Origin of the sequence: Pseudomonas sp. SWRI92 (assembly GCF_014268685.1) — a bacterium.
Lineage (GTDB): Bacteria > Pseudomonadota > Gammaproteobacteria > Pseudomonadales > Pseudomonadaceae > Aquipseudomonas > Aquipseudomonas marvdashtae.
The window spans coordinates 570,078-626,882 of record NZ_JABWQY010000002.1 but is presented as its reverse complement, the minus strand read 5'-3'; the positions used below and the strand labels follow the sequence as shown (position 1 = coordinate 626,882).

Annotated in this window: 51 protein-coding genes, 2 pseudogenes and 1 riboswitch (2 of these 54 running past the window's edge); of the genes and pseudogenes, 29 read left to right on the top strand and 24 right to left on the bottom strand. The window is 61.0% G+C overall.

Annotation, left to right across the window (positions count from 1 at the left end; all coding sequences use genetic code 11):
• From betB to yccS, 8 genes are all read left to right on the top strand, one after another.
• On the top strand, positions 1–830 hold the 3' portion of the coding sequence (gene betB, locus HU762_RS06230) for a betaine-aldehyde dehydrogenase (protein WP_186634267.1). 643 nt of this gene lie to the left of the window's left edge; the window shows 830 of its 1,473 coding nt (coding positions 644–1,473); its start codon lies beyond the left edge, outside the window; its stop codon occupies positions 828–830.
• Between the two features lie 220 nt (positions 831–1,050).
• On the top strand, positions 1,051–2,754 hold the full coding sequence (betA, locus tag HU762_RS06225; RefSeq protein ID WP_186634264.1) for a choline dehydrogenase: 1,704 nt from the start codon (positions 1,051–1,053) through the stop codon (positions 2,752–2,754).
• Positions 2,755–2,913: 159 nt separating this feature from the next.
• Positions 2,914–4,356 (top strand): TldD/PmbA family protein, encoded by a 1,443-nt coding sequence (locus HU762_RS06220; protein WP_186634262.1) that lies wholly within the window; start codon positions 2,914–2,916, stop codon positions 4,354–4,356.
• Positions 4,356–5,693, top strand: coding sequence for a TldD/PmbA family protein (locus tag HU762_RS06215; protein ID WP_186634259.1), 1,338 nt, complete (start codon positions 4,356–4,358; stop codon positions 5,691–5,693). Before HU762_RS06220 ends, HU762_RS06215 begins: the two co-directional genes overlap by 1 nt.
• Before the next feature lie 240 nt (positions 5,694–5,933).
• The gene (gene mdtD / locus HU762_RS06210) at positions 5,934–7,361 is read left to right on the top strand and encodes a multidrug transporter subunit MdtD (protein ID WP_186634256.1); all 1,428 of its coding nucleotides are present in this window, start codon (positions 5,934–5,936) and stop codon (positions 7,359–7,361) included.
• Between the two features lie 307 nt (positions 7,362–7,668).
• On the top strand, positions 7,669–9,006 hold the full coding sequence (dbpA, locus tag HU762_RS06205) for an ATP-dependent RNA helicase DbpA (protein WP_238340361.1): 1,338 nt from the start codon (positions 7,669–7,671) through the stop codon (positions 9,004–9,006).
• A gap of 80 nt (positions 9,007–9,086) precedes the next feature.
• Positions 9,087–10,265 (top strand): NAD(P)/FAD-dependent oxidoreductase, encoded by a 1,179-nt coding sequence (locus HU762_RS06200; protein ID WP_186634253.1) that lies wholly within the window; start codon positions 9,087–9,089, stop codon positions 10,263–10,265.
• A gap of 145 nt (positions 10,266–10,410) precedes the next feature.
• On the top strand, positions 10,411–12,594 hold the full coding sequence (gene yccS / locus HU762_RS06195; protein ID WP_186634250.1) for a YccS family putative transporter: 2,184 nt from the start codon (positions 10,411–10,413) through the stop codon (positions 12,592–12,594).
• A 19-nt stretch (positions 12,595–12,613) separates the two neighbouring features.
• Here yccS and HU762_RS06190 read toward each other — a convergent pair whose 3' ends face one another.
• On the bottom strand, positions 12,614–13,351 hold the full coding sequence (locus HU762_RS06190; protein WP_186634248.1) for a transporter substrate-binding domain-containing protein: 738 nt from the start codon (positions 13,349–13,351) through the stop codon (positions 12,614–12,616).
• 258 nt (positions 13,352–13,609) lie between these two features.
• Between HU762_RS06190 and HU762_RS06185 the strand changes: the two genes are divergently transcribed.
• Complete coding sequence (locus HU762_RS06185) at positions 13,610–14,062, top strand: GNAT family N-acetyltransferase (protein WP_186634245.1); 453 nt, start codon at positions 13,610–13,612, stop codon at positions 14,060–14,062.
• A gap of 37 nt (positions 14,063–14,099) precedes the next feature.
• Here HU762_RS06185 and HU762_RS06180 read toward each other — a convergent pair whose 3' ends face one another.
• Genes HU762_RS06180 through HU762_RS06170 form a run of 3 tightly spaced genes read right to left on the bottom strand, consistent with a single transcriptional unit; the run spans position 14,100 to position 17,069 of the window.
• Entirely contained in the window at positions 14,100–14,396 is a 297-nt protein-coding gene (locus HU762_RS06180) for a winged helix-turn-helix domain-containing protein (RefSeq protein WP_186634242.1), read from the bottom strand.
• A gap of 4 nt (positions 14,397–14,400) precedes the next feature.
• The gene (locus HU762_RS06175) at positions 14,401–14,904 is read right to left on the bottom strand and encodes a M48 family metallopeptidase (RefSeq protein ID WP_186612981.1); all 504 of its coding nucleotides are present in this window, start codon (positions 14,902–14,904) and stop codon (positions 14,401–14,403) included.
• Between the two features lie 41 nt (positions 14,905–14,945).
• Positions 14,946–17,069 (bottom strand): EAL domain-containing protein, encoded by a 2,124-nt coding sequence (locus HU762_RS06170; RefSeq protein WP_186634239.1) that lies wholly within the window; start codon positions 17,067–17,069, stop codon positions 14,946–14,948.
• A gap of 324 nt (positions 17,070–17,393) precedes the next feature.
• On the opposite strand from HU762_RS06170, the gene HU762_RS06165 reads away from it, so the two are divergent.
• Together HU762_RS06165 and HU762_RS06160 are read left to right on the top strand one after the other, a co-directional pair.
• On the top strand, positions 17,394–18,062 hold the full coding sequence (locus HU762_RS06165) for a polysaccharide lyase family 7 protein (RefSeq protein ID WP_186634236.1): 669 nt from the start codon (positions 17,394–17,396) through the stop codon (positions 18,060–18,062).
• Between the two features lie 324 nt (positions 18,063–18,386).
• The gene (locus HU762_RS06160; RefSeq protein ID WP_186634232.1) at positions 18,387–19,055 is read left to right on the top strand and encodes a polysaccharide lyase family 7 protein; all 669 of its coding nucleotides are present in this window, start codon (positions 18,387–18,389) and stop codon (positions 19,053–19,055) included.
• Between the two features lie 184 nt (positions 19,056–19,239).
• Here HU762_RS06160 and HU762_RS06155 read toward each other — a convergent pair whose 3' ends face one another.
• Together HU762_RS06155 and HU762_RS06150 are read right to left on the bottom strand one after the other, a co-directional pair.
• Positions 19,240–20,505, bottom strand: coding sequence for a type II toxin-antitoxin system HipA family toxin (locus HU762_RS06155; protein ID WP_186634229.1), 1,266 nt, complete (start codon positions 20,503–20,505; stop codon positions 19,240–19,242).
• Positions 20,498–20,749, bottom strand: a complete 252-nt coding sequence (locus HU762_RS06150; protein WP_186634227.1) for a helix-turn-helix transcriptional regulator — start codon at positions 20,747–20,749, stop codon at positions 20,498–20,500. Before HU762_RS06150 ends, HU762_RS06155 begins: the two co-directional genes overlap by 8 nt.
• Positions 20,750–21,337: 588 nt before the next feature.
• On the opposite strand from HU762_RS06150, the gene HU762_RS06145 reads away from it, so the two are divergent.
• Positions 21,338–21,622 (top strand): fructose-bisphosphate aldolase, encoded by a 285-nt coding sequence (locus tag HU762_RS06145; RefSeq protein WP_186634224.1) that lies wholly within the window; start codon positions 21,338–21,340, stop codon positions 21,620–21,622.
• Between the two features lie 107 nt (positions 21,623–21,729).
• A complete protein-coding gene (locus HU762_RS06140; RefSeq protein WP_186634221.1) occupies positions 21,730–22,008 on the top strand; it encodes a type II toxin-antitoxin system ParD family antitoxin in 279 nt (92 codons plus the stop codon).
• A gap of 133 nt (positions 22,009–22,141) precedes the next feature.
• On the opposite strand, the gene fba is transcribed toward HU762_RS06140, so the two are convergent.
• The 6 genes from fba to tkt form a co-directional block, all read right to left on the bottom strand.
• Positions 22,142–23,206: a class II fructose-bisphosphate aldolase gene (gene fba / locus HU762_RS06135; protein ID WP_003177554.1), complete on the bottom strand. Its 1,065-nt coding sequence runs from the start codon at positions 23,204–23,206 to the stop codon at positions 22,142–22,144.
• Positions 23,207–23,355: 149 nt separating this feature from the next.
• Positions 23,356–23,691, bottom strand: coding sequence for an MliC family protein (locus HU762_RS06130; protein WP_186634219.1), 336 nt, complete (start codon positions 23,689–23,691; stop codon positions 23,356–23,358).
• A gap of 56 nt (positions 23,692–23,747) precedes the next feature.
• Positions 23,748–23,972, bottom strand: coding sequence for a hypothetical protein (locus HU762_RS06125; RefSeq protein ID WP_186634216.1), 225 nt, complete (start codon positions 23,970–23,972; stop codon positions 23,748–23,750).
• Positions 23,973–24,003: 31 nt separating this feature from the next.
• Positions 24,004–25,167, bottom strand: coding sequence for a phosphoglycerate kinase (locus tag HU762_RS06120; RefSeq protein ID WP_186634213.1), 1,164 nt, complete (start codon positions 25,165–25,167; stop codon positions 24,004–24,006).
• 24 nt (positions 25,168–25,191) lie between these two features.
• Positions 25,192–26,247: an erythrose-4-phosphate dehydrogenase gene (gene epd, locus HU762_RS06115; RefSeq protein WP_186634210.1), complete on the bottom strand. Its 1,056-nt coding sequence runs from the start codon at positions 26,245–26,247 to the stop codon at positions 25,192–25,194.
• Between the two features lie 146 nt (positions 26,248–26,393).
• On the bottom strand, positions 26,394–28,391 hold the full coding sequence (gene tkt / locus HU762_RS06110) for a transketolase (RefSeq protein ID WP_186634207.1): 1,998 nt from the start codon (positions 28,389–28,391) through the stop codon (positions 26,394–26,396).
• A gap of 254 nt (positions 28,392–28,645) precedes the next feature.
• Here tkt and HU762_RS06105 point away from each other — a divergent pair, with 254 nt between their 5' ends.
• Both HU762_RS06105 and metK read left to right on the top strand, forming a co-directional pair.
• A complete protein-coding gene (locus HU762_RS06105) occupies positions 28,646–29,641 on the top strand; it encodes a metalloregulator ArsR/SmtB family transcription factor (RefSeq protein WP_186634204.1) in 996 nt (331 codons plus the stop codon).
• Between the two features lie 19 nt (positions 29,642–29,660).
• The gene (metK, locus tag HU762_RS06100; protein WP_186634201.1) at positions 29,661–30,851 is read left to right on the top strand and encodes a methionine adenosyltransferase; all 1,191 of its coding nucleotides are present in this window, start codon (positions 29,661–29,663) and stop codon (positions 30,849–30,851) included.
• A gap of 62 nt (positions 30,852–30,913) precedes the next feature.
• Here the strand turns inward: metK and HU762_RS06095 are convergent, their stop codons facing one another.
• A complete protein-coding gene (locus HU762_RS06095; protein ID WP_186634199.1) occupies positions 30,914–31,534 on the bottom strand; it encodes a LysE family translocator in 621 nt (206 codons plus the stop codon).
• A gap of 207 nt (positions 31,535–31,741) precedes the next feature.
• Here HU762_RS06095 and ligB point away from each other — a divergent pair, with 207 nt between their 5' ends.
• A complete protein-coding gene (gene ligB, locus HU762_RS06090) occupies positions 31,742–33,415 on the top strand; it encodes an NAD-dependent DNA ligase LigB (protein ID WP_186634196.1) in 1,674 nt (557 codons plus the stop codon).
• A 90-nt stretch (positions 33,416–33,505) separates the two neighbouring features.
• Positions 33,506–33,901, top strand: coding sequence for a DUF1090 domain-containing protein (locus tag HU762_RS06085; RefSeq protein WP_186634193.1), 396 nt, complete (start codon positions 33,506–33,508; stop codon positions 33,899–33,901).
• Positions 33,902–33,919: 18 nt separating this feature from the next.
• Here the strand turns inward: HU762_RS06085 and HU762_RS06080 are convergent, their stop codons facing one another.
• A complete protein-coding gene (locus HU762_RS06080) occupies positions 33,920–34,369 on the bottom strand; it encodes a cytochrome c (RefSeq protein ID WP_186634190.1) in 450 nt (149 codons plus the stop codon).
• Positions 34,370–34,493: 124 nt separating this feature from the next.
• Between HU762_RS06080 and HU762_RS06075 the strand changes: the two genes are divergently transcribed.
• Positions 34,494–35,681, top strand: coding sequence for a murein transglycosylase A (locus HU762_RS06075; protein ID WP_186634187.1), 1,188 nt, complete (start codon positions 34,494–34,496; stop codon positions 35,679–35,681).
• 81 nt (positions 35,682–35,762) lie between these two features.
• Here HU762_RS06075 and HU762_RS06070 read toward each other — a convergent pair whose 3' ends face one another.
• Both HU762_RS06070 and HU762_RS06065 read right to left on the bottom strand, forming a co-directional pair.
• Positions 35,763–36,146 carry an MAPEG family protein gene (locus tag HU762_RS06070; protein ID WP_186612022.1) on the bottom strand — a complete coding sequence of 128 codons (384 nt, stop codon included), beginning with the start codon at positions 36,144–36,146 and terminating at the stop codon, positions 35,763–35,765.
• A gap of 50 nt (positions 36,147–36,196) precedes the next feature.
• A pseudogene (locus tag HU762_RS06065) lies at positions 36,197–36,364 on the bottom strand (EamA family transporter); the annotation flags it as partial.
• 154 nt (positions 36,365–36,518) lie between these two features.
• On the opposite strand from HU762_RS06065, the gene HU762_RS06060 reads away from it, so the two are divergent.
• Entirely contained in the window at positions 36,519–37,688 is a 1,170-nt protein-coding gene (locus tag HU762_RS06060; RefSeq protein WP_186634185.1) for an MFS transporter, read from the top strand.
• On the opposite strand, the gene HU762_RS06055 is transcribed toward HU762_RS06060, so the two are convergent.
• Both HU762_RS06055 and HU762_RS06050 read right to left on the bottom strand, forming a co-directional pair.
• Entirely contained in the window at positions 37,639–38,535 is an 897-nt protein-coding gene (locus HU762_RS06055; protein ID WP_186634182.1) for a formate/nitrite transporter family protein, read from the bottom strand. The two genes, HU762_RS06060 and HU762_RS06055, sit on opposite strands and share 50 nt — an antisense overlap.
• A gap of 99 nt (positions 38,536–38,634) precedes the next feature.
• Positions 38,635–39,036, bottom strand: a complete 402-nt coding sequence (locus HU762_RS06050; RefSeq protein WP_186612025.1) for a hotdog domain-containing protein — start codon at positions 39,034–39,036, stop codon at positions 38,635–38,637.
• A 189-nt stretch (positions 39,037–39,225) separates the two neighbouring features.
• Positions 39,226–39,332: riboswitch (S-adenosyl-L-homocysteine riboswitch) on the top strand.
• Positions 39,333–39,355: 23 nt separating this feature from the next.
• Between HU762_RS06050 and ahcY the strand changes: the two genes are divergently transcribed.
• The 5 genes and pseudogenes from ahcY (at position 39,356) to HU762_RS06025 (ending at position 45,877) form a co-directional block, all read left to right on the top strand.
• Positions 39,356–40,765, top strand: a complete 1,410-nt coding sequence (gene ahcY, locus HU762_RS06045) for an adenosylhomocysteinase (RefSeq protein WP_186634179.1) — start codon at positions 39,356–39,358, stop codon at positions 40,763–40,765.
• A gap of 109 nt (positions 40,766–40,874) precedes the next feature.
• Entirely contained in the window at positions 40,875–41,720 is an 846-nt protein-coding gene (metF, locus tag HU762_RS06040; protein ID WP_186634176.1) for a methylenetetrahydrofolate reductase [NAD(P)H], read from the top strand.
• 82 nt (positions 41,721–41,802) lie between these two features.
• Complete coding sequence (locus HU762_RS06035) at positions 41,803–42,885, top strand: hypothetical protein (RefSeq protein ID WP_186634173.1); 1,083 nt, start codon at positions 41,803–41,805, stop codon at positions 42,883–42,885.
• 84 nt (positions 42,886–42,969) lie between these two features.
• A pseudogene (locus HU762_RS06030) lies at positions 42,970–43,781 on the top strand (transporter substrate-binding domain-containing protein); the annotation flags it as partial.
• A 230-nt stretch (positions 43,782–44,011) separates the two neighbouring features.
• On the top strand, positions 44,012–45,877 hold the full coding sequence (locus tag HU762_RS06025) for a DEAD/DEAH box helicase (protein ID WP_186634166.1): 1,866 nt from the start codon (positions 44,012–44,014) through the stop codon (positions 45,875–45,877).
• Between the two features lie 67 nt (positions 45,878–45,944).
• Here HU762_RS06025 and HU762_RS06020 read toward each other — a convergent pair whose 3' ends face one another.
• Together HU762_RS06020 and HU762_RS06015 are read right to left on the bottom strand one after the other, a co-directional pair.
• The gene (locus HU762_RS06020; protein ID WP_186634163.1) at positions 45,945–46,526 is read right to left on the bottom strand and encodes a YceI family protein; all 582 of its coding nucleotides are present in this window, start codon (positions 46,524–46,526) and stop codon (positions 45,945–45,947) included.
• Between the two features lie 32 nt (positions 46,527–46,558).
• Positions 46,559–47,110, bottom strand: coding sequence for a cytochrome b (locus HU762_RS06015; protein ID WP_186634160.1), 552 nt, complete (start codon positions 47,108–47,110; stop codon positions 46,559–46,561).
• Positions 47,111–47,448: 338 nt separating this feature from the next.
• Here HU762_RS06015 and HU762_RS06010 point away from each other — a divergent pair, with 338 nt between their 5' ends.
• Positions 47,449–47,955, top strand: coding sequence for a hypothetical protein (locus tag HU762_RS06010; protein ID WP_186634157.1), 507 nt, complete (start codon positions 47,449–47,451; stop codon positions 47,953–47,955).
• 546 nt (positions 47,956–48,501) lie between these two features.
• Here HU762_RS06010 and HU762_RS06005 read toward each other — a convergent pair.
• On the bottom strand, positions 48,502–50,262 hold the full coding sequence (locus HU762_RS06005; RefSeq protein ID WP_186634154.1) for a flavin monoamine oxidase family protein: 1,761 nt from the start codon (positions 50,260–50,262) through the stop codon (positions 48,502–48,504).
• 222 nt (positions 50,263–50,484) lie between these two features.
• Between HU762_RS06005 and HU762_RS06000 the strand changes: the two genes are divergently transcribed.
• Together HU762_RS06000 and HU762_RS05995 are read left to right on the top strand one after the other, a co-directional pair.
• A complete protein-coding gene (locus HU762_RS06000; protein ID WP_186634151.1) occupies positions 50,485–51,891 on the top strand; it encodes an adenosylmethionine--8-amino-7-oxononanoate transaminase in 1,407 nt (468 codons plus the stop codon).
• A gap of 133 nt (positions 51,892–52,024) precedes the next feature.
• Positions 52,025–52,744: a 16S rRNA (uracil(1498)-N(3))-methyltransferase gene (locus HU762_RS05995; protein ID WP_186634149.1), complete on the top strand. Its 720-nt coding sequence runs from the start codon at positions 52,025–52,027 to the stop codon at positions 52,742–52,744.
• Between the two features lie 29 nt (positions 52,745–52,773).
• On the opposite strand, the gene HU762_RS05990 is transcribed toward HU762_RS05995, so the two are convergent.
• Together HU762_RS05990 and HU762_RS05985 are read right to left on the bottom strand one after the other, a co-directional pair.
• On the bottom strand, positions 52,774–53,676 hold the full coding sequence (locus HU762_RS05990; RefSeq protein ID WP_186634146.1) for a transporter substrate-binding domain-containing protein: 903 nt from the start codon (positions 53,674–53,676) through the stop codon (positions 52,774–52,776).
• A 24-nt stretch (positions 53,677–53,700) separates the two neighbouring features.
• On the bottom strand, positions 53,701–54,942 hold the full coding sequence (locus HU762_RS05985; RefSeq protein WP_186634143.1) for a D-amino acid dehydrogenase: 1,242 nt from the start codon (positions 54,940–54,942) through the stop codon (positions 53,701–53,703).
• Positions 54,943–55,047: 105 nt separating this feature from the next.
• Here HU762_RS05985 and HU762_RS05980 point away from each other — a divergent pair, with 105 nt between their 5' ends.
• Positions 55,048–55,971 (top strand): LysR substrate-binding domain-containing protein, encoded by a 924-nt coding sequence (locus HU762_RS05980; RefSeq protein WP_186634140.1) that lies wholly within the window; start codon positions 55,048–55,050, stop codon positions 55,969–55,971.
• Here HU762_RS05980 and HU762_RS05975 read toward each other — a convergent pair.
• Positions 55,959–56,576: a hemolysin III family protein gene (locus HU762_RS05975; protein WP_186634137.1), complete on the bottom strand. Its 618-nt coding sequence runs from the start codon at positions 56,574–56,576 to the stop codon at positions 55,959–55,961. The two genes, HU762_RS05980 and HU762_RS05975, sit on opposite strands and share 13 nt — an antisense overlap.
• Before the next feature lie 133 nt (positions 56,577–56,709).
• On the opposite strand from HU762_RS05975, the gene HU762_RS05970 reads away from it, so the two are divergent.
• Positions 56,710–56,805, top strand: the start of a protein-coding gene (locus HU762_RS05970) for a LysR substrate-binding domain-containing protein (protein WP_186634135.1). The gene runs 819 nt beyond the window's last position; the window shows 96 of its 915 coding nt (coding positions 1–96); the start codon lies at positions 56,710–56,712; the stop codon falls past the right edge of the window.

The window sequence follows — 56,805 nt, the reverse complement described above, 5'->3', positions numbered from 1 at the left end:
GGCTGACCGAGCATCCGCGCATCGAGAAAATCTCCTTCACCGGCGGCACCGACACCGGCAAGAAAGTCATGGCCAGCGCTTCGAGCTCTTCGCTCAAGGACGTGACCATGGAGCTGGGCGGCAAGTCGCCGCTGATCATCTTCGACGACGCCGACCTGGACCGCGCCGCCGACACCGCGATGATGGCCAACTTCTACAGCTCCGGCCAAGTCTGCACCAACGGCACCCGCGTGTTCGTGCCGAGCCACCTGAAGACTGCGTTCGAAGCCAAGATCGCCGAGCGCGTGGCGCGCATCCGCATCGGCAACCCGGAAGACGAAAACACCAATTTCGGCCCGCTGGTGAGCTTCGCCCACATGGAAAGCGTGCTGGGCTACATCGAGAAGGGCAAAGCCGAAGGCGCGCGCTTGCTGTGCGGCGGCGGTCGCTTGACCGATGGCGACCTTGCCAAGGGCGCATTCGTCGCGCCGACCGTGTTCACCGATTGCACCGATGAGATGACCATCGTGCGCGAAGAAATCTTCGGCCCGGTGATGAGCATCCTCACCTATGACACCGAAGAAGAAGTGATCCGCCGCGCCAACGACACCGACTTCGGCCTGGCCGCCGGCGTCGTGACCCGCGACCTGAACCGCGCCCACCGCGTGATCCACCAGCTCGAAGCCGGCATCTGCTGGATCAACGCCTGGGGCGAATCGGCGGCGGAGATGCCGGTCGGTGGCTACAAGCAATCGGGCGTCGGCCGGGAGAACGGCATCAGCTCGCTGAATAACTTCACCCGCATCAAGTCGGTACAGGTCGAAATGGGCGATTACGCGTCGGTGTTCTGATCTGACACGGGATCTGGAGTGAGGGCTTTTGTGGCGAGGGAGCTTGCTCCCGCTGGGCCGCGAAGCGGCCCCACTTCAGGCCCCACGGTTCTCCAGACAGAACATGGTCGCCCTGTTTTACGACTGCTGCGCAGCCGAGCGGGAGCAAGCTCCCTCGCCACAGTGAATGCGGCACTCGACAACCGCGACCTGAACCCAATTCCAGAAGAGGGTACATTTCATGTCCCAAGAATTCGATTACATCATCATCGGTGCCGGCTCGGCCGGTAACACCCTGGCCACCCGCCTGACCGAAGACGAAGGCGTCAGCGTCCTGCTGCTTGAAGCCGGCGGCCCGGATTATCGCCTCGACTTCCGCACGCAAATGCCCGCCGCCCTGGCGTTCCCGCTGCAAGGCCGCCGCTACAACTGGGCCTACGAGACCGATCCGGAGCCACACATGAACGGCCGCCGCATGGAATGCGGTCGCGGCAAGGGCCTGGGCGGCTCTTCGTTGATCAACGGCATGTGCTACATCCGCGGCAACGCCCTGGACTATGACAACTGGGCAAAACTGCCTGGCCTCGAGGACTGGGCTTACCTGGACTGCCTGCCCTACTTCAGAAAAGCGGAGACTCGGGACATCGGCCCGAATGACTACCACGGTGGCGACGGCCCGGTCAGCGTGACCACGCCCAAGCCCGGCAATAACCCGCTGTTCCACGCCATGGTCGAAGCCGGCGTGCAAGCCGGTTACCCGCGAACCGAAGACCTCAACGGCTACCAGCAGGAAGGGTTCGGCCCGATGGACCGCACCGTTACGCCCAACGGCCGTCGCGCCAGCACCGCGCGCGGTTACCTGGACATCGCCAAGAAGCGCTCCACACTGACCATCGTCACCCACGCCTTGACCGACAAAATCGTGTTCGAAGGCAAGCGCGCCGTAGGCGTCCATTATCTGGTGGGCGCCGCTGAAGAGCGCGTCGAAGCCCGGGCGCGCAAGGAAGTGCTGCTGTGCTCTGGCGCCATCGCCTCGCCGCAGATCCTGCAGCGCTCCGGCGTCGGCCCGGCGAAATTGCTCGAAAGCCTCGACATCCCGGTGGTCCACGACCTGCCGGGCGTCGGCGAAAACCTTCAGGACCACTTGGAGCTGTACCTGCAATACGCCTGCACCCAACCGGTCTCGCTGTACCCGTCGCTGCTCTGGTACAACCAGCCGGCCATCGGCGCCGAGTGGCTGTTCAACGGCACCGGCATCGGCGCCAGCAACCAGTTCGAGGCCGGCGGTTTCATCCGCTCCCGTCCTGATTTTGAATGGCCGAACATCCAGTATCACTTCCTTCCGGTAGCGATTAACTACAACGGCAGCAACGGCGTGAAGGAGCACGGTTTCCAGGCGCACATGGGCTCCATGCGTTCGCCAAGCCGTGGTCGGATCCAGGCCAAGTCCAAGGACCCGCGCCAGCACCCGAGCATCCTGTTCAACTACATGGCCACCGAGCAGGATTGGCAGGAGTTTCGCGATGGCATCCGCCTGACCCGCGAGATCATGCAGCAACCGGCGCTCGACCCGTTCCGTGGTCGCGAGATCAGCCCGGGCATCGAAGTGCAGACGGACGAGCAACTGGACCAGTTCATCCGCGAACACGCCGAAACCGCGTTCCATCCGTCCTGCTCTTGCAAGATGGGCACCGACGACATGGCCGTGGTGGACAGCGAAGGCCGTGTGCATGGCATGCAGGGATTGCGAGTAGTCGATGCTTCGATCATGCCGATCATCACCACCGGCAACCTGAACGCCCCGACGATCATGATCGCCGAGAAAATCGCCGACAAGATCCGTGGTCGCCAGCCCCTGCCACGCAGCACCGCACCGTACTACGTGGCCGGCGATGCGCCGGTGCGCGGCAAGCCATTGCGTGAAGTAGCGGCCAGCGCCCAGTAAGACCCAGGACCGCCATCGCGAGCAGGCTCGCGATGGCATCCAACCTGACACCGCAAATCCCCATTCGCCTTGATCCCTCCCCCGCCCCAGGCCTAATCTAGGGCCGCCGCGTCAACGCGCCGCACCTCGCTGCACCGCCACTCCAGACAAGGAGGTTCCATGTTCGATTTCCACCCCCAGCTCAAGCAGCGGTTTGCTGCGCTGCGCACGGGCGCCGAGTTCTTCTCCTTGCGTTATGTCCGCGAGTCCGGCCAGCACCTGTCGGTGCGCAAGAATGTCGCCGAACCGCCCAGCCTGAGTCGCGACGAAGGCGCGATGCTCACCGCGCGAGTCAACGGCGTCGAGGCTTATGCGGCCACCAACGACTTGTCCCAGGCCGGTCTGCAAGCGGCGCTGGCACGGGCCGAGCAACAGGCCCGCCAGCTCAAGCCCCACGCCTTGCTCGACTTGCGCGAGCAACCGGTGTCCAGCGACCGCGCCGATTATTTCTCTCCTCATTTCGACCAGGCCTTCCTACCACTGGGCGATTGCTACCAGTTACTCGCCGACGAGTCGGCTGCAGTGCCGGCGGACGAGCGCCTGGTGAACTGGCAAGTGAGCATTGGCCTGACCCAGGTCGAACAGATCTACCTCAACAGTGCTGGCGCCGAACTGCGCCAGGCCCAGCGTTACATTTACCCGGCTTTGGACGTGACCGCTTTCGACGGGCAAGACAGCCAGACCCGAACCTTGGGCCGCGAGAACTTCGGCCAGCAAGGCGGCTTCGATGTCATCCGCCGCTGCGGCCTGATCGGTGCCGGCCCGAAAATCGCCGACCAGGCCCTGCAACTGCTGATGGCGCCGAACACCCCGCAAGGGCCGCGCGACCTGCTGCTGATGCCCGACCAGATGATGCTGCAGATCCACGAGTCCATCGGTCATCCGCTGGAACTGGACCGCATCCTGGGGGACGAGCGCAATTACGCCGGCACCAGCTTCGTCAAGACCAGCGATTTTGGACAGCTGCAATACGGCTCCAATCTGCTGAACGTGACCTTCGACCCGGACATTCCCGAAGAACTGGCCAGTTACAGCCATGACGACGACGGCACCGCCGCGAGCAAGCAGTTCCTGATTCGAGAAGGCCTGTTGCTGCGACCCTTGGGAGGAGCATTGTCGCAGTTTCGCGCCGGCCTCGACGGTGTCGCCAACAGCCGCGCCTGCGGTTGGAATCGGCCGCCCATCGATCGCATGGCGAACCTGAACATCGAGCCCGGCGACCAGACCCTGGAGCAATTGATTCAGGGCATCGAGCACGGTGTGCTGATGCGGACCAACCGCTCCTGGTCGATCGACGACGCTCGCAACAAATTCCAGTTCGGCTGCGAATGGGGCCAGTTGATCGAGAACGGCGAACTCAAGGGCGTGGTGAAGAACCCCAACTACCGAGGCATCTCCGCGCAATTCTGGAAGAGCCTGAAGGCGGTGGGCGATTCCAGCACGTCGCAAGTCCTGGGCACGCCAAACTGTGGCAAGGGCGAGCCGAACCAGGTGATCCGCGTCGGCCACGCGTCGCCGGCCTGTGTATTCAGCAATATCGATGTGTTTGGGGGAGACGCCTGATGAGTACGATCACCAATGAGTCTGGGGCGTTCAAGGCGTTGGTCGATTGGTTGCGCAATGCGTTGCACGGCCCTGAACAATTCACCCTGGGCTATGCCGCCGAATCCTCGGCTTTCGTGCGTTTCAACCACGGCAAGGTTCGCCAGGCCGGACAGGTGCAGCAGGCCAACGTCAGTCTCAAGTTGATCGACGAGGGCCGTCATGCCGACTTGCAGATCACCTTGTCCGGCGACACCGGGACCGACCTGCAACGCTTGGCCGAAGGCTTGCAACAATTGCGCGACACCTTGCCGCTGCTGCCAGCCGATCCCTACCTGCTGCTCAATCACAATCACTGGCAGAGCAACAATGTGCAGGATCATCCGCTGCCCGAGACCCCGCAGGCCGTCGCAGAAATCACCCACGCCGCCAAAGGCCTCGACCTGGTCGGTTTTTACGCCGCCGGCCCCATCAGCCGTGGCTTCGCCAGTTCCTCGGGGGCATTTGGCTGGCATCAGGCCAACAGCTTCAATTTCGACTTCAGCTTGTTTCATGACAACGGCCAGGCCGTAAAGGCAAGCTATGCCGGACACGCATGGAGCAGTGAGGAATTCGCCCGGCGCTTCGAGCAAGCCCGCGAACAATTGACGTTTCTTGGCCGGCCACTGCGCACGCTGCCGCCTGGCGAGTACCGCGCCTACCTGGCGCCGGCTGCGCTGGAGGAAATCATGGGCATGCTCAGTTGGGGTGGGTTCTCGGCGCGGGCAATCGCCAGCAAGCAAAGCCCGCTGCAGAAGTTCTATGCCAACGAAGCCAACTTCAGCCCCAACGTGTGGCTGACGGAGCAGGTCAGCGGCTCCTTGAGCCCGGCATTTTCCGACGAAGGCTATCCACGCGATGACCTGGCGCTGATTGCCAAGGGCACGGCCAATGCCCGGTTGGTCAATTCCCGCAGCGCCGCCGAATACGGCGTCACCGCCAACGGCGCCAGCAGCTACGAATACCCGACAGCGCTGGAAATGAAAGAAGGTCACCTGGAGCAAAGGCATGTGCTTGAGGAACTCGGCACTGGCTTGTACATCAGTAACCTGTGGTATCTGAATTATTCCGACCAACCGGCCGCGCGCCTGACCGGCATGACCCGCTTCGCCACGTTCTGGGTCGAGAACGGCCAGATCCAGGCACCGGTCAGCACCATGCGTTTCGACGACAGTGCCTATAGCCTGCTCGGCTCGCAACTGGAAGCCCTGACCCGAGAGCGGGAACTTCTGCTCTCGGCCAGCACCTACAGCCAGCGGGCCACGGCCTCGATGTTGTTGCCGGGGGCGTTGGTGAAACGGTTGACGTTGACGCTGTAGCACCAAGAAGATGGCTTCACCCTCCTGTGGCGAGGGAGCTTGCTCCCGCTCGGCTGCGAAGCAGTCGTAATCCAGGCGACGCGATCTTTCAGGCATACCGTGTTGGCCGGTTGGGGGTGCTTCGCCCCCCAGCGGGAGCAAGCTCCCTCACCACAAGAGCGTCCTTGCCACGGGTAGCTGTTCATTTTTTTCAAGATCCCTCACCACAGGTAACTGTTCACTTTTCATACAAGAGGTCCCATGCCCAACCGCGCCCCACTCGACGCCGTCACCGCCCGCTGGCTTCCGTGGGTGGTGGCAATCGCGTTCTTCATGCAGTCCCTGGACGGGACCATCCTCAACACCGCCCTGCCCGCCATGGCCAGCGACCTGGCGGAAAACCCGCTGCGCATGCAGGGCGTGATCATTGCCTACATGCTCACCGTAGCGTTGCTGATTCCGGCATCGGGCTGGATCGCCGACCGTTTCGGCACCAAGAAGATTTTCTTCGGGGCGATCCTGTTGTTCAGCTTCGGCTCGCTGCTGTGCGCCTTGTCGAACTCATTGAGCATGCTGATCGGCGCCCGGATCGTCCAAGGCCTGGGCGGTGCATTGATGCTGCCGGTGGGCAGGCTGGTGGTGTTGCGGGCGTATCCGCGCTCGGAGCTGGTGCGGATCATGGGCTTCATCACCATCCCCGGCCTGCTCGGCCCACTGATCGGGCCGACCATGGGCGGCTGGATGGTGGAATACCTGACCTGGCACTGGATCTTCATCATCAACCTGCCGGTGGGCGTGATCGGCTGTTACGCCGTGTGGAAGTTCATCCCCGACCTGCGTGGCAGCGAGCGCACGCGGTTCGATGGGCTGGGGTTCCTGCTGTTCGGCGCGGCGATGGTGCTGATCACCATCGCCATGGAAGGCCTCGGTGAACTGCACTTGCCGCACCTGCGGGTGATGTTGCTGCTGTTTGGCGGCATGGCCTGCCTCGCGGCGTACTGGTTGCGGGCCGGGCATGTCGAGAACGCGTTGTTCCCGCCGTCGTTGTTCAAGACCCGGACCTTCGCCGTGGGCATCCTCGGCAACCTGTTCGCGCGCCTGGGCAGCGGTGCCCTGCCGTTCCTCGTGCCGCTGCTGTTGCAAGTAGCGCTGGGCTATTCACCGTCCCAGGCTGGCATGAGCATGCTGCCCTTGGCGGCGGCGGCCATGGTCGCCAAGTCCGTGGCCCGACCGTTGATCGAACGTTTTGGCTACCGCGCCGTGTTGACCAGCAACACCTTGGCCCTGGGCCTGATGCTGGCGAGCATGGGCCTGGTCAGCGAACAGACGCCGTACTGGCTGCTGCTGGCGCAACTGGCGGTGCTGGGGGCGATCAACTCGCTGCAATTCACCGCGATGAACACCGTGACCCTGATCGACCTGGACGACGCCAGCGCCAGCAGCGGCAACAGCCTGTTGTCGGTGGTGGCGCAACTCTCACTGAGCCTTGGCGTGGCCTGCGCCGGCGCCCTGCTCGGCGGTTTCACCGCCCAGGTTGGCAACGATGGCGTGGATACGGTATTGGGTGCGTTCCAACTGACATTCGTGACAGTGGGGATCATGGCGATGCTGGCGGCGACGATTTTCTCGCAGTTGTCACGGGAAGACGGACGGCGGGTGAAGCGGCCGGATGAGCATATCGAGCACTAGCTTCGATAAAGCCAGGTCGCTTTTGTGGCGAGGGAGCTTGCTCCCGCTCGGCTGCGCAGCAGTCGCAAACCAGGCGATGCGATCCTTCAGGTACACCGTGGTGTCGGTTTGGGGGCGCTTCGCACCCCAGCGGGAGCAAGCTCCCTCGCCACAGGGAATTCGTCCGCCTCAGGACAGCGCCACAGCTCGTCCAGAACGTTCGAAGAAAGTGGCACGAGGCTGCTACACTGCGCGACATTTTGTTTTGCAGGCCAGTCCCGTGACCACCATTGCCACCGCTTTTAATACTTTGCCGCTGTCCGCCGCCATGCTGGCTAACCTCGAATCACTCGGTTATGCCCAGATGACGCCGATCCAGGCGCAAAGCTTGCCGGTGATTCTCAAGGGCATGGACCTGATCGCCCAGGCCAAGACCGGCAGCGGCAAGACCGCGGCCTTCGGCATCGGCCTGCTGAATCCGATCAATCCACGCTTCTTCGGCTGCCAGGCATTGGTGATGTGCCCAACCCGCGAGCTGGCCGACCAGGTCGCCAAGGAAATCCGTCGCCTGGCCCGCGCCGAAGACAACATCAAGGTCCTGACCTTGTGCGGCGGCGTCTCCTTCGGCCCGCAGATCGCTTCCCTCGAACACGGCGCCCACATCATCGTCGGCACGCCGGGGCGTATCCAGCAGCACCTGCGCAAGGGCTCGCTGGTGCTCGATGGCTTGAACACACTGATCCTCGACGAAGCCGACCGCATGCTCGACATGGGTTTCTACGACGCCATCGAAGACATCATCCAGCAGACCCCGGAACGTCGCCAGACCCTGCTGTTCTCCGCCACTTACCCGGTGGGCATCAAGCAACTGTCGTCCAAGTTCATGCGCAACCCGCAGCAAGTGAAGGCCGAGGCGTTCCACTCCGACGCGCAGATCGAGCAGCGCTTCTACGAGATCTCCCCCGAGGAGCGCATGGACGCAGTGGTCAAGGTGCTCGCGCATTTCCGCCCGGCCTCCTGCGTGGCCTTCTGCTTCACCAAGCAGCAGGTCCAGGAGACCGTTGACCATTTGACGTCCAAGGGCATCTCCGCCGTCGGCCTGCACGGCGACCTGGAACAGCGCGACCGTGACCAGGTGCTGGCCATGTTCGCCAACCGCAGCACCTCGGTGCTGGTCGCCACCGACGTGGCCGCGCGCGGCCTGGACATCGACGCGCTGGACATGGTGATCAACGTAGAACTGGCCCGGGATTCGGAAATCCACATCCACCGCGTCGGCCGCACCGGCCGCGCCGGTGAGAAAGGCATCGCCATCAGCCTGGTAGCGCCGTCTGAAGCCCATCGCGCCCAGGCCATCGAGCAGTTGCAGAAGTCGCCGCTGAGCTGGGACCAACTGGACAACCTCAAGTCCCAGGGTGGCGGTCCGCTGCTGCCGGCCATGAGCACCCTGTGCATCGGCGCCGGGCGCAAGGACAAGGTCCGCCCCGGCGACATCCTCGGTGCCCTGACCGGCGATGCCGGAATTCCCGGCGCCCAGGTCGGCAAGATCGCGATTTTCGATTTCCAGGCCTATGTGGCAGTGGAACGCGGCATCGCCAAACAGGCGTTGCAGCGTCTGAACGATGGCAAGATCAAGGGCCGCTCGTTGCGGGTGCGGATTCTCTGATGATGTGACGCAGAGCGTCACAGGATGCATTCCCACGCAGAGCGTGGGAATGATCGTGAGTAAGCTGAGAGGACACCGTTTTGCGCTCTACCGAAGTCGTGATCATTGGCGCTGGCGCCGCAGGGTTGATGTGTGCGCTAACCGCCGCCGGGCGCGGGCGGCAAGTGGTGTTGCTGGACCACGCCAACAAGGCCGGCAAGAAAATCCTCATGTCGGGCGGTGGGCGCTGCAATTTCACCAACATGTACACCGAACCTGGCAACTTTCTCTCGCAGAACCCGCACTTCTGCAAATCGGCCCTGGCCCGTTACACCCAGTGGGATTTCATCGCACTGGTGGCCAAGCACGGCGTGCCCTACCACGAGAAAAAACTCGGCCAGTTGTTCTGCGATAACAAATCCAGCGACATCCTCGGGATCCTGCTGGACGAGTGTGACCAGGCCGGCGTGAGCTTGCACCTGGACACCTCAGTCCAACAGATCGAAAAAGCCGAAAGCGGTTACTTGTTGCAAACCACCCTTGGAACCATCTGCTGCCAATCCCTGGTGATTGCCACCGGCGGGCTGTCCATCCCAACCCTGGGCGCCACCGGCTTCGGTTATCAGGTGGCGAAACAGTTTGGGCATCAGTTGCTGCCAACCCGCGCCGGGCTGGTGCCGTTCACCATCACCGATCAGCTCAAGGCCCTCTGCACCGAGCTTTCCGGCACGTCGGTGGATTGCCTGGTCAGCTGCAACGACCAGAGTTTTCGCGAGAACATTCTGTTCACCCATCGCGGCCTGAGCGGCCCAGCGATCTTGCAGATTTCGTCGTTCTGGGAGCCGGGCGACACGGTGCAAATCAACCTGCTGCCCGACCACGACGTGCCGCAATGGCTGCAACAGCAACAGGCCGAACGCCCCAACAGCGAACTCAAGACGCTGCTGGGCGAGCTGTTCACCAAAAAAATGGCCAACCTGCTGGCCGATACCTGGTTCGTCTCCAAACCGATGAAGCAATACACCCACTCGGAGCTGGCCGACATCGCAGAAAAACTGGCGAGCTGGAACGTGATCCCTGCCGGCACCGAAGGCTATCGCACCGCCGAAGTCACCTTGGGCGGCGTCGACACGCGGGAAGTCTCGTCCAAGACCATGGAATCGCTCAAAAGCCCAGGGCTGTATTTCATTGGTGAAGTGCTGGACGTCACAGGCCATCTGGGCGGATTCAATTTCCAATGGGCCTGGGCTTCCGGCTATGCGGCGGCGCAGTACGTCTGACCTCACCTACATTGAGCCTGCCTCTGTGGCGAGGTGCGTCATTGCATCCCGGAACACTTTTTGCTGTCGCAAGTGATCGCCGCCATTGCATCGGCGTCATTACTGCCTCAATTTAGCGTCATTGCCCGTCAGGCCCTTGCACTTCATGTCATCGACCTCGTTTAGCCAATCCTTGCGTCGCCTCTGGGCGTTGGACAAATTCAGTTATAGCGTGCGGGTGTTCATCGCCCTGACCGGCAGCATGGGGCTGTGCTGGTATCTGGATCAGATGGCGCTGCTGATCCCGCTGTTCCTGGGCATCATCGCCAGCGCCCTGGCCGAGACCGACGACAGTTGGCAGGGCCGTCTCAATGCGCTGGCCGTGACGCTGGTCTGTTTCACTGTCGCCGCGCTGTCGGTGGAGTTGCTGTTTCCCTACCCAATCCTGTTCATCATCGCCCTGGCCTTGGCGGCTTTTGGCCTGACCATGCTCGGCGCCTTGGGCGAGCGTTATGGCGCGATTGCCTCGGCCACCCTGATTCTCTCCGTCTATACGATGATCGGCGTGGATCAGCGCGGCGGCGCGATCACTGATTTCTGGCATGAGCCCTTGCTGCTGGTGGCCGGCGCCGCGTGGTATGGCCTGCTCTCGGTGCTGTGGCATGCGTTGTTTTCCAACCAGCCGGTGCAGCAGAGCCTGGCGCGACTGTTCCGCGAACTGGGGCGTTACCTGAAACTCAAGTCATCGCTGCTTGAGCCGATCCGCCACCTGGATATCGAAGCCCGACGCCTGGAACTGGCCCAACAGAACGGCCGCGTGGTCGCCGCGCTCAACAACGCCAAGGAAATCATCCTGCATCGCGTCGGCAATGGCCGGCCGGGCTCGAAAGTCAGCCGCTACCTGAAGTTGTACTTCCTCGCGCAGGACATCCACGAACGCGCCAGTTCTTCGCACTATCCCTACAACGCCCTGGCCGAAGCTTTTTTCCACAGTGACGTGCTGTTCCGCTGCCAACGCCTGCTACGCCAGCAAGGCAAAGCCTGCCAGGCACTGGCCGAGTCGATCCAGCTGCGCCAGCCGTTTGTCTACGACGACAGCTTCGCCGAAGCCTTGAACGATTTGCACGCGTCCCTTGAGCATCTGCGCATCCAGAGCAACCCGGCCTGGCGCGGCTTGCTGCGCTCGTTGCGGGCCTTGTCGGTAAACCTCGGCACCATGGACCGCCTGCTCAGCGATGCGAGCAACCCCGACGCCCTGGCCGACGCCACCGACAGCAGCCTGCTGGACCGTTCGCCGCGCAACCTCAAGGACGTCTGGCTGCGCTTGCGTACTCAACTGACGCCCACCTCGTTGCTGTTCCGTCATGCCCTGCGCTTGCCCCTGGCCCTGAGCGTGGGTTACGCCATGGTGCATCTGATCCACCCGTCACAGGGCTATTGGATCATTCTCACCACCTTGTTCGTCTGCCAACCCAACTACGGCGCCACCCGGCGCAAGCTCGGCCAGCGGATCATCGGCACCGCCATCGGCCTGACGGTGGCCTGGGCGCTGTTCGACCTGTTCCCGAACCCGCTGGTGCAGTCGTGTTTCGCCATCCTCGCCGGGGTGGTGTTCTTTACCAACCGCACCACGCGCTACACCCTGGCGACAGCGGCAATCACCATCATGGTGCTGTTCTGCTTCAACCAGGTCGGCGACGGCTATGGACTGCTGCTGCCAAGGCTGTTCGATACCTTGCTTGGCAGCCTGATCGCCGGGTTGGCGGTGTTCCTGTTCCTGCCTGACTGGCAAGGTCGGCGACTGAACAAAGTGCTGGCCAACACGCTGACCTGCAACAGCATCTACCTGCGCCAGATCATGCAGCAGTATGCGGCGGGCAAAAGCGACGACCTGGCCTATCGCCTGGCCCGACGCAACGCCCACAACGCCGACGCGGCGTTATCAACCACGCTGGCGAACATGCTGATGGAGCCCGGGCATTTCCGGAAGGAAGCCGATGTGGGGTTCCGCTTCCTGGTGCTGTCCCACACCCTGCTCAGCTACCTGTCGGGGTTGGGCGCCCACCGGGGCACCGAGTTGCCAGCGGATGTTCGCGAGCAACTGATTGATGGCGCTGGCGTGAAACTGGCGACGAGCATCGATGAAATCGCCCAGGGCCTGGCGAGCAAGCAACCGATTGCCATCCAGAGCGACGAAGAAGAAGCCCTCGCCAGTGAGCTGGAGCAAATGCCCGATGAAATCGACGAGGGCCAGCGGCTGGTGCAGACACAACTGGGTTTGATCTGCCGCCAACTGGGACCGTTGCGCACACTGGCAGCGCACCTGATCAAGGACACCAGCGAAGCATGAAGACTTTGGGCCGGGCACCCTACATCCCGTGCGCCTTCAGTAGTCGCGCATAACTGCCATCGGCTTTCATCGCCGCGATCTCCCGGTCAAACCCAGCCACGATTTGCTCGTGCTCGGGGTTCTTCAGGCTGACCAGGATATGCAGGCTGTTCTGGCTCAACGGCTTGGGCAGGAATTCCACAGCGTTACGCACCTTGGCAGATTCACGACTCAGGTAATAACGGGCGACGTATTCATCCTCCAGGGTCAGCTTCACCCGGTCGGCGACCAGCATGCGAACGGCCATCGCAAAGTTGTGCACGGGGACTTTTTGCACCTGCCCATCCTCATCGAACGCTTTTGAATAGGCGTAACCGCGTACCACCGCGATGGGAAACTCGTACAGTTGTTGCAGGTTATCGAAGTCAATGTCCGCGTCCTTGCGCTTGATGAAGCGCACGCGATTGAGCAGGTATTCGGCCGAGAACTGGCCCACATGGGTGCGCTCCTCGGCATACCAGGCGTTGATCAGCACGTCATAGCGTCCTTCGCTGATGCCCAGCATCGCCCGGGCCCAGGGCACCTGCTCGAAGTCGCTGGCATACCCCGCCCGCGCCAGCGCAGTGGTGACAATATCGGTCGCCAAGCCACCGTTGACCAGCGTCGAGTCGGTAAAGGGCGGCCAGGCATCGGCGACCAAGCGCAGCTTTTGCGCGCAGGCGTTGTGGCTCAGCAACAGCAACCCGACCAAAGCAAGAGCTCGATGCAATCGCGGCATGCCAAACATCCTTGACGGGTTCAAAGCCCGGTTTGTTTTTAGCCCGAAACTCAAGGGATACCCTGGGATATCCGGTCCTAACGTTAGCTCATCGAAGCCGCTGCGCAGTGAAGGATTGAAGATTACACAAAGAAGACAAACTCGCGACACATCGATGATGGCATTTTGACCTTTATCGCACATTTTCCGACAAACCGCAGAAAGACATCCAAGGCCAAGGCGCCTAATATCGGCATCAAGTTCTCAAGGAAATTCAAAATGGAAATCGAATGGGTCTGCAAACATCACAGTGACCTGAACAAGGAACAGCTATACGCCATTCTAAAACTGCGCGCCGACGTCTTTATCGTCGAGCAGAACTGCGCCTACCCGGACGTCGACGGACTGGATCTGGAGGGCGATGCGTGCCACCTGATGGCATGGCAGGACAATCACCTGGTGGCCTACCTTCGCCTGCTCGACCCCCATTCGCAAAACAGCGATGTGGTGATTGGCCGGGTCGTCATAGCGCCCAACACCCGGGGACAAGGACTGGGGCACATACTGATGGAACAAGCCCTCAAGCAGGCCGAAAGGCACTGGCCCGGGACGTCGATCTCATTGTCGGCCCAGGCGCATCTGCAAGGGTATTACGGGCGGTATGGGTTTGAAGCGGTAGGTGTCGAGTACCTGGAAGATGGGATTCCACACATCGGCATGCACCGACCTTAAGGCTCACAAGGCGCCAACGCTGCCATTCCCCAATTCCTCAGGGATACTCCAGCACCGCTTTGATCCGATCCAGATTCTGCTCGATCCACCGCCGATCAATGGCGCCCCAGTCGCGAATCCGGTAACGCCCGGCATGGTTCCGGGCGCCCTGCTCTTGCTCGAATTCGCAAGTGATGTCCAGGTCAGCCAGTGCCGCGACAGTATCCTGGGCGGTGCGCCGGGGCATGCCGGTGGCCTCGGTGAGGGCGGGGATGTTACTGGCCGTGTCGCTGTCGATCAGGTACGCCACATACAAGCGGCGGTAGAAGCTGCTCTTGGTCTTGCTGACGTCCATTCGGTCATTCCTTGTCTTGTTGCAAATCCCGCCAGGTGAGGTAAACCCGCAAGTCGAATTCCACTTGGTGGTAGCCCGGCAGCATGTGCTCGCACAATTGATAGAAGGCCTTGTTGTGGTCCGACTCCTTGAAGTGGGCCAATTCGTGCACCACGATCATCTTCAGGAATTCAGGTGCCGCGTCCTTGAACAACGAAGCGATACGAATTTCCTTCTTGGCCTTGAGCTTGCCGCCCTGCACTCGCGACACCGCCGTGTGCAAGCCAAGCGCGCGATGAGTCAGGTCGAGGCGATTGTCGAACAGCACCTTGTCGATTGCCGGGGCGTTACGCAGATATTGCTGCTTGAGGTCCAGCGCATAACCGTACAAAGCCTTGTCGCTCTGGATCGGATGGCGGCCGGGATAACGCTCGCGCAGGTAATCACCCAATCGATCCTGGGCAATCAGTTGTTGCACCTGGGCTTGCAGGGCGGCGGGGTACGCCTGGAGGTATTTGAGCACGGTCATCGGGCGGCAACACAATCAATGAGGCCGCCAGTGTAGCGAATTCAGGCCTGCACCGCGCTCCAGTCGAACGGCCGCGCAAAGGCGTCGGTGTCCTCGGCCATCAAGGGCCGCGCGACGAGAAAGCCCTGCACGTATTCGCAGCCGTGGTCCTTGAGCCACTGATATTGCGCCTGGGTCTCGACCCCCTCGGCGATCACCCGCAAGCCTAGATGAATGCATAAATCAATCACCGAGGCGGCCAGCGCGGCATCCCGTGGCGAGTCCGGCAAACGGGCGATCAAATGCCGGTCCAGCTTGAGCGTATCGAGTTCCAGGTCGCGCAGATGCGTCAGCGAGCAGGGGCCGGAACCGAAATCGTCCAGCGCGACCCGCACCCCCAAGTGGCGCAACAGCCGCAACTGCTTATGGGTCTCGTCGGGGTTGCGCATCAGTGCATCCTCGGTCACCTCGACCTCCAATTGCCGAGGCTTCAACGCATGGCGCTCCAGAACCTGACGCAGTTCGGTCACCAGGTTGGGCATGCCGAACTGCGTGCTGCTCAGGCTCACCGCCAGCACCAGGTCATCGGCGAAAAAGCGTTCCCAGACTTTGCGCTGGGCCGCGCTGCGATGATAAATCCAACTGCCAAGCCGACTGATCAGTCGCGCCTCCTCCAGCAAGGGCAGGAACAAGCCCGGAGGCACATCGCCGACGCTCGGATGCTGCCAGCGCAACAGCGCCTCGAACCCGCGGATTCGCCCGTCGCGAATGTCCACTTGCGGCTGATAGACCATGTTGAAGTCACGGTTCTCGATTGCCGAGCGCACGCTTTCTTCAAGCATCAACCGTGAACGGGCTCGACCGTTCATTTCGTGGTCGTAAAAACGATATTGCTGGCGACCGGCACGCTTGGCTTCGTACATGGCAATGTCGGAGGCGCGCAACAAACCATCCAGATTGGAGCCGCAGTCCGGGTAGGTCGCAATACCGATACTGGCGCCCAACGCCACGTCCATGCCTTCGATCTGCTGGCAGACCGAGACGCGCTCGATGAGCTTTTCGGCAATCTTGGCTGCTTGCTCGGGCACTTCCAGATCCAGCAAGGCCGTGAACTCATCACCGCCCAGTCGCGCCAGGATGTCGAACGGACGCAGGCAAGCTTTCAATTGTTCCGACACCCAGCGCAACACTCGGTCGCCGGCATCGTGTCCCAGGGAATCATTGACGCGCTTGAAGCCATCGAGGTCCAGGTACAGCAGCACCCAGTTGCTTTCCGACCGTTCGCTGCGCATCAACAGGTTTTCCGCCGTCTGATAAAACCCCCTGCGGTTGAGCAAGCCAGTCAGCGGGTCAGTAACGGCCTGGAATTCGAGCTGCTGATGCAGGTGACGAACCACCGACATGTCCTGGAGCGTCACCACCATGGCCTTTTGCTCTGACGACAACGGCGCGCAAGACAAGGCCACCGACACCTGCTGGCCGGGCGCGGTACGCAACACTGCGTCGTGCAGGCGCCAGGTTTCGCCCCGCTGATAAGCCGTATGAATCTGCGAACCCGCCCAATCGGGAATGTGGGGTTTCTGCAGGAAATCCAGGAACGCCCTCCCTTGCAGCAGGTCGGCGGTGGCGTTGAGCAAACGGCACGTGGACGGGTTGGCGAAACGGATGCACCCACTCTCATCCACCACCAGGATGCCTTCGGCGGCGTTGTCCAGTACCGAGGCGTTGAAGGCCCGGGCGGCTTCCAGATCCTGGCTCAGGCGCTGCAAGGCCCGGCGATTGCGCTGGTGCTCCAGCAAGGCATGGACCTTGGGCTTGAGGATTTGCGGGTCGAACGGCTTGAACAGGTAATCCACCGCGCCACTGGCATAGCCCTTGATCACGGCATCCTGGGATTGCTCATTGGCCGTCAGGAAAATAATCGGCGTAAGCCGCGTCCGCTGGCTGCCGCGCATCAGGCGCGCGACTTCGAAACCGTCCATGTCCGGCATCTGCACATCCAGCAGCACCAGGTCGATGTCATGTTCAAGCAGTAGGTTCAAGGCCTCGACCCCGGAGGCCGCGGTCATGACCTGCCAATCCGGGCGCTGTAACAGCGCTCGCATGCTGAGCAGGTTTTCAGGGTAATCATCAACAATTAGCAGGACAGAGCTGTCTTCGCCAAACGGGGGTTGCGCGCATTCCATGCTGCTTCTCTTATCGGACGCCATGTCCGCCTTAGAGAGCCAGGCGGACAACATACAGTGATCTCACTCTAGACCGGCTTTCTGAAAAGCAGTAGGTGTCAACACGCCATCACCCAGGCAAAGCCCGAAATAGCCGACTAACGGTCACCCTGCTTAGGCACAAAAGCTGCAGTGACATCCACGACAGTCAATTGACGTCAAACATTCGCCGCACGGTCAACAATAAAAGCCCCTATCCAGCGTTTCGAGACGCTTCAAAGGGCGGTTTAAAGCCTCCCGACACGGCATACACCCTTTAAACATCCCGATACGCAGGACTTGGACATGATTGATCTCGCAACTTGGAACTTGAGCATTCCCGAAGGCGCCCCACCGGCGACCATTCAAACCTCCCAATTGGTTCAAGGCTTCAAGAACCAGTACTTCAATGCTGAAACCGGCACTGTGTTTTTCTGGGCGCCAGTGACAGGCGCCACGACGGCCAATGCTATTTACCCACGCAGCGAACTGCGCGAAACCAACAGCGACGGCACATTGCGCAATTGGCTTTATCCGGCGGCGGATAACAAGCTGGCCGCCACCTTGACCGTCGGCCAAGTGCCCAGCACCGGTAAGTTGGTGATTGGCCAGATCCACGCCAAGGACAGCACCAGTCCCATGGTAAAGCTGGAATACCAGTACAAGACCTACAGTTCCACCGGCAACATCGTCGCCAAGGTGCGCATGCGCCCTGATGATGCAGCGGGCCAGGTCATTACCATTGCCACGGGCATCAAGCTCAACCAGCCGTTCTCGTACCTTATCCACCTCAACCGTGCAGGTCTCTTGACCATCAGCGGTGCCGGTTATCAGTGGAGTGGCACGATCAACAGTACCTGGAGCAACAAGCCGCTGTACTTCAAGGCAGGTGTCTACGTGCAGGACAACACCGGCTACGTCACTGAAGGCGGCAAAGTGACGTTCAGCATGCTGGATATCGATCACAACCTTTAAAGCCGCTTTTTTCAAGGCCTCGCAGCAGCACGGATCGCTGCTCGCTTGCCTTCCCCTTAGGCTTCGCTTCAGCGCATAAAGACGTTGATAGCGGCAGTGCCATAAGGCCATCGTTCAAACTGATTTCCCTCTAGCCGACTAACGGTCATCCGTCTCGGGCACAAAACCGTCAATCGCCACTCTGACGGACTGTTGACGCCAACCCTCCGCCGTACGAACGTGCCAAATGTTCGCCGCCGCACTCCCATTGGCGTCTGTAAACGCGCGTCTTAGAGCCTCCGGCTGTGGCGTAAATCATTTCTTCTTCTCAGAAAGGATCCGAACATGGTCGATCTTGCCACCTGGAACTTGAGCATCCCCGAAGGCAGCCCGCCGAAGACCATCGAAACACCTCGATTGGTGAGCGGGTTCAGGGACAAGTATTTCAACTCCGAAGGCAGCGCGGTTTATTTCTGGTCACCCGTCACCGGTTCCAAGACTGAAAATGCGATCTACCCGCGTAGCGAATTACGCGAAACCTATAAAGACGGCACCCTGCGCAACTGGCTGTACCCGGAGGCCGACAATCAATTGCGCGCGACGCTGGTGGTCAGTCAGGTTCCCAGCAGCGGCAAGATTGTCATTGGCCAGATCCATGCCAAGGACAGCAACAAGCCCATGGTGAAGCTTGAATACCAGTACAAGGATGCCAGCGACACCGGCAACATCGTCGCCAAGGTGCGCATGCGCCCCAATGACAGCAAAAGCCGGGTTATCACAGTGGCGACCGGCGTGAAGCTCAATCGAGCCTTTTCTTATCGGATCCACCTCGATCGCACCGGCGACTTGGGCATCACTGCTGCGGGCAATAGTTGGTACACGACCATCAGCGCCACCTGGAAGGTCAAACCGCTGTATTTCAAGGCGGGGGTGTATGTGCAGGACAACACGGGCTACACCAGCGAGGGTGGCAAGGTGACGTTCAGCAAGTTGGATATCGATCACAACACGTGAGATTTCACTTCCGAAAATCTCGTAGAATTTACACGCTGTGGCGAGGGAGCTTGCTCCCGCTGGGCTGCGAAGCAGCCCGCTTTTCCGCCAGACCCACCGCATGCACCAGTTTTACGGCGACTGCGCCACCGAGCGGGAGCAAGCGGCCTCGCCACGGGGGCCGGTGCGCTCTGTGCCTTACGACTCATTTCTGCACCAATGGCTTCCCCCGGAACCGCAACGGTGCCGAATCATGAAGCGCGGCAAGCCGACCCGAATCCCACTCCCTTTGCATACCGTCCAGCAACTCTCCATCAATTCGATGCCCACCGCTCGCTAATGCCTGGCTCATGGCATCGGCGATTCGTTCGATGATCAAAGCGGGCTTATCAACTTTGCAATGCTTGCGACCGAACTCGATCAATTGCTTGCGATCAGGATAATTTTTTACCTTGTTCATCTTGATCGCCAATGTGCGATCTACCAGCGAGCGGCCAGACTTGGGGTTGTAGTGTTCATAAACCGTGGTGGTGGTGACATCAAACACCGGCGCCAACCGCACGCTTTCTGGCGCGTCCGGATGCGTATAGATAACACCAAAGTTTTTTAGATGAGCGTCGCCGTTGCGCACCATGACCGAGAGGCACACCGAAGAAAAAAAGCGCTCCAACTCGCGAACCGGTTCAGCGTGACGGCATACTTGTTCCACTACTGCGGCAAGGATTTCGTAGCTTTGGGAGTATTTGTAATTGTCGTGAGGGTCTTTGTGTAGGCCGAGCAACACCGCCATGTCCTCAAACCCCAACCGTCCGGAAGGGGTCAGGTCAAACCTCTCCATTACAAACAACTCGCCGTTTTCCGAGAGCCAGAATGGCGGCGTTTCAAGCCCTGCCAGGCGAGCCGCCTCTAGACAAAGAAATTCGTTTTGCGCCAGGTGGGCATACTCATCTGCACCGGATTTAACGATCAGATCGGAGCTGAGCATGGTTTTTCGATCACCCGTCAGCTTGTCCAAGTCAGGCACGAGTACCTTGGGCTGCACGCCCGAAATACCCGACTCGAAATACGTATCGACCAGAAAATCAAAGACGCTTTGTGAGACGTCTGCCAACAAGATGTCCTGTAGTCCGACTTGAGCACGGACGGGGTGCAAAGCCTCGGTAGGATTTACATAGCTAAGCCGTCCGATTTGATTGCCGCCTATCACCGACAGCAGGCGCATATCATCCACTTGCATATGCCTGGCCATCCGGCGCTTGATCTGGTCCGCCAGAAAACCCTCAGGCACATTCATGTCGAATATCGGATGAAGGATATTGCTGACTGAAGGCGTGGGGTCATAGGGCATGACCAGTGAAACCTCCCGAGCCGCCTCGGCACTGGCATAAGCAAACGAGAATTGCGAACCTTTGGACAAGTCGCCGCTATAGCCTTGTGGTGTCATGACATTGAGCAGCTTGATCCTACTCATCATGCTCCACCAGATCCGCAAGGGATTTGAGGTCGATGCGTTTATCGACGATTTCCAGTGCCATCCCCAATGCCGACACGACCCGAAACAGGGTGTACACGGCCACGTTTTCGCCGGCTTCAAGGTCGATGATTGTCTTGCGATTGCAATTGGCTTTTTCGGCGAGCCGCTGTTGGCTATAGCCTTTTGCACGGCGTAGCGTGCGCATTCTTTCGCCTAAAGCGGAAGGATTGAGTATCAGCATAATGTCCACCACAACGGACTTTTTACGAACGAAAGCTGAGTATGTCCTTTATAGCGGACATTTCAAGTGTCTTTTGACCACCCGTTTTTTAGCAAGCGAGAGGTAACGCTCGGCATGCTGACTGCTGAAGAAACTCTGCTTCTGAAAATCTCGTAGGAAACTGCCCGTTGTGGCGAGGGGATTTATCCCCGCAGGGCTGCGAACCGGCCCCTCTTCTCGCCAGACCTACCGTATGCACGGGTTTTACGGCGGCTGCGCCCCCGAGCGGGAGCAAGCTCCCTCGCCACAGGGGCGGTGCGTCCTACAGGGTCGATTTTGGCCTCGAAAATTTCCTCTATAGTTCGGTGGGTCTGCTGGCTTTGGTCAGTGGACGAGGGTTTCGCAGCCCGTGTGAGTTAGAATCACGACCGTCAGAAATCGACATAGGCCTCTCCTGCCGACGTCGGCTTTTCATGGCGGCTGTGTGTGGGAGATCTTCGGGTCTGCCGGGCTTCTAACTCCTCGGTCTGCGAACCCGCACATGGCTGCCACCCAATTTGTTTCGCAGCGAACGGTGGCAAATACTTTTTCTTGAGTTAGAGGTTTGTCATGAAAGCCGAACAATTGCTCAGCCGCTTCACTCCACTCACGCCGATCGCCACCACCCACCCTGTCCTGTTCATCGATAAAACCGCCCCACTGACCGAGCTCCACGCCTGCGCCAGCGAACGCTTGCATGCCACGCTCGACTACTTGACACTCATGGCCTGCGCCACCCTGCGCGATTCGGCCGCCGGTGACTTCAACACTCTCACCAATGTTGCTCGGATCCTGATCCAGGATGTCACCGACGTGTTTGGCGTCATTGAACAACGCGGCCTCGAAGATCAATAAAGGTTCTTCTTTGGGAGCGAGCCTGCTCGCGAAGCGGCAAAGCGTGAATCCACTGACACACCGCGAGCGCGAGCAAGCTCACCTTAATCTTATTCAGGAGGCTTATCATGCATAGCACTCTACAGCTCAGCATCACAGCGCCTGACCAGATGGCCGATGTAGTGAAATCCAAGATGGCTGCGGGTGATCACGCCATTGAACATGAAGTCATTCGTGATGGCCTCCGCGCGCTGTTGGCTCATGATCGGGCTTTGGAAAACTGGCTCGTAGGCCAGATAGGCCCGGCTTACGACGCCTTGAAAGCCGACCCCTCGCGAGCGCTCAGCGCTGATCAGGTACGCTCTCGATTGGCAGCAGAACATCAGACCGCAGCTGTAAAACCCTGAATGATGTATTCCGTCGAATTTGCACCGGAAGCCCTTGAGCAGTTAGCTGCAGTGTGAGCTCAACGATTGACACGCAGATCCCGAACATAAAAAAACCCGCATCACTGCGGGTTTTCCAAACAACGCTAAACCATCAATTAACCTTAGCGTTCAACTCACCCTTCAAATACCGCTGATACATAGCTTCCAAAGAAATAGGCTTGATCTTCGAAGCATTACCCGCCGTACCAAACGCCTCATAACGCGCAATACACACATCCCGCATCGCCGTCACAGTCGCGCCAAAGAACTTACGCGGATCAAACTCACTCGGATTGGTCGCCATCAACCGACGCATCGCACCAGTGGAGGCCAGACGCAAATCGGTGTCGATGTTGACCTTACGCACGCCGTACTTGATGCCTTCGACGATTTCTTCAACCGGCACGCCGTAGGTTTCCTTGATGTCGCCACCGTACTGGTTGATGATCGCCAGCCACTCCTGCGGCACCGAGGACGAGCCGTGCATCACCAAGTGGGTGTTAGGGATGCGTTTGTGGATTTCCTTGATGCGGTCGATGGCCAACACGTCGCCGGTAGGTGGCTTGGTGAACTTGTAGGCGCCGTGGCTGGTGCCGATGGCGATGGCCAGGGCGTCGACCTGGGTTTTCTTGACGAAGTCCGCGGCTTCTTCCGGGTCGGTCAGCATCTGGCTGTGGTCCAGCACGCCTTCGGCGCCGATGCCGTCTTCTTCGCCAGCCATGCCGGTTTCCAACGAACCCAGGCAACCCAACTCACCTTCCACCGACACGCCGCAGGCGTGGGCCATGGCGACGGTCTGCTGGGTGACGCGTACGTTGTACTCGTAATCGGTCGGGGTCTTGCCGTCTTCGCCCAGGGAACCGTCCATCATTACCGAGCTGAAGCCCAGTTGGATGGAGCGCTGGCAGACGTCAGGGCTGGTGCCGTGGTCTTGGTGCATGCACACCGGGATGTGCGGGAATTCTTCGATCGCCGCAAGGATCAGGTGGCGCAGGAACGGCGCGCCGGCGTATTTGCGGGCACCGGCCGAAGCCTGGACGATCACCGGGGAGTCAGTCTTGTCAGCGGCTTCCATGATGGCGCGCATCTGCTCAAGGTTGTTGACGTTAAAGGCTGGGACGCCGTAGCCGAACTCGGCTGCGTGGTCCAGCATCTGACGCATGCTGATAAGTGCCATTGTGTGTGTCTCTCCCGGTCGAGGGTCGTTAATCGTGCCAGCCTGCCGGAGCGGCGGCGGCTATTCAAGTCATTGCCGGTCGGGCTGGCCCGGCCTGCGTGTTCGGTGTTGCAAAAATCGTAGCGCTTGCATGGGGCCTTGGAATCGGTTCAGTCAGCCTTGCAGCCACGCCCAATCAAGTCATTGGTAGCGACCCAATACGCCAGGCCTTCCTGGCCTTTTACGTGAAACGCCAGCATGTCATCACTGTACAGCGAACCTTCAGCGCCCGGTTCCAGCTTGAGGTGATAGACCTTCTCGGCGCCTCCCAGGCGTACGTCGACTTCCTTGTGAGCGGCGTCGGCATAACGCCAGAGCACCTTGGCCTCGCTGTCACACGTCCAGCTCGTCCAGCCCCCTACGGCAGGCTCGGACGACTGCAAAAAACCCAGTTGCGAGCAACCGGCCAACAACGCCAATGCCACAACGGCGATAAAGCCTTTCATCCGTGTTCCTCGGCTGACGGCCCGCGCCGCCCGCCCTGAGTTAAGAGTCTGACCCGTCAAGGGCAACCATGTTCCTTGACCGGCGCTTGCGTCTCGTATTTATCCAGGCCGTCCGGGCCGGATCGCTTGTTCAGCACCGGGTTGGTCTCGGCCTGCCAGTCAGCCTGGTAGCAGCCATCCTCGGGCGTTGGCGCCGCGGTATCGGGCGCCGTGGCTTCCGGGCTGCTCGCGCAGGCCGCCAGCAATGTCGCGGCCATCAGCGTCATGAACGTCTTGACCATCGGAACACTCCTTTGCCTGGTCAACGTTGCCTCAGGCCTTGGCCCGGCTTTCCAGGACTTCCACGGCCGGCAACACTTTGCCTTCGACGAATTCGAGGAACGCGCCGCCACCGGTAGAAATGTAGGAGATCTGCTCGGCCACGCCATATTTATCGATGGCCGCCAGGGTGTCGCCGCCGCCAGCGATGGAGAACGCGGCGCTTTCAGCGATGGCCTGAGCCAGCACCTTGGTGCCGTTGCCGAACTGGTCGAACTCGAACACGCCGACCGGACCGTTCCACAGGATAGTCTTGGAAGACTTCAGCAATTGGGCAAAGTTGGCGGCGGTTTGTGGGCCGATGTCGAGGATCATGTCGTCCTCGGCCACGTCGGCGATCAGCTTGACGGTGGCGGTGGCGCTCTCGGCGAACTCCTTGGCGACGACCACGTCCACCGGCAGCGGCACGCTGACCTTGCCGGCGATTTCACGGGCGATGTCCAACAGGTCCGGCTCGTACAGCGACTTGCCGACTGGGTGACCGGCTGCGGCGAGGAAAGTGTTGGCGATACCGCCGCCGACGATCAACTGGTTGCAGACCTGGCTCAGGCTGTTGAGCACGTCCAGCTTGGTGGAAACCTTGGAGCCGGCAACGATGGCGGCCATCGGTTGGGCCGGAGAGCCCAGGGCCTTGCCCAACGCATCCAGCTCGGCTGCCAGCAGCGGGCCGGCAGCGGCGATTTTTGCAAATTTCGCCACGCCGTGGGTCGAGCCCTCGGCACGGTGAGCGGTGCCGAACGCGTCCATTACGAACACGTCGCACAGGGCGGCGTATTGCTGGGCCAGTTCATCGGCGTTCTTTTTCTCGCCCTTGTTGAAGCGCACGTTTTCGAACAGCACGACGTCGCCGACCTTCACGTCGACGCCGCCCAGGTAATCAGCCACCAGCGGCACTTCGCGGCCCAAGGCCTTGCTCAGGTAATCAGCGACAGGCTTGAGGCTGTTTTCGGCTGAAAACTCGCCCTCGGTCGGACGGCCCAAGTGGGAGCAGACCATTACGGCCGCGCCTTTTTCCAGGGCCAGCTTGATGGTCGGCAGCGAGGCCAGGATACGCGCGTCGCTGGTGACAACACCGTCCTTGACGGGGACGTTGAGGTCTTCGCGGATCAGTACGCGCTTACCTTGCAGATCGAGGTCGGACATCTTCAACACGGTCATGGGTCGCAATTCCTGGGTAACTGTTTAGAGAGCAGGTTTATTGGAAGCTATTTGCAGGTAATGCTCGGCAACGTCCAGCATTCGATTGGCAAAACCCCATTCGTTGTCGAACCAGGCCAGGATGTTCACAAGCCTGGGCCCGGAAACGCGGGTCTGGCTGGCATCGACGATGGCCGAATGTGGGTCGTGGTTGAAATCACAACTGGCATGGGGCAACTCGGTGTAGGCCAAAAGGCCTTTGAGCGGGCCGCTGGTGGCGGCTTCGCGCAGGATCCGGTTGACCTCGGTGGCGTCGGTATCGCTCACGGTCTGCATCGTAATGTCGAGGCAGGACACGTTGACCGTCGGCACCCGCACGGCTTTGGCCTGAATTCGTCCCGCAAGTTCCGGCAACAGCCGTTCGATGCCGCGCGCCAGACCAGTGGACACCGGGATCACCGACTGAAAGGCCGAACGGGTACGACGCAAGTCCTCATGGTGGTAGGCGTCGATCACCGGTTGATCATTCATCGCCGAGTGGATGGTGGTGATCGACACATATTCCAGACCAATGGCCTGGTCCAGCAGGCGCAACAGCGGCACGCCGCAGTTGGTGGTGCAGGACGCGTTGGACACCAGCAGCTCTTCGCCGGTCAGGCAATCCTGGTTCACCCCGTAGACGATGGTGGCGTCGACATCCGCTTCGCTGGCCATCGGCTGGGAGAACAGCACCCGTGGCGCGCCGGCAGCGATGAAGCGCTGGCCATCGTCGCGGGTGTTGTAGGCACCGGAGCACTCAAGCACCAGATCAACGCCCAGGGACGCCCAATCAATGCCTTCGGGGGTGGCGCTGCGCAGGACCTTCACGCAATCGCCATTAATATGCAGACAATCGCCCTCGACCCGCACTTCGCCGGGGAATCGGCCGTGGGTGGAGTCAAAGCGTGTCAGGTATTCGATGCTGGCCATGTCAGCCAGGTCATTGATCGCCACGATTTCGAAACCGGCCGAGGCCCCTCGCTCGAACAACGCACGCAAGACGCAACGACCAATGCGGCCGTAGCCGTTGAGTGCAACTTTGTAGGGACGCGGTTGGGGCATGGGGTTCTCTGATCGGGTTGAACCATTGAGGCAGTGTCGTCCGGGCCAGCACTATCGCAGGAAAGCCCGCTCCCACAAGGCCGGTAAAAACCGTGTGGGGGCGAGCTTGCTCACGATAGCGTCAGGACAGACAACCTGTTTACGGATCAGTCTTCCAGCAGTTCTTCAGCCTGACCCAGGATATTTTCCAGGGTGAAGCCGAATTCCTCGAACAGCGCTGGCGCAGGCGCCGATTCGCCGTAGGTGGTCATGCCGATGACGCGGCCTTCCAGGCCAACGTACTTGTACCAGTAATCGGCGTGGGCGGCTTCAATGGCAATCCGCGCGCTGACTTGCAGCGGCAGCACGGCCTGCTTGTAGCCGGCATCCTGGGCATCGAACACGCTGGTGCACGGCATGGACACGACGCGCACGTTGCGGCCCTGCGCGGTCAGCTTGTCAAACGCCTGAACGGCCAGGCCCACTTCCGAACCGGTCGCGATCAGGATCAGCTCAGGCTCGCCGATGCAGTCCTTGAGCACGTAGCCGCCGCGGGTGATGTCGCTGATCTGGCCAGCATCGCGTTCCTGATGCTGCAGGTTCTGACGAGAGAAGATCAGCGCTGACGGACCGTCGTTACGCTCGATGGCGTATTTCCAGGCCACGGCCGATTCCACGGCGTCGCATGGGCGCCAGGTGTCCAGGTTCGGCGTGCAGCGCAGGCTCGCCAGTTGCTCGATCGGCTGGTGCGTCGGGCCGTCTTCGCCCAGGCCGATTGAATCGTGGGTGAACACGTACAGGATGCGTTTTTTCATCAGCGCCGACATGCGCACGGCGTTGCGGGCATATTCCATGAACATCAGGAAGGTCGCGCCGTAAGGCACCAGGCCGCCGTGCAGGGCAACGCCGTTCATGATCGCGCTCATGCCGAACTCGCGAACGCCGTAGTACATGTAGTTGCCGCTGGCGTCCTCGGCGCTGACGCCTTTGCAGCCTTTCCACAGCGTCAGGTTGGAACCGGCCAGGTCGGCCGAACCGCCCAGCAGTTCCGGCAGCAATGGGCCGAAAGCGTTCAGGGTGTTCTGGCTAGCCTTGCGGCTGGCGATGGTCTCGCCCTTGGCCGCGACTTCAGCGATGTACGCCGAGGCTTTTTCGGCGAAGTCGGCCGGCAGTTCGCCGCTGAGGCGACGCACCAGTTCGTTGGCCAGCTCAGGGAATTCGGCGGAGTAGGCCGCGAAACGCTGGTCCCACTCGGCTTCGGCCGCACGGCCTTTTTCCTTGGCATCCCACTCCGCATAAATGTCGGCCGGGATTTCGAACGGACCGTGCTCCCACTTCAGCGCGGCGCGGGTCAGGGCGATTTCCTCGGCACCCAGTGGCGCGCCGTGGCAGTCTTCCTTGCCCTGCTTGTTCGGCGAGCCGAAACCGATGGTGGTCTTGCAGCAGATCAGGGTCGGCTGGGTGCTCTTGCGAGCGGTCTCGATGGCGATCTTGATTTCTTCAGGGTCGTGACCGTCGACGTTGCGGATCACCAGCCAGTTGTAGGCCTCGAAACGCTTCGGGGTGTCGTCGGTGAACCAGCCTTCGACTTCGCCGTCGATGGAAATGCCGTTGTCATCATAGAACGCGATCAGCTTGTCCAGGCCCAGGGTGCCGGCCAGGGAGGCGACTTCATGGGAAATGCCTTCCATCATGCAGCCATCACCCAGGAACACGTAGGTGTGGTGATCGACAACGTTGTGACCTGGACGATTGAACTGCGCGGCCAGGACTTTTTCTGCCAAGGCAAAACCCACGGCATTGGCCAGGCCCTGGCCCAATGGACCGGTGGTGGTTTCCACGCCCGGGGTATAGCCATATTCCGGGTGGCCCGGGGTGCGGCTGTGCAGCTGGCGGAAGTTTTTCAGGTCATCGATCGACAGGTCATAACCGGTCAGGTGCAGCAGCGAGTAGATCAACATCGAGCCGTGGCCGTTGGACAGCACGAAGCGGTCACGGTCAGCAAACGCTGGGTTGCTCGGGCTGTGCTTGAGGTAGTCGCGCCACAGCACCTCGGCGATATCCGCCATACCCATGGGGGCACCGGGATGGCCGCTGTTGGCCTTTTGCACGGCATCCATGCTAAGGGCACGAATGGCATTGGCACGCTCACGACGGCTGGGCATCGCTGATCTCCTGGGTTTTGAATAACGAAACTGAAAAAAGGCGAGCATTTTCCCTCACCCACCCGCCTTGGGCAATCAGATAGTCGTCCAAAGGCGATATTTGCGGCGGATAACGTCGCATTAGTTGGGTGAAACCTTTCCGCTGATGGTGGGTAGAGTCACGCCTCCTTCGGGAAGTGCCATTTATCGAGCAATATCAAAACTTTTTGATATTGACCTTGCGATGGGCCAGACCGGTCACTAGACTGCCGCCCATGAATTTACGCGTGCCTTCCATTCGCCATGACGATTGCGATGAGCTGGCGGCCCTTTGCAAGGCCGGCGGCGATCCGTTGCGGCTCAATGTATTGCGCGCCCTGGCCAACGACTCGTTCGGCGTGCTGGAACTGGCGCAGATCTTTGGTATCGGCCAATCCGGCATGAGCCATCACCTTAAAGTGCTGGCCCAGGCTGACCTGGTAGCGACCCGCCGTGAAGGCAATGCGATTTTTTATCGCCGCGCCCTGCCCCATACCGATCTCCTGGGCGGCAAGCTGCACGCCGCGCTGCTGGAGGAAGTGGATGAGCTGGATCTGCCGATCGACGTGCAGGCGCGCATCGCCCAGGTACACGGGCAACGGGCCGCAGCCAGCCAGGATTTTTTCGCACGGGTGGCAGAGAAATTTCGCGCCCAGCAGGATTTGATCGCAGGACTGCCGCAGTACCGTGACAGCGTTGTGGCGCTGCTGGACAAATTGAGCTTCGGGCCGAGCGCCACGGCCATTGAAGTCGGCCCCGGCGACGGTGCTTTCCTTCCGGAACTGGCGCGGCGCTTCGGCCAGGTGACGGCGCTGGACAACAGCCCGGCCATGCTGGAGCTGGCCCGCCAGGTGTGCGAGCGTGAGGCGCTGGCTAACGTCAGCCTGCAACTGGCCGACGCCCTTAACGGCGTGAACCTGCGGGCCGACTGTGTTGTATTGAATATGGTGCTTCATCATTTTGCCGCGCCGGCCGATGCGCTCAGGCACATGGCCAACCTGCTGCAACCGGGCGGTAGCCTGTTGGTGACAGAGTTATGCAGCCACAACCAGAGTTGGGCCAAGGAGGCCTGCGGTGATCTATGGTTGGGGTTTGAACAGGACGATCTGGCCCGTTGGGCCACCGCTGCGGGCCTCGTGCCCGGGGAAAGCCTCTATGTAGGCTTACGTAATGGTTTCCAGATTCAGGTCCGCCATTTTCAGCGACCGGCTGGCGACACTCACCATCGGTAACTTGTAGGAAAACATCGAGATGAGCGAATACTCCCTTTTCACCTCCGAGTCCGTGTCTGAAGGGCATCCGGACAAAATCGCCGACCAGATTTCTGATGCGGTGCTGGACGCCATCATTGCTGAAGACAAGTTCGCCCGCGTGGCGTGCGAGACTCTGGTGAAAACGGGCGTGGCGATCATCGCCGGCGAAGTCACCACCTCGGCCTGGGTCGACCTGGAACAGATCGTTCGCGATGTGATCCTGGGCATCGGCTACAACAGCTCCGACGTCGGCTTCGACGGCGCGACCTGCGGCGTGATGAACATCATCGGCAAGCAGTCCCCCGACATCAACCAGGGTGTCGACCGCGCCAAGCCGGAAGACCAGGGCGCTGGCGACCAGGGCCTGATGTTCGGCTACGCCAGCAACGAAACCGACGTGCTGATGCCGGCACCCATCACCTTCTCGCACCAGTTGGTCCAGCGTCAGGCCGAAGCCCGCAAATCCGGCCTGCTGCCTTGGCTGCGCCCGGACGCCAAGTCGCAAGTGACCTGCCGTTACGAAGGCGGCAAGGTCGTTGGCATCGACGCCGTCGTGCTGTCGACCCAGCACAACCCGGAAGTGTCCTACAAAGACCTGCGCGAAGGCGTGATGGAGCTGATCGTCAAGCACGTACTGCCTGCCGAACTGCTGTCCAAGGACACCCAGTTCCACATCAACCCTACTGGCCAGTTCATCATTGGCGGCCCGGTGGGCGACTGCGGCCTGACCGGTCGCAAGATCATCGTCGACAGCTACGGCGGCATGGCCCGTCACGGTGGCGGCGCGTTCTCCGGCAAGGATCCATCCAAGGTTGACCGTTCAGCCGCCTACGCCGGTCGTTATGTCGCCAAGAACATCGTGGCCGCCGGCCTGGCCGAGCGTTGCGAGATCCAGGTTTCCTACGCCATTGGTGTCGCCCAGCCTACGTCGATCTCGCTGAACACCTTCGGCACCGGCAAGATTGGCGATGACAAGATCATCAACCTGGTCCGCGAAGTATTCGACCTGCGTCCATACGCGATCACCACCATGCTCGACCTGCTGCACCCGATGTACCAGGACACCGCAGCCTACGGCCACTTCGGTCGTACGCCGCAGACCAAGACGGTGGGTGACGACACGTTCACCACGTTCACCTGGGAAAAGACCGACCGCGCTGACGCCCTGCGCGCCGCTGCCGGCCTGTAATACCCGCGACAATGAAAAGCCCCTGGCGACTGAGTCGCCAGGGGCTTTTTTGTATCCGCTGTTCAGGCCCGCCGCGCCACCAGCAAGAACGAAGCCGCGCTGGCCAACAACCCCGCGCACATCCGATTGAACAGCCGCTTGCCGCTCGGCCGGGCAAACAGTCGCCGCGCATAAATACCCATGTAGCAGTACAAGCCGATGGCAACGCATTCCAACGCCAGGAAAAGCCCGCCGAGCACCGCGAATTGCTGAGTGACGGTGCCGGAGCGATCAACGAACTGCGGCAGGAACGCGGTAAACAGCAGGATCGCTTTCGGATTGCCAATCGCCACCAGGAACTCCTGGCGCGCCAGGCTGGCCACGCTCATGGAGGTCATCACCGCGTCGCTGTCGGTTTCAGGCTGCGCCCGCCACAACTGCACGGCGAGAAAGAACAGATACCCGGCACCGACGAGCTTGATGCCCAAAAATAACAACTCGGAAGTGTGCAGGACAGCGGTCAGCCCCACTGCCGCCAAGGCAATCATGATCGCAAACGCCAGCAACCGGCCGACGCCGCCACTGCACGCCCGGACGAAGCCATAGCGGGAGGCGTTACTGATGGACAGGAGGTTGTTCGGCCCCGGCGCCATGTTCAACGCAAAGCAGGCAGGGATGAAAACAGCGAGGGTCGTCAGGTCCATCGGGGCGCTCCTGGCAGCGACGAGTCGAAGGCCCATTCTGCGCCGGTCGCCGAGGGGTTCAAGGGACAGTTGCGCGACGAATTCATACCTCAACTGTACCGCCGCGACTTCGCCATCAGGCTCCGCAAAATCCGGTAACGCTCCAAGTCTCGCGACTTCCCAGACAATGACTAGCCTTCAGGTACTCAACCAAGCAAGGATGCTTCGATGCCATCGTTTTTTCATGTACTCGCCTGCCTGCTATTCGTCACTGTCCCCGCGGTCGCCGCGCCCTGCCCCGACTGGCCCATCGAGCGTGCCAGAGCAGAAATCGCCGCGCTGCAACGGCAAATAGACACTTGGGACGACAGTTATCACCGCCTCGGCCGATCCCTGGTAGCCGACGAACTTTATGATCAGTCCCTCGAACAGCTGGAACAATGGCGCACTTGCGTGAACCTCGCCGCGCCCACGAATCCGCTGCGATCAGCGGGCGGGAAGGTGGCGCACCCGATCGTTCACACCGGCCTGGAAAAACTCAAGGACGCCGACGCAGTGGGAGCCTGGCTACGCCATCGAGAAGATGTCTGGATCCAGCCGAAAGTCGATGGCGTGGCAGTGACTCTGGTCTATCGGGAAGGGCGCCTGCAGCAGGCGATCAGCCGTGGCGACGGCAAACACGGGCATGACTGGACCACGAATGCGCGCAAGATCGACGCCATTCCGCAGCAACTGAGCCAGCCTTTGAGCGTGGTCGTCCAGGGCGAGTTGTATCGGCGCCTGGACGACCATGTCCAAGCCGTCAGGGGCAGCTTGAACGCCCGGGGGACCATGGCGGGCCTGATGGCGCGCGGCAACCTGACGACGCACGATACGCAATATATCGGCCTGTTCGTCTGGGACTGGCCCGAAGGGCCGGACACCTTGCCCGAGCGGATGACCGCGCTGAATGAGCTGGGCTTCGCTGATACCCTGGACTACAACCAGCCCGTCCGGCACCTGGCCGATGCCGAGCACTGGCGCAACCACTGGTATCGCACGCCGCTGCCCTTCGCCACTGATGGAATCGTCCTGCGCCAGAGCCGCCGTCCATCCGCCGACCGCTGGCAGGCCAAGGCGCCTTTCTGGAGCGTGGCCTGGAAATACCCATACGCCCAAGCCCTTGCCGAAGTTCGCAAAGTGAACTTCAAGGTCGGTCGTACCGGACGCATCACGCCCGTGCTGGAAATTGAACCTACCCTGCTCGACGACCGAAGGATCCGCCGGGTGAGCGTCAGTTCGCTCAAGCACTGGGAGGAGATGGACGTGCGCCCCGGCGATCGGGTTGCGATCAGCCTGGCCGGCCTGACGATCCCGCGACTCGACGCGGTTGTGCTGCGCAGCCTGGAGCGCCAAGACGTCATTGCCCCTGCGGCGGCCGATTATCACCTCTTGAGTTGCTGGCAACCGACGCCCGGCTGCGAGAGCCAATTCCTGGCACGCATGGATTGGCTCAGTGGCAAGCACGGGCTCGCCCTGCCTCATGTCGGCCCGGGCACCTGGGAAAAACTGCTGGTCGCCGGGCGACTCGACGGATTGCTCGATTGGTTGACCCTCGATGCCGCCGAGCTTGCTACCATTGCCGGCTTCGGCGAACGCAGCAGTACTCAACTGCTTGCCAGCCTGGACAGCGCCCGGCATCGACCGTTTCGCCAGTGGCTCAAGGCCCTCGGCCTGCCGCCTACCGCACAGGCCAGGCTGGACGGACCGTGGCAGGCATTGGCCGAGCGCAGCACCGAACAATGGCAAGCCGAGGCCGGCATCGGGCCGGGACGCGCCGCGCAACTGAGCGCTTTTTTTCGCGACCCGCAGGTGCTGGCCTTGACTGAAACACTACGCACCGCAGGGGTCGATGGCTTCTAATTCAGGCCCCGCGCGGTTGAACCCAAGGGGCAGGCATGCGTCAAACAGCGCATCTGCCCGACCGCCCGCGTGTCTTTATACGGAGTTGCTATGAATTTCCTGCCCCCTGTTGCCCTGCTGGTGTTATGCAGCGCCATGGCTACCTCTTCATTGGCGGATGAGCAAACCCCGGAGCTCACCGGCTGCGCGGCCAAGCGCCAAGGCATCATCAACCAGATCAAGCAGGCCAAGTCCCGAGGCAATCAGGATCAGCAGGCGGGTCTCGAAACGGCACTGAGCGAAGTCACAACCCATTGCACCGACGCGTCCTTGCGCAAGGAGCGCGAGAACAAAGTGCTTGAGGCCAAGCATGAAGTCAGTCGCCGCCAGGCCGACCTGGAAAAAGCCATGAAGAAGGGCGACGCGGAGAAGATCAACAAGCGCAAGGACAAACTGGCGGCTTCCCGCAAGGAACTGCAGGAAGCGGTGGATGAGTTGGACAAGTAGGCTGTGAGCTGCCCCTAATCAATGATCCCGAAACTCCTTGTGACAGGCACTGCACGCATCTTCGACCTGTTGCACCGCCGGTCCCAACTGACTGGCTCTGTAGGGCTGGACCTTGCTGGCCACCACCAACTCAGCGGTGGCGGTCTCAAGGCTACGGGCCAGCTCCTGGAAACGCGCCTGTTTTTGCCAGACCTCGTCCAAAGCGCTGGTGTGGTCCTGCTCGCGTACCGGTGGGAAGTGCTTCCACGGCTCGCGGGACAGTTGATCGAGTTTTACCGCGCCTTCGGCGAAACGTGCGCCGTCGAATGGAATACGTCCGCGCAGCATGCCACCCAACTCTTCGTTGGTCTTGAGCATCTGTTTGAAAATCGCCTTGCGCTGGCCCAGCGGGGAGTTAGGGTCGACGCCACCGCAGGCGGACAACACCAGGCAAGCCAGCACGACCATGGAAAATCGTCTTACAAACATCTTGGCCTCGGAACGGGAAACGGCCGTTAGTATCCTCCGGGGCGCGGGCAAAGACCAATGGCCCTATCAACAATACGAGTTGTCGAGCGCCTGACCGCGCTCAACGACTGCAAAGGAAAACTTCATGAACAGCCGCTTCAAGCCCTGGCACAAGAGCCTGGCGTTGACTCTACCGCTGATCGCAATACTGGCCGGCTGCAATCGCGGCGAAAAGACCGAAGAGCCGAAGACCCACGCGCTCGCCACTTATGTCAGCGCACCGTGGGAGGCGCTGCCTTCGGTCTCCGACGAAGACTTGCTGGCCGGTTTCGGTTCCTGGCGCAGCGCTTGCACCCGGCTCAAGGCCGACCCGAACTGGGGCCCGACCTGCGCGGCCGCGGCCAATGTGCCGCAGACCACATCGGCCGTACGCAACTTCCTGAAAAAGCACCTGGACGTCTATGGCCTACGCTCGGGCGACAACAGCCCCAACGGCCTGATCACCGGCTACTACGAGCCGGTCTATCCCGGCAGCCTCACCCAGACGGCTACTGCAAATGTCCCGGTGTACGGCGTGCCAGAGGACATGATTGTCGTTGCGCTGGACAGCCTCTACCCCGAACTCAAGGGCAAGCGCCTGCGCGGTCGCCTCGAAGGCCGGGTGCTGAAACCCTACGACGACGCGACTACCATTGAGACCCAAGGGGTGAAGGCGCCAGTTATCGCCTGGCTGACGGACCCGATGAACCTGCAATTCCTGCAGATCCAGGGTTCGGGGCGGATTCGGCTCGATGACGGCCGCCAGGTGCGCATCGGCTACGCCGACCAGAACGGCCACCCATATCGGCCCATCGGCCGGTGGCTGGTCGAACAGGGCGAGCTGAAGAAAGAAGACGTGACCATGGGCGCCATCAATGCCTGGGCCAAGGCCCACCCGGAGCGGATTCCCGAGTTGCTGGGGAGCAACCCCAGCTATGTATTCTTCAACCGCAACCCCGACAGCAACGAAGGCCCTCGCGGCTCGCTGAACGTACCGCTCACCGCTGGCTACAGCGTGGCGGTGGATCGCAAGGTAATCCCCCTGGGCAGCCTGTTGTGGCTATCCACGACTCGCCCCGATGGCAGCGTCTTGAACCGCCCCGTCGCGGCCCAGGACACCGGCGGCGCGATTACCGGCGAAGTACGGGCCGACCTGTTCTGGGGCACCGGCGAGGCTGCGGGGCAACTGGCGGGGGACATGAAGCAACAAGGACAAATCTGGATGCTCTGGCCCAAGGGCATGGCTTTGCCGCAAGTGCCGCAGGTGGCGAATGCGATCACTGCCAATCCCTGAGGGTTGGAGCCGATGGGCGGGCCCCCGTCGCGAGCTTATCGCGATGGGGACCGCTCAAACGCTTACCTCTATAAACCCGCTTCAGACCGAAACAAAGAAGAAACTCAGTACCAACCCCACCCCGACGAACCACACCAGCGAACGCAGGATTGCCCAGTCCGCCAAGTAGCAGATGATGTACAGCAGCCGACTGGTGATGAACAACACGGCAAGCACGTTGATGGTCACCAGCTCGGCGTTGCCGGCCAGGTGCGCGACGATCACGGCGGCAGCAAAAAACGGGGCGATCTCGAAGCTGTTCAATTGCGCGGCGTAGGCACGCCGGGGTGCGCCTTCGAGCGCGTCGAGGAAATCCCGGGGATCGTGGTTATCCTGCAGCCTGTATCTGCCGCCCGCCTTGGCGATGCCGATACACAGGTAAGGCAGGATAAAAGCGATCAACACACACCACAGGGCTACCGTCATACCGCACTTCCTTTTTGAGTTTTATAGAAAAATCGAGCGTGAGGCACTGGTCAGAGTTTCATCACCAGCATGCCAATCAGCACCAGTGCGCAGGCTAAGAGCCGTGGCCGGCCAAAAGGTTCTTTAAGGTAGCGCATGGCAAAGAGCACAACCAGGATCACCCTGATCTCCCGCAGCGCCGCCGCATCGGCGATTGAGCCCAGTTGCATGGCCCACAGCTCCGCAGCGGTTTATACTGCTCCCGACCACGCCGCACTCAGTTGCGCATAAGCCAATTCCAATAACTCTGCTGCTGCCCGTTTCGTTCGAATCGGAGCATCGGCATGCGTATGGCTGATCAGAGCGTCAAGACTACAGACAGAGACCCTGCGCATGCCACTCGCCTTGCTTGCTTTGGCCGTTGCCGCTTTCGGCATCGGCACGACTGAATTCGTCATCATGGGCCTGCTGCCCGATGTCGCCCGTGACCTGGGCGTCAGCATTCCCCAAGCCGGGTTGCTGATCACCGGCTACGCCTTGGGCGTGGTGTTCGGCGCGCCGATCCTGGCGATCGGCACCGCCAATATGCCACGCCGGGCAACGCTGCTGGGCATGACGCTGATGTTCATTCTCGGCAACGTGCTCTGCGCCCTGGCGCCGAACTACGTCACGCTGATGGCCGCCCGGGTCATTACCGCGCTGTGTCACGGGGCGTTTTTTGGGATCGGCTCGGTGGTGGCGGCCGGGCTGGTGGCGCCGAACAAACGGGCCCAGGCGATCGCGATGATGTTCACCGGCCTGACGTTGGCGAATGTCCTGGGCGTGCCGTTGGGCACGGCGCTGGGCCAATACGCCGGCTGGCGGTCGACGTTCTGGGCGGTATCGGTGATCGGCGTGATCGCCGTCATTGCCCAATGGGTCTGGTTGCCCAAGGAAATCCCCATGGAAAAGGCCAACCTCGCCAGCGAGTTCAAGGTCCTGGGCAAGGTCAATGTGCTGCTGGCGCTGGGCATGAGCGTGCTGGCCTCTACCAGCCTGTTCAGCGTGTTCACCTACATCGCGCCGATCCTGCAGGACATCACCGGCGTGAGCCCTCACGGCATCACCGTCATGCTGCTGTTGTTCGGCGTCGGCCTCACGGCGGGCAGTTTTCTTGGTGGGCGGTTGGCCGACCGGCGCCTGCTGCCATCATTGGTAGGCATGGCGCTGGCCGTCGTGCTGGTGTTGGCCGCGTTCAGCCAGACCAGCCAATCGGTGATTCCAGCGGCGATTACCCTGGTGCTGTGGGGCATCTTCGCCTTCGCCCTGTGCCCGATCCTGCAATTGCTGATCATCGACCAGGCCCATGAAGCGCCGAACCTCGGCTCGACGCTGAACCAGAGCGCCTTCAACCTGGGCAACGCCGCCGGCGCCTGGATCGGCGGACTGGTGGTGGCCAGCGGCGCCAACCTGGCCGACCTGCCATGGACCGGCGCCCTGGTCGGCGGGCTGACCGTATTGACTGCGCTGTACTTTATTTATCGGCAGCGTCGCCTGAGCGCCGCGGCAGGCTTTGCCGAGTGAGAGGGGTACTGAGGGGAACGTTGGTCTCGCTGCGCACCTGCGCGTGGCTGATCAGGGCAAAGATGAAGCTGCCGCCGATGATGTTGCCCGCCAGGGTTGGCGCGGCGAACACCATCCAGAAATCCTCCCAGGACAACTGGCCGGCAAACACCAGATAGGAGACCTCGGCCGAGCCGACGACGATGTGGGTGAAGTCCCCCAGCGCCATGAGATAAGTGATAAGCACAATGATCCACATCTTGGCGCTTTCCATAGAGGGGATCATCCACACCATGGTGGCGATCATCCAGCCGGAAATAATGCCCTTGGCGAACATCTGGCCGGTGTCGTTTTCCATGACCTTGCGACCGATTTCCAGGAACGCCTGGTCGGTGCGCTGATCGAAAATCGGCAGGTGCAGCATCACATAGGCCACCAGCAAAGTGCCGCACAGATTGCCCACCAACACCACACCCCATAGCCTGAACAAGCGGCCGAAGTTGCCCAACGTTGGCTTGCTCATGATGGGTAGCACGGCGGTCAGGGTGTTTTCGGTAAATAGCTGCTGGCGCGCGAGGATCACCGCCAGGAAGCCGGCGCAGTAGCCAAGACTGGCAATCACTTTAAAACCTTCGTGGTCCGGCAGCCGCGAGTTGAGCAACCCCATCGCCATGAGCGACAGACCCATGGTCAAGCCGGCCGCCAGCGCCGACCACCAGAGCGCGGCGACGCTGCGTTCCAGCTCCTGATTGCCCTGGGTGCGGATGATTTCATGCAGCACTGCCGCCCGTGGCGGCTGGTTGCGGTCGACCTCGTGCTGTTCCTGTGCCGAGAGGTCAGGGGTCTTGCCGTCTTCGTGGGTGTCCATACAGCTCCTGAACCGGTGGCGTGATGTACCTACGACACGCGGCGTTCGGAGCTGTTCAGTGGTGCCGGGAAATGACCGGCGCCTGTTACACCCCCGGCCTTATTCGACAGTGTCGCCCTTGAACTGATCCTTGACGTACTTGATCTCCGTCCGACCATGGGGCGCGGGCAAGCCGTCTTCGCCGAGATTGACGAACACCATCTTCTCCACTGTCAGGATGCTCTTGCGGGTGATCTTGTTGCGCACTTCGCACGTCAGGGTGATGGACGTGCGGCCAAACTCGGTGGCGGTGATGCCCAGTTCGATAATGTCGCCCTGGCGCGAAGCGCTGACAAAATTGATTTCAGAGATGTACTTGGTGACAACGCGCTGGTTACCCAGCTGGACGATAGCGTAGATCGCCGCCTCCTCGTCGATCCAGCGCAACAGGCTGCCGCCGAACAGCGTGCCATTGGGATTGAGGTCTTCGGGCTTGACCCATTTGCGGGTGTGGAAATTCATGATCACTCCTGAGCGTCTGGCCGATGAATGCCGGCATCATGGCAGACCGGGCGGGAAGGCTCTACGTCGCCAGGGCTATAACGATCATCGGCAATTTTGATTTGCCGACAGAAACCCTTTGGAAGATCCGATTAGCCCGTTATAATCGCCACCGCTTTGCCGGCCCACGCTTTGGGTCGTTCCCGCCACCTGTCCGAGGGGCGCTGCAGCAGGCTCGACCTGTCAGGCTCGGATGGGGCGTTGTTTGTACGGGGCTCCCCGCACAGGCACTAAACGCACAACGGCGCCCATTCGCATACATTACGAATGGAGGCTCTTCATGAGCGCTGTTATCACGCCTGCTGCTTTTACCGACTACAAAGTCGCCGACATGTCCCTGGCTGCCTGGGGCCGTCGCGAGATCATCATTGCCGAATCCGAAATGCCAGCCCTGATGGGCCTGCGCCGCAAATACTCTGGCGAACAGCCATTGAAGGGCGCAAAAATCCTCGGCTGCATCCACATGACCATCCAGACCGCCGTGCTGATCGAAACCCTGGTTGCCCTGGGTGCCGAAGTTCGCTGGTCCTCCTGCAACATCTTCTCGACCCAGGACCAGGCCGCCGCGGCCATTGCCGCTGCCGGCATCCCGGTTTTCGCCTGGAAAGGCGAGACCGAGCAAGAGTACGAGTGGTGCCTGGAGCAGACCATCCTCAAGGATGGCCAGCCGTGGGAAACCAACATGATCCTCGACGACGGCGGCGACCTGACCGAGCTGCTGCACAAGAAATACCCGGCCGTGCTGGACAAGGTCCACGGCGTGACCGAGGAAACCACCACCGGCGTACACCGCCTGCTGGACATGCTGGCCAAGGGCGAACTGAAGATCCCGGCCATCAACGTCAACGACTCGGTGACCAAGAGCAAGAACGACAACAAGTACGGCTGCCGTCACAGCCTCAACGACGCCATCAAGCGCGGCACCGACCACTTGCTGTCCGGCAAGCAGGCCCTGGTGATCGGCTACGGTGACGTGGGCAAGGGTTCGGCCCAATCCCTGCGTCAGGAAGGCATGATCGTCAAGGTGTCCGAAGTCGACCCGATCTGCGCCATGCAAGCGTGCATGGACGGTTTCGAGCTGGTTTCGCCGTTCATCGACGGGATCAACGACGGCACCGAGGCCAGCATCGACAAGGCACTGCTGGGCAAGATCGACCTGATCGTCACCACCACCGGTAACGTCAATGTCTGTGACGCCAACATGCTCAAGGCCCTTAAGAAGCGCGCCGTGGTCTGCAACATCGGTCACTTCGACAATGAAATCGACACCGCTTTCATGCGCAAGAACTGGGCATGGGAAGAAGTGAAGCCGCAGGTCCACAAGGTGCACCGCACCGGCGCCGGCAGCTTCGACCCACAGAACGACGACTACCTGATCCTGCTCGCCGAAGGCCGCCTGGTTAACCTGGGCAACGCCACCGGTCACCCAAGCCGCATCATGGACGGTTCGTTCGCCAACCAGGTCCTGGCCCAGATCTTCCTGTTCGGCCAGAAATACGCCGACCTGTCGCCGGCCCAGAAAGCCGAGCGCCTGACCGTGGAAGTGCTGCCGAAGAAACTCGACGAAGAAGTCGCCCTGGAAATGGTCCGCGGTTTCGGCGGCGTGGTCACCAAGCTGACCAAGCAACAGGCTGACTACATCGGCGTCACCGTCGAAGGCCCGTTCAAGCCGCACGCTTATCGCTACTGATCGGCTCGGCTCCCCCGCGTGGGAGCCGGCTCCTTGTGGGGCGCGAGCTTGCTCGCCCCCACTCAAGCCTGCGTGCCTCACCGGCCTATGAGTTTCCAAGGATATGACCATGTCCCAAGAACGCCGCTACAGCTTCGAGTTCTTCCCGACGAAAACCGATGCTGGGCATGAAAAACTGATCGCCACCGCCCGCCAGCTGGCCAGCTACAACCCGGATTTCTTCTCCTGCACCTACGGCGCCGGCGGTTCGACCCGTGACCGCACGATGAATACCGTGCTGCAGCTCGAAAGCGAAGTCAAAGTCCCGGCCGCTCCGCATCTGTCTTGCGTGGGCGATAGCAAGGATGACCTGCGCAACCTGCTGACCCAATACCAAGCCGCCGGCATCAAGCGCATCGTGGCCCTGCGCGGCGACCTGCCGTCAGGCATGGGCATGGCCAGTGGCGAGCTGCGTCACGCCAATGAACTGGTTGAGTTCATTCGCGGAGAAACCGGCGAACACTTTCACATCGAAATCGCCGCGTACCCGGAAATGCATCCCCAGGCGCGCAACTTCGAAGATGACCTGCGCAATTTCGTGCGCAAGGCCAACGCCGGCGCCAACAGTGCAATCACCCAATACTTCTTCAACGCCGACAGCTACTTCTATTTCGTCGAGCGCGTTCGCAAGCTGGGTGTCGAGATCCCCGTGGTACCGGGAATCATGCCGATCACCAACTACAGCAAGCTGGCGCGTTTCTCCGACGCCTGCGGGGCAGAAATCCCGCGCTGGATCCGCAAGCAACTGGAAGCCTACGGCGACGACACATCCAGCATCCAAAGCTTCGGTGAAGAAATCATCACGCAAATGTGTGAGCGTTTGTTACAAGGCGGTGCGCCGGGGCTGCATTTCTATACCCTGAACCAGGCCGAGCCCAGCCTCGCGGTATGGAATAACCTCAAACTGCCGCGTTAACTGACTTAATGCAGTGGTACAAAAAAGGCCCTGGCAAAAACCAGGGCTTTTTTTTACACAAACATCTGGAGGATTGCGTTAGATGCCTAATGGCCACAGGTCAACGACCCCACAACTCATTTATCTGGTCTACGGGGCCGAGACTTATCACCAGGAAGCGGTATTCAGCATCGCCAGCGCTCTGGCGGGTCTGCGCGAGACCCCAGGTGAAGCGCTGGACATCCAGGTGTTCACTGACAATCCCGCGCCCTACGACGGCTTGCCGGTTCGGCTGCGCCCTCTGGACAACGAAACGCGTCAAGGCTGGATCGCCCCGCACGGCTATCACTTCCGAGCCAAGCACGTCGTCCTGCAGAAGGTACTCGAAGAGCATGAACTGGCACTGCTGATCGACACGGACACCTTTTTCCATTGCTCGCCCCTGGCTCTCTTCCAACGGATCAAGCCAGGTACGCTGCTGTGCAACGCCTTCGGCTTGAACTATGGCGCCAACAAGGATGCTGGACTGTACCTGACGCTCGCCAAGCCCCTGCAACAGCGGCAACTGGCCGACGATGCCATGCCTTTGCTGAACTCGGGTGTGATCGGTCTCTACGCAGCCGATGCGGCAATCCTGGACCAATCGATCGCCCTGATGGATGAGTTTTATGTGCTCGCGAACGGGGCTTACACCCTGGAAGAGTTCTGCCTGTCGGTGGCGGCCTATCGCAAGGTCCAGGTCAGTGAATGTCCGGACCTGATCCACCACTACTGGAGCCGCAAACAGCTGTTCCGTGCCAAGACCAAAGCCTGGTACGACAAACATCGCGCAGCGCCGGTTTGCCAGTATGCGCTGGATGAAACACGGCAAGTCACCGCCGTCCTGCCCCGTCCGCCTACCCTTCAACGCTTGGCGTACAAAGTCATTACCGTGGCGTTACCGGGCCATAAACGCCAGTTCATGCGTGAAATCCTGTATGGCTGCTACCCTCACCCGAACCCCTTCGATCGGGCCTGCGGCCCGGTCTGGTGGGAAAAGGCGCTGGAGAACGTCGAACATCGACTGAAAAAACCCTTGCAGGATCATGAGCTCAAACAGTGGCTCAGCCATCCCCTCATACGATGCGTGCTGGGCGAGCGCCGCGAAGCCATCTATCGACACTTGATGCAGACAAAAGGCAATTAGTGCCCTGCATGACCGATGCCGGGCACGAAGCCACGCGCCAGAGCGCTCTAGCTATTTGATGAGCTCTCGTCGTAACCTCCGGCCATGCCCGTAGTCGTCCAGTTACTGACAGCCCTCCTTCTCTTGTGCCTGAGCGTCGCCGCCCAGGCCGAGAAGTTGCGCATTGTCACCGAACCCTGGGCGCCCTATGTCTATGAAGAAAATGGCAAGACCCTGGGCCTGGACTATGAAACCACGGCCATCGTCTTCAAGCGCCTGGGCATCGACGTGGAATGGCAACTGCTGCCCTGGAAACGTTGCCTGGCGATGTTGGAACAAGGGCTGGCGGACGGCGCGCTGGACATCTTCCGCAGCGACGAGCGCGATGCCTTGCTGCTCTACCCCAGCGAACCGCTGTCGGATGTGGAGTTCGTCATGTTCTACGCCAACGCAAGGCCCCATCCGTTTCGTAGCCTCGAGGACCTGGACGGGCTGACCGTCGGCACCTCCCCCGGTTATCTGTACAGCCAGGCGTTCAGGGAATCGACCCGATTCAAACAAGAAGCGGCGCCCACCCACGAAGCCAACTTCGGCAAGTTGCAACTGGGCCGGATTGACTTGCTCATCACCGATCGCCGGGTCGGCCGGCATGTGCTCAAGGCGCTGCAACTGGGCGACCAGATTACCGAAAGTCCAACGGTCGTGAGCCGCCAAAGCCAATATCTGGCGGTGCGGCGCGGCGCCGGCATGGATCTGCTGGTGCAACGCTTCGGCGCAGAACTCAAGCGTTTCAAGCATGAGCCCGCCTATGCCGAACTGAGCGCCCGCTATGGCGCCGGCCCAGCGGCCAGGACGGCGCAGCCCGACACGGTGCCACGCTGAAATACACCGTTGAGCAGCAGGAAAGCGGCGCACGGCGATTGCTCTGTTATACTCCGGCGTTCCCGCCAGGCTCACGCCCGGACGCCCGGTCTTGCAAAAGGCATCCCGACACCGCTACAGCGCAGCTTCCAGCCCGCGCGAGCCCTGTCCGGATCCGTCTTCCAGACCCGGCGGGACCGGACGGGATGTGGTCTTCGATTGACCCCATTCGCGCCAGGCAAGACTATCCCTTTGGGCCAGGCCCTCACTAAAAACAGGATTACTCATGTCCTTTGCTTCCCTCGGTCTCTCCGAGGCTTTAGTCGGCGCCATCGAAGCCGCCGGCTACACCCAGCCTACCCCGGTGCAACAGCGGGCTATCCCCGCCGTGTTGCAAGGTCGCGATCTGATGGTCGCCGCGCAGACAGGTACTGGCAAGACCGGCGGTTTCGCCCTTCCGATCCTGGAGCGGTTGTTTCCCAACGGTCACCCAGACAAATCCCAGCGTCACGGCCCGCGCCAACCGCGCGTACTGGTCCTGACCCCTACCCGCGAACTGGCGGCCCAGGTACACGAGAGTTTCAAGGTCTATGCTCGCGACCTGAAATTCGTCAGTGCCTGCATTTTCGGCGGCGTCGGCATGAACCCGCAGGTCCAGGCCATGGCGCGTGGCGTCGATGTGCTGGTGGCCTGCCCCGGTCGCCTGCTGGACCTGGCTGGCCAGGGCAGCGTCGATCTGTCCCACGTGGAAATCCTCGTGCTGGACGAAGCCGACCGCATGCTCGACATGGGTTTCGTCCATGACGTGAAGAAAGTGCTGGCCCGCCTGCCGGCCAAGCGCCAGAACCTGCTGTTCTCGGCGACGTTCTCCAAGGACATCACCGACCTCGCAGGCAAGCTCCTGCACAACCCGGAGCGCATCGAAGTCACGCCGCCGAACACCACGGTCGAGCGCATCGAGCAACGCGTCTTCCGCCTGCCGGCCAGCCATAAGCGTGCCCTGCTGGCGCACCTGATCACCACCGGCGCCTGGGAACAGGTCCTGGTGTTCACTCGCACCAAGCATGGCGCCAACCGCCTCGCCGAATACCTGGACAAGCATGGCCTGCCGGCTGTGGCGATCCATGGCAACAAGAGCCAGAACGCCCGCACCAAGGCCCTGGCCGACTTCAAGGCCGGCGAAGTGCGCATCCTGGTTGCTACCGACATCGCCGCTCGCGGCCTCGACATCGACCAGTTGCCGCATGTGGTCAACTTCGAATTGCCGAACGTCGATGAAGACTACGTGCACCGTATCGGCCGCACGGGCCGGGCCGGTCGTTCGGGCGAGGCGATCTCGCTGGTCGCGCCGGACGAAGAGAAGCTGCTCAAGAGCATCGAGCGCATGACCAAGCAGAAGATCGCCGACGGCGACCTGATGGGCTTCGATTCCAGCACCATCGAGGCTGAAAAGCCTGAAGTGCGCGAGCGTCCGGATGTTCGCAACCCGCGCAACCCGCGCGGCCCACGCGGCGACGGTCCGAATGGCGGCGGCGGTGGCGGCGGTCGTAAAGACAAAGGCAAGGACAAGGGCAAGGAAAAGGCGGCCACCAGCGGTCGCGGCGAACGTCCGGCCCGCGAGCAGAAGCCCCGTGAAGGTACGCCAGCCCGTGAGCAGCAGCGCCCAGCACCGCGCGCCGCAGCCGATCGTGCCCCGGACGAGTTCCTCGACGATGATGTCGATAACTTTGGCAACCGTGTCGACTACGTGCCCCAGCAGAAACCGGCCCAGGGTCGCGGTCGTCGTCCAGGCGCACCGGCACCAGGCGCGGCTGCGGGCGCACCTCGCAATGGCCAGCCACAAGGTCGCCAGAACGGTCCACGCAACAGCAACGGCTCGTCCACCGGCACTCCGCCGGCCAAGCGCAGCGGCCCGCGCAACGGCGCTCCGCGTGACGGCCAGGCCCGTCGCGAAGACTCTCGTCCACGCCGCCCGGCCCGTGATGACGACCAGCCTCGTCAGGAACCCGCCGTGCAGAACCCGCGTGGCAGCCAGCCGAAAATCATGCACAAGGAATCGAAGGTCGATCGTTTCCCGACGCCTGAGCAGCTGGATGAACTGCCAAGCCGTCCACGCGGTGAGAAGCCGGCATTGCTGACGCGCAATCGCTGAGTTTCCGACGCTTACAAAAACGCCCCTGGTCGCAAGACCAGGGGCGTTTTTTTGTCAGGCGCGAACGTTACTTCGCTTGGACGCCTTCAAACGAAACGTACAGCTCGACCACGTCGGATTTCGGCCCCAGGTCTTTCTGCTTGCCAAAGTCAGAACGCTTGATTGTGGTGGTGCCTTCGAAGCCGGCACGGTAGCCACCCCATGGATCCTTGCCTTCACCCAGGAAGGTTGCCTTGACCACGACCGGCTTGGTCACGCCCAGCAAGGTCAGGTCACCGGTCACATCGGCGGTGTTTGCGCCGGTGGACTTGACGCTGGTGGAAACGAACGTGGCCTTGCCGAATTTGCTGGCGTTCAGGAAGTCAGCGCTGGCGATGTGCTTGTCACGCTCGGCGTGGTTGGTGAACACGCTGGCGGTGTTGACGTTGAACTCGATTTTGCTGGCTTCGGGCTTGGCAGCGTCGAAGCTGAACTTGCCATCGATGTCCTTGAAGGTACCGGTGATGTAGCTATAGCCCAGGTGGCTGATCTTGAAGTCGACGAAGGCGTGCTGGCCTTCCTTGTCAACCACGTAGTCTGCGGCCATGGCCTGGCCGGCGGACAGCAGGGCAGAACCGATTGCCAGAGCGGCGAGCGTCTTTTTCAACATGCTTTCTATTCCTTTGGAGTCGAGGTTGAACATCAGGCTTGGCGCCCCAGCATGCGCTTGAGGGTCGCGTCACGGTCGATAAAGTGGTGCTTCAATGCTGCCAACGCATGGAGCCCGGAAAAAATTACCAGCGCCCACGCCAGGTAAAAGTGGATCTGGCCGGCGACGTCTGCCTGATCGGGCAGTCCGGACACCAGCGCGGGTACTTCAAACAAACCAAACACCGAGATCCCGACACCGTCTGCGGTGGAAATCAGGTAACCGGCGATCATCACGGCGAACAGCCCGAGATACAGGGCACTATGACCGATCTTGGCGCCGACGCGGGTAAGACGGCCATAGGTTTCCAGGGTCGGTGGCGGTGGGCTGACAAAGCGCCAGATCACCCGCAGCACCATGACCGCCAGCAGCACCAGGCCAATGCTCTTGTGCAGCTCCGGCGCGTCTTTACGCCAGGTGCTGTAGTAATCCAGCCCGACCATCCACAGGCCCAGCGCGAACAGCCCGTACACCGCCAGCGCTACGGCCCAGTGCGAAACGATGCTGACCCAGCCATAGCGGGAAGAAGAGTTGCGTAGCTGCATTGCTCATATCCTGTAAAAACCGTGACCAAGACTAGCGAGTTATCTATCGATTTAAAGCGGAAATTTTTGCTTTGAAATATCGAGAAATACGATCATCAGTCTGGAGGGGGTGGGTTAAGGAAAGATTAAAGGAGAAACGGTGGCTAATGACGAGGATACAGGCAGCCGTTGGGTGTCTGCATGAACCTTTCGCCACCAGGCTCGCCACCATAGCGGACCGCGCGGGGGCCATCACCGCCGCTCAAGTATTTTTTCCATGCAATATATATGTATCGCCATTTCCGCTTTTACCCTTGCTCAAATGAGCCCTCAACAACTCATTGAACAAGGTGAACAAAATGGCTGTTCGTTATACCCCTTTCAAAGCTAGCGGCTCGCCGCAACTACCTCCTAATCAAACGATGTCCCCGGGGCAATACCTAAAATCCGGCAATGGACGGTTCCGATTGATCTTACAAGCCGATGGAAACTTGGTAATCAAGGACCGCGAGGCAATTATCTGGACCGCTGGTGATAAACAACCTTACAGTGTCACGTTGTATCCAAGAAGAATGCGTGAGCCTCTGCAATTCGTCGTCAGCAACAGCGGCTTTCTTTATGATCCGTCCAGACGGCGATTGTGGATCGCCGAAAGCACCCACAGCAGAGACAAATCTCTTTGGTTCAACACCTATATGGTCATGCAGGACGATGGAAACCTGGTCATTTTTGACATGCGAACAGGCAATCTTTGCTGGGCCCGCTATGGCTTCGTCCCGGGACGTATGTCCAAGCCAAAGCGGGTAAAAATTTTATTTGAGGGCTTTAAAATTAAAACTTGGTCGTTTTCACTGCCGCCTCTCTAGAGTCACTTATTGACGCACTCAGGCCTGTAAGGATCCATGTCGCATCTATAAATTAATTGAGGATCGTGCTTTTTCAGCACCATACGGCCATCAGCAGTGCAACCACTGACACCGAATACTGCCAATAGCATTAAAGCCGCTATGAACTTCATATTAACTCCAGCTTTTACGAGGTGAAAATTGTGAATTATTAGCTTACCGAACACTCAGGCCTATATGGATCGAAGATGCATTTGTACGCCAACTAGGGGTCCCGTTCTGGAATCATCGGAATCATCAGGGGATCCCGACATTCGCCATACACACACCCATACATCGAAACCAATACGACCATTGCTATGAGTATTTTCATACGCGCGCTCCTGTGTTTAGGAGAGCCTAGACTCATGGCTTGGCGCGCTCTATCGCCTGCTTCCGGTTAAAGAGTGGGAAGTTTCCGATATATCGCCGAGGCGTGTAGGACGTCGCGCTTATCAAGGGGCGCCGGTACGCTTGATGCAGGATAAAAAAACGCGGCACTTGGGCCGCGTTCTTTACACCTGAACGTTACTGAGCCTTGGTCTCAGTAGTCGTCGCCGGCTTGGCGACGGGCTTCTTCACCGGCTCGGCCTTTTTTACCGGGGCCTTGGCGGGGGGCTTTTTGGCTGGGGTCTTGGCCGCGGGTTTTTTCGCCGCCGGCTTGGCCGTGGCTTTCTTGGCGGGTTCGACTTTCACCGGGGCAGGCGCGGGTGGCGCTACCGGGGCAGGCGCTGGGACGGGTGTCGGTGCAGGCGCTGGAGGCGGTGCTACCGGCTCGGGGGCCTTGGCCGGTTCCGGCTTCTTGTCGTCATCCGAGCCACCGAACAGGTTGCTGAAGAAGTTGCCTTTCTTCGCCGCCACCGCTCCGGCGGCAGCTGCTGCGGCCGGGGCGACTTTCGCTGGTTCGAACGACTTGCCTGCCGCCAGGTCTTCAACTTGGCTGGCTGCGCGCTGGCCGCTGCGCAATGCGCCTTCCAAGGTGCCTGGGTACAACGCGTCGGTGTGTTCGCCAGCAAAGGCTACACGTTGCAAAGGTTTTTCCCACAGGCGCCAGTACTTACTGATCTGTCCCGGACCAAACGCCAGATACGCGCCGCCCATGGCAGGATCGGTGCTGTAGCGGCGGATTTCATAGCCGGTAAACGCGCCACGGGCCTGTGGATAAAACGCGTGCAGGCGGATCAGCACCTGATCGACCATCTGCTTGTCGCCGAAGGCTTGCATCACCCGGGCGTTGTCGCCGGACAGGTTGATGACCACGTTGGCGCCGCCATTCATGGCCGGTTCGATCCACATCATGCCCAGGCCGGCGTTGCTGTAGATCTCGCCCGACATGCGTGCCTTGCTGTCCCAGACCGGGGTCTTGAACTTGAGCATGATCTGGTCGCGCCAACCGTAGTTGGTGCCTTTGATCGCGCCCAGGTGCTGGGCATCCAGGGCCGGGGTCAGCTGGATTTTGTTCAACGCCCGCAGTGGCACGGCCAGTACGGCGTAATCAGCCTGGTAGCCAACGGCGCCAACCTTGACGGTGACGCCGTCCTTGTCCTGGGAGATCGCCGAGACGGGAGAGCTGGTCTTGATGACTTTCAGTTGTTTGACGAACGCCTGGGCCAACACCGGGCTGCCGCCGAGCAGGCGCGAAGCGCGCAGGTCACGGTCGGACACGCCGCGATAGACGCGGTTCTGCTGTGCGAAATACAGCAACGACAGCCGCGACGGTTCGTCGTAGCGCGTACGAATTTCCTGACTGACCAGTTGCCGCGCAGTGGCGGGCAATTGCAGACGGTCGAGCCAACTGGACACCGTGATCTGGTCGAGCGCGTGCAATGTATTGGTGGCCGCCGGGTTCAGCGGATCGTCGATGGAGCGGGCCAACTCGTCCACCGTGGTTTCGTAGCGCTTGAGCGCTTCGGCGGTGGCCGGCTGCTTGGTCGCCAGGTCGGCGGCAGTGAAGTAGGTACCGTCTATCAGGTAACTGGGGGTGCGCACGAATTCCGGCGCCGGCGTGGTGCTCAGCTTGAAGGTGGAGACGTACTTGTTCAGCACCGGCTGGGTTTTTTCGTTGCCGATCCACTCGCTGGTGGCCATGCCAGAACGACCGCCCAGGCTCGGCTTGGCTTCCAGCAACGTCACGGCCCAGCCTTTGTTCTGCAGCTCGTAGGCCGCCGTCAGCCCGGCCAACCCTCCTCCGATGACAATCGCTGTCGGTTGCTTGTCCTTGGCCAGCGCCGAAACGCTGAACAGCCCTATCATCACCAGCGCACAGGCGCGCAGCCAACCAGCAGACATTCAACGAACTCCGGAATGACGTAAGAATTTTCGATTTTTTGAGCCAGTCGGCTCCGGGAACGGCGAAGAATACGTCAGCCATCAAAGCGCCGCCAGCGGCGTCTATCGCCTGGCCCAAAGTAGCGGCAACGACACAATGGGTTGTTCGCAAGGCCGCCATTGCATAGGCTTGCGCGATTGTTTTGCCCGCGCCCGCCGCGAGCTGCCTCGAGGAGACTGTACATGGGCCTGAATAACCAGTGGATGCAACGCGATCTCGCGGTGCTGTGGCACCCCTGCACCCAGATGAAAGATCACGAACAGCTGCCGCTGATCCCTATCAAGCGCGGCGAAGGCGTGTGGCTGGAGGACTTCGAAGGCAAGCGTTACCTCGACGCGGTGAGCTCTTGGTGGGTCAACGTGTTCGGTCACGCCAACCCGCGCATCAACCAACGCATCAAGGATCAGGTCGACCAGCTGGAGCACGTGATCCTCGCCGGCTTCAGCCACCAACCGGTGATCGAGCTGTCCGAACGCCTGGTAAAGATGACGCCTAAAGGCTTGACCCGGTGCTTCTACGCCGATAACGGCTCGTCCTGCATCGAAGTGGCGATGAAGATGAGCTTTCACTATTGGATCAATCGCGGCCGACCGGACAAAAAGCGCTTCGTCACCCTGAGCAACAGTTACCACGGCGAAACCATCGCGGCGATGTCGGTGGGCGATGTGCCGCTGTTCACCGAAACCTACAAGGCGTTGCTGCTGGACACCATCAAAGTGCCGAGCCCCGACTGCTACCACCGTCCCGACGGCATGGGCTGGGAAGAGCATTCGCGCAACATGTTCGCCGCCATGGAACAGACCCTGGCCGAGCACCACGACACGGTCGCGGCAGTGATCGTCGAACCGCTGATCCAGGGCGCCGGCGGCATGCGCATGTACCACCCGGTGTATTTGAAGCTGTTGCGCGAAGCTTGCGACCGCTACGGCGTGCACCTGATCCACGATGAAATCGCGGTCGGCTTCGGCCGCACCGGGACAATGTTTGCCTGCGAACAGGCTGGCATCACGCCGGATTTCCTCTGCCTGTCGAAGGCCCTGACCGGCGGTTACCTGCCGCTGGCGGCATGCGTGACCACTGATGACGTCTACAACGCCTTCTACGACGATTACCCGACCCTGCGCGCCTTCCTGCATTCCCACAGCTACACCGGCAATCCGCTGGCGTGCGCGGCAGCCCTGGCGACGCTGGACATCTTCGAAGAAGACAACGTGATCGAAAACAACAAGGCCCTGGCCCAACGCATGGCCAGCGCCACCGCGCACCTGGCCGACCATCCCAACGTGGCCGAAGTGCGCCAGACCGGGATGGTGCTGGCGATCGAAATGGTCAAGGACAAGGCCAGCAAGACCGCCTATCCGTGGCAGGAGCGCCGCGGCCTGACGGTGTTCCAGCATGCCTTGGAGCGCGGTGCATTGCTGCGGCCGCTGGGCAGCGTGGTGTATTTCCTGCCGCCTTATGTGATCACGCCGGAACAGATCGACTTCCTGGCCGAGGTCGCCAGCGAAGGCATCGACATCGCCACGCGGGACAAGGTCAGCGTGGCGGTGCCGAAGGATTTCCACCCGGGTTATCGTGATCCAGGCTGACACCTGAACTTCTCGTTCCCACGCTCTGCGTGGGAATGCATCCTGTGACGCTCCGCGTCACATCCATAGCGGACGCAGAGCGTCCATGGCGGCATTCCCACGCAGAGCGTGGGAACGATCAAGAGAACAAAACATGAGACTGTCCCGCTTCTTCATCGACACGCCCCTGAGCCTCGGCGCCCATGAGTTGCCCGAAGCCCAGGCCCATTACATCGGCCGTGTGCTGCGCATGGCCGAGGGTGATGCGGTTCAAGTGTTCGACGGCTCCGGCCAGGAGTTTCGCGGCACCTTGGCCGAAGTCGGCAAGAAGCGTGTGCGCGTGCAGCTCGACGAGCAATTTGCCGGTCAGGCTGAATCGCCCTTGCGTATTCACTTAGGCCAGGGCCTGTCCCGCGGCGAGCGCATGGATTGGGCGATCCAGAAAGCCACGGAACTGGGTGTCAGCGAGATCACGCCAATTTTCACCGAGCGCTGCGAAGTGCGCCTCAAGGATGAACGCGCCGATAAACGTTTGCTGCACTGGCGTCAGGTGGCGATCAGCGCGTGCGAACAATGCGGACGTTCCACCGTGCCGGTCATCCACCCGCCGTTGCTGCTGGCCGACTGGCTGAAGCAGACCGACGCCGAGCTGAAACTGGTGCTGCACCCGGTCGCCGAACCGCTGGTCAGCCACGCCAAACCAGCGACCCTGGCGTTTCTGATCGGTCCCGAGGGCGGCTTGTCGGATACCGAAGTCGAGCAAGCCAAGACCGCCGGCTACCATGCCGCCCGCCTCGGTCCCCGTGTGCTGCGCACCGAAACCGCGCCGGTGGTGGCGCTGGCCGTGGCGCAGCAGTTGTGGGGGGATTTCTGACGTCATGCATAGTCCCCGGCATGACCGGTTTACTTCACCGGATCACTGGTCGGTTTGGCAATGATCGCCTTCAACTCGCTGGTCATCGGGAACTCAAGGTTCAGGCCCTTGGGCGGAATTGGCTGCTGGAACCAGCGATCGTAGATAGCGTTGATTTCCCCTGACTGGTACAAGTCAGCCAGGGTCGCATTGACCAGCGCGAGGAATTTCGGATCGTCCTTGCGCACCATGCAGCTGTAGATCTCCCGCGATTGCTCTTCCCCGACCACCACCCATTTGTGCGGGTCGCGCGCCTTGGCCCGCTCGCCGTAGAGCAGTGCATCGTCCATGTAGAATGCCGCCGCCCGGCCAGTCTCCAGCATCTGGAACGCTTCGCCGTGGTCCTTGGCGCTGATGACGAACATGTCGACCTTGTTGTCCTGGTTGTAGCTTTTGAGGAAGCGTTCGTTGGTCGTGCCTGCCGTCGTCACGACGTTTTTGCCGCGCAGATCGGCAAAGCTGCGGATGCCGCTGTCCTTGGCCGTCAGCAACTGGCCCTTCACATAAATGAAACCGTAGGAAAACGCCACTTGCTTTTGCCGCTCGGCAGTCACGCCGGTGGAGCCGCACTCCAGGTCCACGGTGCCGTTCTGCACCAGCGGGATGCGTGTCTGTGAAGTGACCAGGTTGTACTTCACATTCAGTTGCGGCAACGCCAGTTGCTGCTTGATGCGCTCGACGATCTTGCCTGCCAGTTCCACCGAATACCCCATTGGTTTGCCGCTGTTGTCCGCGATATAGGAAAACGGCACCGAGGCATCGCGATAGCCCAGGGTGATGCTTTTGCTGCTGGCGATTTTGTCCAGCGTGCCGGCCGGGGACGCTTCATCGGCAAAAGCCTGGGCGCCGAGCAGCACGCTCAGGGTGCAGCCGATCAACGTGATTTTTTTCATTTGTTGTTCTCCGTTGTGGGTGGGTCAGGCGGCGCGGGGCGTGAGGCCCTGCAAGTCGATGGAAGGTTTTTGCTGGCAGATCAGCTCACTGAGCAAACGACCGCTGCCGCAGGCCAGGGTAAATCCCAAGGCACCATGGCCGAGGTTGAGCCACAGGTTGCGGTAACCGGTGGCGCCGATCAGCGGTACGCCGCTGGGTGTGGCGGGACGCATGCCCGTCCATTCCACGGCGCGCTGGTAATCGCCGGCCAGGGGAAACGTTTCAATGGCCTGGCGCCGGATCAGGGCCAGGCGTTTGGGATCTGGCGCCGGGTCGAAGCCGACAATGTCCACCATCGCCGCCACTCGCAGTTGTTCACCGATGCGAGCGTAGACGACCTTGCGGTCATAGTCGGTGATGCTCAACTCCGGCGCCCGGTGCCGCGCCTCAATCGGCACCGTCAGGCTGTAGCCCTTGAGCGGGTACAACGGCAGCCGCACCCCGGGCAAAGCCAGCGCGGCGCTGCGGTGGCCGGCGGCGATCACCACGTGCTCCACGTCCAGGCGCTGCTCGCCCAGGTCGATGGCGTGCACCGTGCCGTTGGCATGCAGCAGAGCGGTCACCGGGCGTCCCAACAGAAACTCGCAGCGCCCCGAAGCCCGTAGCCGCGCCGCCAGTTGCTGGCAGAAGCCATGGCAATCGGCGACCTCCTCGTCCGGCGTGTAGATTCCGCCCACGAACGGAACGTCGCCCAGCGCCGGCTCCAGGCTGGCGCATTCGACCGCGCCCAGCACTTGTTGATGAACGTGGTCGGTCAGTCGCTGCCGAGCGCGTTCGAAATGGCCGGCATTGCGAAACGTCACTAGCTTGCCGTTGCGCCGCCACGCGAAGCCGTCAAGGCGGTCGTCCCCGCGCCAAGCCTGCAAGGTCGCCTGGCTCAACAGCGCCAGGCGCAAAAGATGCGCACCGTTGCGCCGGTTGACCGAGGTCCGGCATGCGCCGATGAACGCCGCCATCCAGCGCCACTGGGCTGGGTCCAGGCGCGGGCGCAACTTGAGGGGCGAATCGCCGCGCAGCAACCAGCCCAACGCCTGCCACGGCACGCCAGCGTCCGCCAGTGGCGTGACGTAGCGATAGGATAACTGGCCGCCGTTGGCGAAGCTGGTTTCGCTGCCCAACGCATCCCGCGCCTCTACCAGGGTGACATCGACGCCATCGCGAACCAGCGCATAAGCCGTCGCCAACCCGACCACGCCGCCACCGATGATGCAAACCCGCTGAGCCATGTCCATCTCACACCCGTTTCGAATGGACCGAGATTAGGACCAGGTGACAGCCCTCGAACAATGAATAAAGATGAGCCTCCTATAAACAAAGGTTATGGGCTCGCCATGCGTCTTCGTCATATCGAGATTTTCCAGGCGATTCGCCAGACCGGCTCCATCAGCGGCGCCGCTCAGTTGCTGCACGTTTCCCAGCCGGCGGTGACCAAGGTGTTGCAGCATGCCGAGCAGCAGTTGGGGTTTGCGCTGTTCCTGCGCGTGCGCGGCAAGTTGCAGGCCACGCCTGAAGCGCTGGAGCTGGAGCGCGAAGTCGACAAGGTCAGCGAAAGCCTGCAAGGCGTGCGGCGGTTGGCCCAAAGCCTGCGCCGCGAGCCGGGCCACAGCCTGCGGATCGGCGCCACGCCGGCCCTGGCCTTGTCGCTGCTGCCGGCGGCGATCCATCAGTGGACCCGGCGCTACCCTGACATCGTCTGCGAGTTGTCCAGCGCCCACAGCCGCGAACTGACGCAGAACCTGTTGATGCGCGAGATCGATCTCGCCCTGACCCTGCAAGCGCCTGATCATCCGGGCCTCAAGGCCCAGCCCCTCGCCAGCGGCGTGCTGGTGGCCCTGGCACCGAGCGGCCATTGGCCTGACGTGGCGGTCGGCACGCCGATGCCGCTGCAAGCGCTGTCCGACGCGCCGTTGATCGGCCTGTCCAGCACCGACCCGCTGTCAGCCCGGTTGGACGGTTATCTCAAGTCGGTGGAGCCGCCCCCCCGGGTGAGCATCGCCGTACAGACTTACTCATTGGCGCGGGCCATGGTCGAATCCGGGGCCGGGCTGGCCGTAATCGATCCGTTCACCGCCCTGGGCGCTTCGAGCACCCGCACGGCGATACGGCCCTTGTCGCCGCCGCTGCCCATCTCCCTGTATGCCGTGACCCGAGCCAATGAAGCGCCGGCACACACCCTGGGTGCGTTGCTGGAGATTGTCGCCCGCCAGGCCCAGGCGCAACTCGATCGCCTGTTTGTGAGCGCTCAAAGCACGTAGAACATGATCGCCACGAAATGCAGCAGGCTGCCGGCGATGACGAACAGATGCCAGATACCATGAGCATGGCGCAGGCGATGATCGAGGGCGAAGAAGATGATGCCGACGGTGTAGAGCACGCCGCCCGAGGCCAGCCAAGCGAATCCGGTGCTGCCCAGGGCGGCCAGCAGCGGCTTGACCGCAACCAGTACGATCCAGCCCATGACCGCGTAGATGACAATCGACAGGATCCGCGCGTCGGAACGTGGCTTGATCTCCTGCAAGATGCCAATCACCGCTAGGCCCCAGACGATCCCGAACAAGGTCCAGCCCCACGGCCCCCGCAAGGTCACCAGGCAGAACGGCGTATAACTGCCGGCAATCAACAAATAGATCGAAAAATGATCGACCTTTTGCATGATCTCTTTTTTGCGCCCACGCACGCTGTGATAAACCGTCGAGGCGCTGTAGAGCACCAGCAAGGTAAACCCGTAGATCGCCACGCTGACGATCTTCCAGGGATCGCCGGCCATCCCGGCAATCACCAGCAACCACACCGCGCCGATAAACGCCGCGACCGCCCCCACCAAATGCGTCCAGGCGTTGAGTCGTTCCCCGTGATACATCCAATCCCACCCCATATTCCGAAACAGGCGCCAAGGCTCAGGCTTGGCGCTTCAAAGTGCAATGGTTTGCTTTTTTAAACGGCAACAAGACCGATTGGGGCACAATCAGGCCATTCGAATAAGAGTCCGCCCCATGCTGATCGATGAAGAATTGACCCTTAAAAAGCTCGAGGTGTTCCTGGCCTTCATGCGCACCGGCAACCTGGCGCGGGCCGCGGCGGATTTGCAG

Excerpts from the sequence above, each read along its gene's own strand:
- HU762_RS06035 (WP_186634173.1), top strand. The coding sequence starts at position 41,803 with ATGCCTAATGGCCACAGGTCAACGACCCCACAACTCATTTATCTGGTC.
- HU762_RS05990 (WP_186634146.1), bottom strand. The coding sequence starts at position 53,676 with ATGAAAAAAATCACGTTGATCGGCTGCACCCTGAGCGTGCTGCTCGGC.
- HU762_RS06080 (WP_186634190.1), bottom strand. The coding sequence starts at position 34,369 with ATGTTTGTAAGACGATTTTCCATGGTCGTGCTGGCTTGCCTGGTGTTG.
- HU762_RS06050 (WP_186612025.1), bottom strand. The coding sequence starts at position 39,036 with ATGAATTTCCACACCCGCAAATGGGTCAAGCCCGAAGACCTCAATCCC.
- HU762_RS06105 (WP_186634204.1), top strand. The coding sequence starts at position 28,646 with ATGAATTTACGCGTGCCTTCCATTCGCCATGACGATTGCGATGAGCTG.
- HU762_RS06130 (WP_186634219.1), bottom strand. The coding sequence starts at position 23,691 with ATGAAAGGCTTTATCGCCGTTGTGGCATTGGCGTTGTTGGCCGGTTGC.
- HU762_RS06060 (WP_186634185.1), top strand. The coding sequence starts at position 36,519 with ATGCCACTCGCCTTGCTTGCTTTGGCCGTTGCCGCTTTCGGCATCGGC.
- HU762_RS06160 (WP_186634232.1), top strand. The coding sequence starts at position 18,387 with ATGGTCGATCTTGCCACCTGGAACTTGAGCATCCCCGAAGGCAGCCCG.
- HU762_RS06150 (WP_186634227.1), bottom strand. The coding sequence starts at position 20,749 with ATGCTGATACTCAATCCTTCCGCTTTAGGCGAAAGAATGCGCACGCTA.
- HU762_RS06070 (WP_186612022.1), bottom strand. The coding sequence starts at position 36,146 with ATGACGGTAGCCCTGTGGTGTGTGTTGATCGCTTTTATCCTGCCTTAC.
- ahcY (WP_186634179.1), top strand. The coding sequence starts at position 39,356 with ATGAGCGCTGTTATCACGCCTGCTGCTTTTACCGACTACAAAGTCGCC.
- HU762_RS05980 (WP_186634140.1), top strand. The coding sequence starts at position 55,048 with ATGCGTCTTCGTCATATCGAGATTTTCCAGGCGATTCGCCAGACCGGC.
- HU762_RS05985 (WP_186634143.1), bottom strand. The coding sequence starts at position 54,942 with ATGGCTCAGCGGGTTTGCATCATCGGTGGCGGCGTGGTCGGGTTGGCG.
- HU762_RS06055 (WP_186634182.1), bottom strand. The coding sequence starts at position 38,535 with ATGGACACCCACGAAGACGGCAAGACCCCTGACCTCTCGGCACAGGAA.
- HU762_RS06005 (WP_186634154.1), bottom strand. The coding sequence starts at position 50,262 with ATGTCTGCTGGTTGGCTGCGCGCCTGTGCGCTGGTGATGATAGGGCTG.
- HU762_RS06155 (WP_186634229.1), bottom strand. The coding sequence starts at position 20,505 with ATGAGTAGGATCAAGCTGCTCAATGTCATGACACCACAAGGCTATAGC.
- HU762_RS06175 (WP_186612981.1), bottom strand. The coding sequence starts at position 14,904 with ATGACCGTGCTCAAATACCTCCAGGCGTACCCCGCCGCCCTGCAAGCC.
- HU762_RS06015 (WP_186634160.1), bottom strand. The coding sequence starts at position 47,110 with ATGCAGCTACGCAACTCTTCTTCCCGCTATGGCTGGGTCAGCATCGTT.
- ligB (WP_186634196.1), top strand. The coding sequence starts at position 31,742 with ATGCCATCGTTTTTTCATGTACTCGCCTGCCTGCTATTCGTCACTGTC.
- fba (WP_003177554.1), bottom strand. The coding sequence starts at position 23,206 with ATGGCACTTATCAGCATGCGTCAGATGCTGGACCACGCAGCCGAGTTC.
- HU762_RS05995 (WP_186634149.1), top strand. The coding sequence starts at position 52,025 with ATGAGACTGTCCCGCTTCTTCATCGACACGCCCCTGAGCCTCGGCGCC.
- HU762_RS06140 (WP_186634221.1), top strand. The coding sequence starts at position 21,730 with ATGCATAGCACTCTACAGCTCAGCATCACAGCGCCTGACCAGATGGCC.
- HU762_RS06170 (WP_186634239.1), bottom strand. The coding sequence starts at position 17,069 with ATGGAATGCGCGCAACCCCCGTTTGGCGAAGACAGCTCTGTCCTGCTA.
- HU762_RS06125 (WP_186634216.1), bottom strand. The coding sequence starts at position 23,972 with ATGGTCAAGACGTTCATGACGCTGATGGCCGCGACATTGCTGGCGGCC.
- HU762_RS06145 (WP_186634224.1), top strand. The coding sequence starts at position 21,338 with ATGAAAGCCGAACAATTGCTCAGCCGCTTCACTCCACTCACGCCGATC.
- metF (WP_186634176.1), top strand. The coding sequence starts at position 40,875 with ATGTCCCAAGAACGCCGCTACAGCTTCGAGTTCTTCCCGACGAAAACC.
- HU762_RS06180 (WP_186634242.1), bottom strand. The coding sequence starts at position 14,396 with ATGGACGTCAGCAAGACCAAGAGCAGCTTCTACCGCCGCTTGTATGTG.
- HU762_RS06075 (WP_186634187.1), top strand. The coding sequence starts at position 34,494 with ATGAACAGCCGCTTCAAGCCCTGGCACAAGAGCCTGGCGTTGACTCTA.
- mdtD (WP_186634256.1), top strand. The coding sequence starts at position 5,934 with ATGCCCAACCGCGCCCCACTCGACGCCGTCACCGCCCGCTGGCTTCCG.
- HU762_RS06215 (WP_186634259.1), top strand. The coding sequence starts at position 4,356 with ATGAGTACGATCACCAATGAGTCTGGGGCGTTCAAGGCGTTGGTCGAT.
- epd (WP_186634210.1), bottom strand. The coding sequence starts at position 26,247 with ATGCCCCAACCGCGTCCCTACAAAGTTGCACTCAACGGCTACGGCCGC.
- HU762_RS06085 (WP_186634193.1), top strand. The coding sequence starts at position 33,506 with ATGAATTTCCTGCCCCCTGTTGCCCTGCTGGTGTTATGCAGCGCCATG.
- HU762_RS06185 (WP_186634245.1), top strand. The coding sequence starts at position 13,610 with ATGGAAATCGAATGGGTCTGCAAACATCACAGTGACCTGAACAAGGAA.
- HU762_RS05975 (WP_186634137.1), bottom strand. The coding sequence starts at position 56,576 with ATGTATCACGGGGAACGACTCAACGCCTGGACGCATTTGGTGGGGGCG.
- yccS (WP_186634250.1), top strand. The coding sequence starts at position 10,411 with ATGTCATCGACCTCGTTTAGCCAATCCTTGCGTCGCCTCTGGGCGTTG.
- tkt (WP_186634207.1), bottom strand. The coding sequence starts at position 28,391 with ATGCCCAGCCGTCGTGAGCGTGCCAATGCCATTCGTGCCCTTAGCATG.
- HU762_RS06010 (WP_186634157.1), top strand. The coding sequence starts at position 47,449 with ATGGCTGTTCGTTATACCCCTTTCAAAGCTAGCGGCTCGCCGCAACTA.
- HU762_RS06220 (WP_186634262.1), top strand. The coding sequence starts at position 2,914 with ATGTTCGATTTCCACCCCCAGCTCAAGCAGCGGTTTGCTGCGCTGCGC.
- HU762_RS06190 (WP_186634248.1), bottom strand. The coding sequence starts at position 13,351 with ATGCCGCGATTGCATCGAGCTCTTGCTTTGGTCGGGTTGCTGTTGCTG.
- HU762_RS06095 (WP_186634199.1), bottom strand. The coding sequence starts at position 31,534 with ATGGACCTGACGACCCTCGCTGTTTTCATCCCTGCCTGCTTTGCGTTG.
- dbpA (WP_238340361.1), top strand. The coding sequence starts at position 7,669 with ATGCTGGCTAACCTCGAATCACTCGGTTATGCCCAGATGACGCCGATC.
- metK (WP_186634201.1), top strand. The coding sequence starts at position 29,661 with ATGAGCGAATACTCCCTTTTCACCTCCGAGTCCGTGTCTGAAGGGCAT.
- betA (WP_186634264.1), top strand. The coding sequence starts at position 1,051 with ATGTCCCAAGAATTCGATTACATCATCATCGGTGCCGGCTCGGCCGGT.
- HU762_RS06020 (WP_186634163.1), bottom strand. The coding sequence starts at position 46,526 with ATGTTGAAAAAGACGCTCGCCGCTCTGGCAATCGGTTCTGCCCTGCTG.
- HU762_RS06000 (WP_186634151.1), top strand. The coding sequence starts at position 50,485 with ATGGGCCTGAATAACCAGTGGATGCAACGCGATCTCGCGGTGCTGTGG.
- HU762_RS06165 (WP_186634236.1), top strand. The coding sequence starts at position 17,394 with ATGATTGATCTCGCAACTTGGAACTTGAGCATTCCCGAAGGCGCCCCA.
- HU762_RS06120 (WP_186634213.1), bottom strand. The coding sequence starts at position 25,167 with ATGACCGTGTTGAAGATGTCCGACCTCGATCTGCAAGGTAAGCGCGTA.
- HU762_RS06025 (WP_186634166.1), top strand. The coding sequence starts at position 44,012 with ATGTCCTTTGCTTCCCTCGGTCTCTCCGAGGCTTTAGTCGGCGCCATC.